Origin of the sequence: Eubacterium sp. 1001713B170207_170306_E7 (genome assembly GCF_015547515.1) — a bacterium.
Taxonomy (GTDB): domain Bacteria; phylum Bacillota; class Clostridia; order Eubacteriales; family Eubacteriaceae; genus Eubacterium.
Window position 1 is genome coordinate 1 of the sequence record NZ_JADMVE010000011.1, and the last position, 56,715, is coordinate 56,715.

A 56,715-nucleotide genomic window follows, 5' to 3' on the forward strand; every position below is an offset into this window, starting at 1 on the left:
GAAGATGTTTTTAATCGTCTGATCTTTAAAGATAATTTTAATTTGTATTACGGGGATATCTCAGACTACCAATGGACGGAGATAACGGATATAAAAGATTTGGTCAATGCGAGAAAAATTAAGTAAGGCTGGAAATAGTGAGTTTATATCTTGAATTTGAAGGAGAAGAAAATGAAAAAGAAAATTGCATTAATTATGTGCGTCCTGCTCTGCTTTCTGTCATTAACTGCATGCAGTTCACAATCTGCCGGTAATGATAACAAAGTTGTTATCTATTCCAGCTCTGAAGATTATCGGAATGAGTATCTTGTAAAGCGGTTAAAAGAACAGTTTCCAGATTATGACATCACCCTTCAGTATCAGTCTACTGGTAATAATGCCGCTAAATTAAAAGCAGAAGGAAAAGACACAGAGTGTGATATTGTGCTCGGTTTAGAAACTGGCTATTTGGAATCACTAAAAGATAATCTAGCAGATTTATCCGATTATGATACCAGCATGTATTTAGACAATATGGTAGATCCAGATCATCGCTATCTGGTCTGGGAGCGTTTTAGCGGGGGCATCATCGTAAATACAAAGGTTCTATCCGAAAAAGGTTTACCAGAGCCGACCAGCTATCGGGATTTGTTAAAACCAGAATATAAAGGATTGATTTCTATGCCGAATCCTAAATCTTCAGGAACAGGTTATATTTTTCTTTTAAATCTGATCAATACTATGGGGGAAGAACAGGCTTTTCAATACTTTGATGCATTATCCCAGAATATCCTTCAGTTTACCTCATCAGGTTCTGGACCCGTTAACGCGCTCGTTCAGGGAGAAGCAGCCATCGGACTGGGGATGACCTTTCAGGCAGTTAAAGAAATAAACAATGATGTACCACTAAAAATTCTTTATTTTGCAGAAGGCGCGCCGTATACGACTGGTGGCTATGCTATGATTGAAGGAAAACAAAGCAAACAAGCGGTAAAAGATGTTTTTGACTATATCAATTCGACATTGATTTATGAGGATAAAAACCAGTTTTTACCGGAACAGATTTTCAAAGAACCGGTCAATACTATGGCCAATTACCCGTCACCGATTCCTTACGCGGACATGAAAGGAATCAACGACAACAGTGAAAAGGATCGTTTACTGACAGAATGGAAATACTAAAAAATGGAAAAGAATAAACTTGAGATTAAAGGCCTGACACAGGCCTTTAATCATAAAACAATTATTGATTCGATGGATTTTGAAGTTCATGAAGGCGAATTTTTATCGCTTTTGGGGCCTTCGGGCTGCGGAAAAACAACGATTCTACGGATACTGATTGGACTTTTAAAGCCAACCGAGGGGACTATTTTAAAGAATGGTAAGGATATTGTCGATTTGCCACCGTCGCAGAGAGGGATGGGGATTGTTTTTCAAAATTATGCTTTGTTTCAAAACATGACAGTTCTTGGAAATGTAGAATACGCTTTGAAGTTGAACAAAGAAAAAAAGCGAAATGCCCATGAAATAGCGCTGAAGGTTATTGAACAAGTTGGTTTAAGTGAGTATTTAAATAAAAAACCACATAAGTTATCGGGTGGTCAACAGCAACGTGTAGCCATTGCAAGAACTTTGGCTTTGAATCCCGAAATTATACTTTTTGATGAACCAATGTCCGCTTTAGATGTGGACAACCGAATTGCATTGCGGAAAGAAATAAAAAAAATTCAGAAAATGTATCATTCTACCATGATATATATTACCCACGATCAAGAAGAAGCTTTTGCCATGTCCGATCGGATCATTGTTATGAATGAGGGGAAAATACACCAATGCGACTCACCAGAGAATATCGTCAAACATCCCGCGGATGCTTACGTTCAATCCTTTGTGATCGATAATCTGAAAGCAAAAGTCGAATCTCTTAAAATTTTACTGGAGAACGAATATGAAAAATGAAAACCGTAAGATGATTACTGCCAAATCAATTATAGGCTTGTTTTTCCTTGTTGTAATTATAATGCCGTTGATTACAATGCTCACACATTTAAAAGACGTAAATATTGTTGCAGTTATCAGTTCCCCACAGTTTTCAGATGCGCTGAAACATTCAGTCATTGTGTCATTGACAGCGACGGTATTATCTGTAGCGTTGGCATATTTGCTGGCTTGGTGTATTGCGCGGACGAATTTATGCCTAAAAGGATCTTTCAGTGTTCTATTCACATTACCTATGCTGATACCATCCATATCACATGGTATGGGATTGATTATTCTGTTAGGAGAAAACGGTATTTTAACGAATTTGTTCCATTTGAATTTTTCCATCTATGGTTTTTGGGGAATCGTCATTGGATCAATCCTGTATTCTTTTCCGGTTGCATTCCTTATGATTCTGGATGTTTTGCGTTATGAGGACTATGTTCCTTATGAAGCCGCCAGTGTACTCGGTATTTCAAGAGTACGTCAGTTTTTATCAATTACGGTTCCCTATATCCGTAAACCTATGATCTCTGTTGTTTTTGCTACATTTACGCTGGTCGTAACAGATTATGGGGTGCCGTTGATGATCGGAGGGCAATACAGCACTTTGCCGGTTATGATGTATCAGGATGTCATTGGCTTGTTGGATTTTGGCAAAGGAAGCCTGATTGGTCTTTTTTTACTTGTTCCAGCACTTTTGGCTTTTCTTTTTGATTTCTTCAATCAGGATCATAGTAGTCAAGGATTTGTTACACAGGCCTTTGAAATTACCAAAAATAAACTAAGAGATGGCATCGCTTGTGGCGTCAGTATTTTAACGACCATATGTATCTTTTTGCCGATTGCCGCTTTTGGCATACTAACCTTTGTCAAAAAATATCCGATTAATATGCAGTTCACCTTTGATAATATTCTAAAAAGTCTGGACATGAAAGCAGGAACCTACTTCATGAATTCACTGATTATTGCAATCAGTGTTTCCATTATCGGGGTAGGAATTGCCTATCTAACTGCCTATTTAACCGCACGTTCTAAGGGGAAAAGTGCTCGATTGCTTCATGTGATATCCATCACGTCGCTGGCAATTCCAGGGTTAGTTTTAGGGCTGTCATATGTATTGTTTTTCAAAGGAACGATTCTACATGGTACAATTGCAATACTAGTTTTAGTCAATAGCATTCACTTTTTTGCATCTCCTTATCTTCTCGCTTACAATTCTTTTGGGAAATTAAATGAAAATCTGGAAGATGTTGGGACGACCCTTGGAATTTCACGTGCTCGTATGCTCAAAGATGTGTTTGTTCCTCAAATGAGAGACACCCTTTTAGAAATGTTTTCTTATTTTTTTGTTAACGCAATGATGACGATCTCAGCGGTTTCCTTTTTAAGTACTGTCAAAAATATGCCGGTAGCCCTGTTAATTACCCAATTTGAAGCCCAGATGCTTATCGAATGTTCGGCCTTTGTTTCCCTTTTAATTTTAGTCGCAAATCTAATCATCAAAGGCACTATTTATCTTTTAAAGCAAAGAAATCATAAAAAGGAATTAAGAGAGGAACTGTCTTATGACATTAACACAAAATGAATTTAATTTATTGATTTATTTAGATCATACCAAAGAGACAAAGACACAACGTGATATTGCTTCAGACCTGAAAATGGGTCTGGGAACCGTTAATAAAACCCTGAAAGAACTTCATGAAAAAAGATTGTTAGAAAAAGAAAGGGTAAGTGAAAGAGGATATCAGGCACTAGAACCTTACCGTGTTAAAAAGGCTATTTTTATTGCGGCTGGGTTTGGCTCAAGGCTGATTCCAATTACGTTAAACACCCCAAAACCATTGGTTCGTGTGAACGGGATACGGATGATCGATACACTTTTAGATGCAGTGGTTGCAGCCGAAATTGAGGATATCACCATTGTCCGCGGCTATCTGGGAGAGCAGTTTGATCAACTCCTTTATAAATATCCGACGATCAAATTCGTTGAAAATCCAGTTTTTAATGAAGCCAACAATATTTCATCGGCCATGTGTGTCCGCTATCAACTTCGAAATGCCTATGTATTTGAAGCAGACCTGGTACTGCGCAATCCGGATCTGGTGACCAAATACCAATATCAAAGTAACTACTTAGGAGTACCGGTCGAACGAACCGATGATTGGTGTTTTGAAACAAAGAATGGAATCATTACAAAACTGAAGATTGGCGGTGAACATTGCCATCATATGTTTGGAATATCCTATTGGAATGCCAGAGATGGCGCGAAAATGGCTGAACATATCAGGAAAACTTACGAAATGCCGGGTGGTAAAGAACGGTACTGGGACCAGGTAGCACTAGAATATTTTATTAAGGAATATCATATCGCAGTACGGGAATGTACGTTTGATGATGTGGCTGAGATAGACACCTATCATGATCTGAAAAGTTTGGATCAGATTTATATCTAGTTCACTAGATATAAATCTGACGTAACACTTTTAATTATGATTTTCTTAAGGATAGTTTATAATACCAAGCAGTCTCGATAATCTTCTCAACATCCGTATAAACGGGCATCCATCCAAGCTCTGTCTTTGCTTTTTCGCTGGACGCTATGGAGCATGCAATATCCCCATCACGGCGTGGAGATATTTTTGCTGGGATTGGGTGGCCTGTAACTTTTCTTGCTGCTTCAATCATTTCCAACACCGAAAATCCCTGGCCATTACCCAGATTATAGATTGCGCTTTCATTTTTCAATAATTTGTTAATTCCTAAAATATGCGCATCCACGAGGTCTACGACATGAATAAAGTCACGGATTCCTGTCCCATCTTTTGTAGCATAATCATTGCCGAAAATACCGATAAAATCGCGTTCGCCGGAAGCAACTTCTAAAATGATAGGGATTAAAGCAGTGTTTTTCTTTACGTTCTGCCCAATTGGATATTTTTCATGTGCACCGGCTACGTTGAAATAGCGAAAAACACAATAATTTAAGCCGTAAGCTTTTCGACAATCGTCTAAAATTCGTTCTACAAACGCTTTTGTTGCACCGTAAGGGCTGATGGGGTTGAGCGGATCATTTTCTTCAACAGGAACTTTTTCAGTATTGCCATAAACAGCAGCTGTGGAGGAAAAAATGATGTTTTTTACATTGTTTTCTAGCATTGTCTGAAGTAGCGCGATGGTACCATAAACATTATTGTCATAATATTTAAGAGGATTTTGTTCACTGTCAGCTACAACAATATCTGCAGCAAATTGCATGACAACATCAATTTTTTCTTTTTTGAAAATTTTATCTAAATCTTTTTTATTTCTTATATCGCATTGGTAAAACGAGACTCTTTTGTCAACTGCCCATTGATGTCCAGTCGACAGGTTATCAACAACCACTACATCATATTGTTTATCCAATAATTGTACGACAGCGTGGCTACCGATATAGCCAGCGCCTCCGGAAACTAAAACTTTCATTTACTTTACTCACTTTCTAAAATTAACTTTCTACCACACATACTCAATCTCATCACTAATATCCTGCGCTGTCCCTGACGGCGTATAATCCGTCTCATAAACAAACTGATACCATTCTTTAATATTATCTATCAGGGTTACAGGGAATACATAAGATACATCACCAAGCATGCCGGTGTCAACATAACCTTCGGCTGGAATTTGTTCTTGATGGATGGCATGATCTTTCATGAACATTACATTGCCGGCGTATTTGAGAATCTCTGTTTTGCTTAAGGAGGTTTCAACATAAGGCATAACTTTTGTCAGCAAACTGTATTGTTCCAATGGATTTAAGTCCATTGCCTTAGCCATGACCTGTTCGAAAACCTTTCTCTGGCGAAGGGTACGGTCGAAGTCGCCGTTTCCAACATAGCGGACACGACAGTAGGCCAGTGCCTGGCTTCCGTCTACAACCTGCGCTCCTGTACCTTCAAGGAACGGAGAGTTTGTTTTCACTTTATCATTGACATCCATCAAATACTGATTAACCCAATAGAGCTCATCCTCATTCTCAATATCAATGGTGACGCCGCCAACGGCGTTTACCATGGCGACCATGGCTGTAAAGTCAATGGTGACATAGTCGGTGATGGCGGTATCGAAATTCTGGTTGATGGTCTTAAGCGCCAGCTCGGGGCCGCCAAAGGAATAGGCGGCGTTGAGTTTGTCGTAGCCGTAATCTTTATTGATGTATACATAGGTATCCCGCATTAATGAGGTTATTTTCAGTTTATTGTGTTCGAAATCGGCCGAAGCAATCATCATGGAGTCGGATCGGCTGCCATCCACATCGTCACGTCCGTCGACACCGAAGATCGCCACATTGACGATGCGGTGATTGAGGGCCATATTGGCAGCGTTTGAACTGATATTATATTGGGAAACCTTTCCGGTAAGATCTTTGTTTAAGTTGCCAAATTTGATGACTGTAGCGGCATAGGCGCCGGCCCCAATCAGCAGGACAAGGATTAAAATTAATGCTTTCTTAAAAAATCCTCTTTTTTTCTTGCGTTTTTTGGGTAATGTATCATTAGGATTGCGTCTTCGTTCATCAATCCTCTGCGGAGGCCGGGATGAACGGGAAGAAGTACTTCTGGAATTTTGGCTCTGAGATGGCCGGCTGTTTCCAGATCGTCCTGAAGGGCGTGAAGCCGCCTTTTTTGAAGGGGAGGAAGGCCTTTCGTTACTTCTTCGATTTCCAATAACGCTTTTATTTCGTTTTTCCATGGGTACCTCTCTATTGCTAATTAAATACGTTTTTCTCTTTATGACTGTGTTATTATACCATAATAGAGAAAAATAATAAAATTTCAATGATATTTTTTGACAAAGACATTATACTTTTACTAAGAATTTTGTTATAATAGACTATGAATAAATATTAAACCTTAAAAAGCAGTGCCGAAAATGGTAATAGAAAGAAAATAGGGAGTGGACTTGTATGGATAAGAATACCCAGGATAGAGGACAATCTTTTGACCGTGTAGAGTCGCGTATTGAGCTTTTGGAAAAGCAGCTGATGGAAAAAGATGAGGAATTAAAAAAATTACTCAATGTGTCAAAGGACAAGGATGAGAAGATTGCGAAGCTGCAGGAGGGTGTTGATGGAGAAAAGAGGGACACGTTCGTGCCAGTGTTTAAGGAATCATCTGAAGAACAGGAGTGTCCGTGCGGTGATGATGAGCCGGAAAGTCATATTGACGAAAGTGATATGCCTGACGGTTTGAAGAAGCAGATCAAGGTCATTGAAAAACGGGAACAGATGGTCAAGGAAATGCTGAATGTTCTTGAGGATGCTTTTGATGTGCTGAAACAGAGAAACGAAGCTTTGAACAAAAAAGAAGAGACCCTCAATCGAGAATACCTCAAGCTATTGGAAATTGAATCGATGTATAAGGGAACAGACAAGCTTGCAGATTCTTTAGGTTCGGTACTTCCATCCTTTGGTCTGAACGGCCAGAAGGATAAGGATACGGAAGCGGTTACCGAAGAAAATATTGAGGAGTGAAGATATGGCAGAAAAAAGTGAAAAATTAGGATTACTACTGCTTTTTGATTGTATAGCAGTTATTTTATCAACATACGGTGTTTTGTTACTCTTTCAATTTGTAAGCCACGATGTGGATACAAATGTCATGATTGTTTCCTGTTTCTTTGCGGGAATTAAAATTTTGATGATGGGGATTGGCGATATTACGGGGCTGTCCAAAAAATTAGTCATTGCGATCGTATTTATCGTTGCCGCGGATATTATCGTTTTTGCGATTAATTATTTTATGGCCTTCAGTATATCATCAAAATTATTGCTGATCACTGCAGTAGCAGACATTGTGATTATTCTGATCAGTCACTTAATCTGGGGAAAAGTATTTGGTGTTTCAGGACACAGCGAAAAGAAGGAACGGAAAGAATGGCTCAGTAACCGCGATGAAGACCAGGACGAAGAAGAATACGACGACATCTTTGAATCATTGGTTACAAAAGACGGCAACACAGATGAAATTGATATCGCGGCCGTAAATGCGGGGATTGAAGCGTCCTATGAAGAGGAAGAAGAAGCTTTATTCGAGGATGATGAAGAGTTCGAGGATGAAGCATTTGAAGATTTTGATGAAGAAGAACTCTTTGAAGAATACGATGAAGACGAAATTGAAGAGGAATACTTTGAAGAGGTCGAGGAATCCATTGAGGAAGCTGACGATGAAGCAGATGATGAAGATACCTATTTAGATGAAGAAGCCTTTAAGTCGCTTTTAATCAATGATGATGATCTGACTAACCTTGAGCCTGAGGAGGCTGACAGTGATGATGTTGAAGAGGCAGTCTCTGAGGAAGAACAGCCAGAGGAAATCATTGCCGAAGAAGCTGAACCTGAAGTGATAGAAGAAATAGAAGAAGAGCCGCCAGTTGATGAAAAAGCTGCTGAGGCTGTTCAGGAGGAAGAAATGGGCGAAAGTGAGGCTGTTTCTGTGGCCGATCTTTTCGGAGCCGGAACAGCTCCTGCTGATCAAGATGACAGCGCCATATCGCCTGAACAGAAAGAAGATTTTGCCGCCATCGAAGAACGTTTAGGTGCGCTTCTTACAGAGATCAATTCCTCAACAAAAGGAACTGAAAAGCTTCAGAAAACGGTCAGTGACTTTAAGCAGGAATTGGATAATTTAACGCCGATTACAACGGATACCGATATTCTGGAAACAGGAGATGTTATCCGCGATAAGCTTAAAACAATTATCGATAAGCAGTTTATTGTCGATGAGGTTCTGGATGACTTAATCCGCCTGTCCAAACAGATCAACAAACGGATTGACGATCTGGATACCATTGAAGCGGACCTTACCCGCCGTAAGGAAATTCTGGATCAGAAGGAGCTCATGTACATGAGCCGCAAGCCAGTTGAATTTGAGGATGTTGAGGTTCAGATTCTTCCGGATGAGGTAATGCTCGAGAGTGACGATTCTGAAATTATCATTGACCAAGGCGATCTTGAAGCGATCAAGCAGTATTTAAAAGAGCATCCCGATTTATAAAATTATTAAGAAAAAGGCTGTTGGGAAAAACCCAGCAGCCTTTTGTTATGTTCGATATAAATTTGGGTAAAAATTTTAAAGAATTTTATGCTGAACTTAAGCTTGTTTTTTTAGAGTTTAAGCAGTATAATTATTATTTACCCAGAATAAGAGATTTTTTTTCGTTGCGTATTTCCAGAAAAAATGATATACTTTTAACAATAAGTATCTATAATCCAGGAGGAAAAGAAATGAAGAAACTCAAAATGTTTGGTATTTTGGCATTAGCCGCAGTAATGACTTTTTCTTTAGCTGCTTGCTCAAGCGGTGGAAGTTCAAGCGGAAGTGATGGAGCAAAAAAATATATCATTGCAACCGATACAACTTTTGCCCCGTTTGAATTTGAAGATGAATCCGGTAACCGTGTTGGTATCGATATGGATTTGTTAAAAGCGATTGCTGAAGATCAGGGCTTTGAATATGAACTGCAGCCACTTGGCTTTGATGCTGCTGTTACCGCGCTTGAATCAGGACAGGCCGATGGTGTTATCGCTGGTATGAGTATTACCGAAGAACGTCAGAAAAAATATGATTTCTCTGATCCTTATTTCGATTCAGGTGTTGGTATGGCTGTAAAATCTGACAATGATACCATTAAATCTTATGATGATTTAAGAGGAAAAAATGTTGCGGTTAAGAATGGTACTGAAGGCTCTAAATATGCCGAATCCATTAAAGACCAGTATGGTTTCAACATTACCTCTTTCCCGGAATCTGCAAATATGTATGAAGATGTTAAATCAGGGAACTCTGTAGCCTGCTTCGAAGATTATCCAGTATTGGGTTATGCCATCGCAAAAGGCCAGCCATTAAAATTAGTTGGCGATTTACAGGCGGGTAATTCTTACGGATTTGCTGTACAGAAAGGTAAGAACGCTGAATTACTTGAAATGTTCAACACTGGCTTAAAGAACATGAAAGACAATGGTAAATATCAGGAAATTTTAGATACTTACATCAAAACAAATTAATAATTTAACGGCCTAAAATAATTCCAGGAGGTTTTTGAATGAGTATTTTTGAATTATTTGCTCAAACCTATCCTCGTTTATTACAAGGTCTTTGGATGACGATCGAACTGACCCTGGTATCGCTGCTGATTGCGGCGGTACTAGGGCTTCTCTTTGGTTTGTTATCTGTTTCAAGGACTGCTTTTTTACGGGGAGTTTCACGTGTATACATTGATATTATCCGTGGTACACCACTAATTGTACAGGTATTTTTTATTTATTTTGGGATACCAAGTGCACTGAACATGCGCTTAGATGCCTTTATCGCCGGCGTTATTGCATTAAGCCTGAATGCTGGCGCCTATACTGCGGAAATTGTCAGAGGGGGGATCCAGTCCATTGACAAGGGTCAGATGGAAGCGGCCAGAAGTTTGGGCCTTCCATATACCATGGCAATGCGCAGAGTCGTTTTACCTCAGGCGATCAAGACAATGATCCCGGCAATTGTAAATCAGTGTATTATCACATTAAAGGACAGCTCTCTGGTTTCTGTTATTGGTTTAGCAGAATTGACACAGACTGGACGTTTAATCATTGCCAATAATTTTGAATCCTTAAAAATGTGGATTATCATTGGTGTCATGTATTTTATCCCGATTATGATTCTGTCAAAGGTTTCGAGTCATATTGAAAGGAAGATGAGCTATGGCAAAAGTAAAAATTAACAATCTCAAAAAGAGCTTTGGTGATTTAGAGGTTTTAAAAGACATCAATCTGGAAGTAGAGGAAGGCGAGGTTATCTGTATTATCGGGCCGTCCGGCTCTGGTAAAAGCACAATGCTGCGCTGTATCAACGCGCTTGAAGAAGCAACCAGCGGTACAATTGTGGTAGATGGCAATGAGATCACCGGTAACCACGCAAATATTAATCTCTACCGACGGAATATTGGAATGGTGTTCCAGCAGTTCAACCTTTTTCCCAATATGTCTGTTCTTAAGAATATTACCTTTGCGCCAGTCGCCTTGAAAATTATGGATAAGGCCAAGGCAGAGGAAGTGGCTCAGGGGCTCCTGAAACGGGTTGATATGGTTGCCAAGGCTGACGCTTACCCAGGACAGCTTTCCGGCGGACAGCAGCAGCGTGTGGCCATTGCCAGAGCGCTGGCAATGAATCCGGATGTGATGCTGTTTGATGAACCAACAAGTGCTCTTGATCCGGAAATGGTTGGAGAAGTTCTCAATGTTATGAAGCAGCTGGCTCAGGAAGGAATGACCATGATTGTGGTTACTCACGAAATGGGCTTTGCCAGAGAGGTTGCGGACCGTGTTATTTTCATTGATGAAGGTTACATTGTGGAACAGGGACCGCCGAGCGAAGTGTTCGGAAATCCACAGAACGAGCGAACCATTAATTTCTTGAATATGGTCCTGTAAAAAGGAACCGTCTTTTGACTGCAAAAAGACGGTTCCTTTTTTGTTGTAGTATTTTTAGGATAATAAAAACGCCCTGATGAAGTATAAACATCGGGGCGTTCAGGATTTTATTTATTAAGCTGTAATTGCGAGAGCTTCAGGCTCTGGGTATGTTCAATCGGTTCCCAGGTTTCAATCGGCTTGACAAAGCAGAGAATATTAATGGGAATCCATGAAAACAGGAAAAACCAGAATGAGAAGAAGGCTTTGCCGGCCACCTCTTTTATCTTATGGTGTTCAAGCTTAACGACCATTGCTGTGAAAAGGAAACTGATAATGACACCGCCGACACCGAAGAGAATGGCAAAGGTGAGGGCATCAGACCAAACCTGTGTGTTGATAAGCAAAAGGGTCAGTACTACAAAGGAACAGACGGTATAGATGCTGGTTAAAACCTGCATGAATGGTGCCAAAAGATATAAAATCATATCCACACACATCCAGTTACGCGTCTTTTTAAAGTTTTCCCATAATGGGGCAGAGTACTGTGAGAAACACTGAATGGTACCGGTAGACCAACGCTTCCGCTGCTTCCAGGAGGTTTCAAAGGTAATGGGATGCTCGTCAAAGGTAAGGGCTTCGGGTACCCATGCGACGCGGTAGCCCTTCATGATGGACTGTGTGGTAAACTCGATATCTTCAGTCATACTGAAAGTCCGGAAGCCACCGTCTTTTAAAACTTCGCGGGAAACCATAAAGCCTGTACCATTTAATGCGGCAGACCAGCCGATTCCCTGTTTTGCGAGGTTCATAAAGCGGTTTAAAGTCCAGTAGAAAATGGACTGGCAGCCTGAAATCCAGGAGTCTGTCGGGTTCTTGCTGTCGCGGTAACCCTGTGCGATTTTTTCTCCGTCGCATAAAGCGTTGTTCATGGCAGAGAAGAAATTTGGATCAACCAGATTATCAGCGTCAAAAACACAGAAAGCGTCAAAAACATCGTTGTGTGCAAAGGTTGCATCAAAAAATTGTTCTAAAGCAGCGCCCTTTGAGCGGACCTCAGAGGTACATTGAAATATCTTGGCGCCGTGTTCTCTGGCCACTTCTTCTGTATTATCCGTACAGTTATTTGGGATGACGTAGATATCAAACAAATCCTGCGGATAATTTTGTTCTTTTAAGGTATCGATCAGATTCCCGATGACAAGGGATTCATTTCTTGCGGCAATAACCGCGCACATGCGATTTTTGGGGGCATGCTGGTTGAATTTTGTGTGTTTACGGTATCCGGATATCCCTACGATTAAATAATAAATACCATAAGCAAAGAAAGGGACACCTAATAGGAAAAGTAAAACATAAATTGTATCGACCATTTTATCCTCACTCGTTTCTTTCAAATTTTGAATTTAAACAATGCTGACGAGTTGCATTCAAGCATTACTGTGTAGCATTTCTGGACAGTCTTCTTAAACTGTTAATATTCTATCATCATCTCAAAAACCTAGCAAGACAAAATTTAAAATATTCATAAAATTTTAAGGAAATGGAAAGGTTCATTTAATATAATACACCATTTACGCGTGAAAACCGATTACAAAACCTTTAAAGAAATCATAGATTTAAAAAAGGCTTAAAGACCATAGATCAGGGTTAAGAAATAAAAAAGAAAATGGCCCATAATATATGCATGCATTTTTTTGAAAAAACTTGGTTCATTATTTTTAATGTGATAAAATAAAGCTACACAGGCATGGACACAATGCTCTGTGAATAAATGAAACGCTGCATCTTAAAAAAGAGCGGCAGTTAGGAGTTTTTATTATGTCACAGGTAAACAAAAAGACTGCACAGATGACACAGCTTACATTGCTGATTGCCATACTGGTGGTACTTACCTTTACCCCACTTGGTTTTATTCAGATTCCTCCGGTTGCAATCACCATTTTGCACATTCCGGTGATTATCGGTGCCATTGCTCTGGGACCGGTGTGTGGAGGTGTTCTCGGTCTGGCTTTTGGTATTCTCAGTATGCTTAAGGCTATATTTATGGGTGTTTCACCAGTCGATCTGATGTTTTCACCCTTTGCAAGCGGCGCTCCGATTCAATCGCTGATTATGTGTATTTTACCAAGAGTTTTACTGGGGATTATTGCGGGCTTGCTGTATGAAATCCTGAGAAATCGCTCGGGCAACGATGCATTAAGCATTGGTGTCAGCGCGGGCGTGGCGACCTTATGCCATACCATATTGGTTATGGGGTGCCTGTGGTTTTTCTTCAGCGCAATTCCTTTAAAAGAAGTTTTTCTGACCATCGTGGGCGTGAATGGTTTGCTTGAGCTTGGTGTTGGCATTGTTATTACGATTGCCGTGTGCAAGCCATTGATGAAATATTTGAAAACAAGGGTTGCTGTATAACAGCAGAAATGAGGTAAAAATGCAGGAAATTAGCCTCGACGCTATTGAAAACATTCGGATCGGCCATGCGCAGGATATAGCAGGCGGAACAGGGTGCACGGTTATTATAAATGAACAGGGCGCGCCGACTGGCCTTGATGTAAGGGGCGGCGGACCAGCCTCCAGAGAAAGTGAGCTTCTGAGCCCGGTCGCAGCGGCTCAGGGAATTCATGCTGTTTTATTAAGTGGTGGCTCTGCCTTTGGACTGGATGCTGCCGGCGGTGTCATGGAGTATCTGAGTGAACGGAATATTGGTTTTGATACCGGTGTGGCAAAAGTACCGCTTGTCTGCCAGTCCTGTATTTTCGATTTAGTGGTTGGTAAACCAGACGCTTATCCGGATAAGGCAATGGCCTATCAGGCGTGTGTGGATTCAGAAAATAAAAAAAGCCTGTCAAATGGTAATGTTGGCGCCGGAACTGGAGCAACGGTTGGTAAATACCGGGGAATCGAGACGATGATGAAATCAGGCATTGGAACTTATGCCGTTAAGCTTGGCGATTTAAAGGTAGGCGCCATTGTCTCAGTCAACGCCCTGGGAGATATTTTTGATATTGAGAACGGCAGTAAGCTGGCAGGAATGCTCTCGGCAGACCTGTCTGAATTTGAAGATACCGAAGCAGCCATGTATGAGGACATTTCCCGTAAGGAGAATCTGTTCACTGGAAACACCACCATCGGCGCTGTGATTACCAATGGCAAGTTTAATAAGGTTGAAGCGAAAAAAATTGCGGCAATGTCCCATAACGGTTATGCGCAGGCGATCCGACCTGTCCATACCACTGCAGACGGCGACAGTATTTATGTTATGTCTGTAGGTGAGGTGGCTGCGGACATTAATGTGGTTGGAACACTGGCGGCGCGTGTGATGGCAATGGCCATAAAAAAAGCCGTGTTCTCAGCGGAACCACTGTATGGGTTAAAAACAGCCTCAATGCTGTTACATAAATAAACAAAGGAGCGTTTTCATGGCAATAAAAATGATTGTGACGGATCTGGACGGTACACTTTTAAATACCAAAAATACAATCTCTGAGAAAAACAAAGCCGCCTTTAAAAAGGCTAAAGAAAAAGGGATTATCCCTGTGGTGGCAACGGGCCGGATTGACAAAGAAGGCTGGTTTGCCGCTGAGGCCATTGGAGGGACTGAGTATATGCTCTCCGGCAATGGCGGTGTGGTTCGGGATTATAAAAAGGATGTTGTGATCTTTGAGGATGCTCTTTCAAAAGATATTATCCGGCAGGTAATCGAGCTTGTGGACCAGTACGACGGTATTTTTGTCCAGGCTCACACCATTCATGGATGTGTCTGCACTGAAAAAACCTTTCCTGAAATGCCGACAGCGGGATGGGCGGATGAATATGTACGCCAGTTTAAAGAACAGCAAATTGTGGTTGAAGCTATCGAGGATTATTTAGATAAGAATCACCTGGAGGTCAGTAAATTTGTCATTTCATCAACGGACTTTGATAAATTGGACGAAGTCCAGAAAAAGGCGGGTGAAATTGTGGATTTGGTTCCTCTGCGCCCCATGAACTATTGTCTCGAATGTATTCCGGAAGGTGTTGACAAGGGATTGGGACTGACAAAGCTTTGCGAATATCTGGGTATAAGCCTTACAGATGTAATGGTAATAGGCGATAGTGACAACGATATGGAAATGATCGAGATTGCAGGAACAAAAATTGCCATGGGAAATGCTTATGACTGCGTCAAAGAAATCGCGGATCATATCGTTTCTACTAATGATGAAGACGGTGTGGCGGAAGCCATTGAAAAATTTGCTTTATAAAAACAAAGCGTCACGCAGCCCGTGGCGCTTTGTTTTTTTGAAAAAGCATTGAGTTCAAATAATCGGCTAAAATAACGGCCTGGTTTTGTTCCTTATTACTTGCAGAATAGATTAGGGTGACGTTTTCTTCTTTTAAACGCTTTTTTATATCCGACAAAAAAATATTAACAGCCTGGTTGTTTTTAAGTTCTTCCAGGTATTGCGCTTTAAAACTTTCATATGAAGCCCTTCCGGAATGAAAACGTCGGATCAACTCCCTGCTGGGAGCAAGTTCTTTTTTCCATATATCAACATTGGCGCTGGAATGAGTAAATCCTCTTGGCCAATAACTATCGACCAAAACGCGGTAGCCGTCCATAATATTTTTGGGTTCATAGATACGTTTGGTTTCAATCATTAAAATCACTTCCTTAATCAACCGAATAGTTTTATAAAAAATATACCCAAGTTCGGCATAAAATTTGCTTTCTTTTATTTTTTAGTTTATAATTAGATGTTATGTATTTAGAAAGGAAGTTATATGAAATTTAGAGAACTAGAGATTAATGAGCAATTACTCAGGGCAATTGATGATATGGGATTTGTTGAAATGACAGACATTCAGGAACGCGCAATTCCCCGTTTGATGGAGGGCGGCGACCTTATTGGTAAATCCCAGACAGGAACAGGAAAGACCATGGCCTTTGCAATTCCTGCCATAGAAAAGATTGAACCAGAACTTAGAAAACCACAGGTGTTGGTGCTTCTGCCGACACGTGAGCTGGCGCTGCAGGTTTCTGAAGAATTCAGAAAAGTTTTAAAATACAGCCACAGTATTAAAGTCGTTGCAGTGTTTGGCGGCGCTTCGATTGAAAACCAGATCCGTGATTTGAAGTCCGGTGCTCAGATTGTAGTAGGGACACCGGGGCGTGTCATGGATCATATGCGCCGAAAAACCTTGAAATTCAATGCGCTTACGATGGCAGTGCTGGATGAGGCCGATGAAATGCTGAATATGGGCTTCAGAGAGGATATTGAGCTGATTTTAGACGCAGTGGACCATGATGTTCAGACGGTTTTATTCTCGGCCACGATGCCAAAACCCATTTTAAAAATTGCCGAAACCTACCAGAAAAATCCGACAATGATTGAGATTTCACCCAAAACAATGGTAGCGCCAAGTATTGAGCAGAAGTATTTTAATATTTCAGACCAGAATAAGTTTGAAGCCCTGACCCGTTTGCTGGATGTTTATAAACCGCAGCGCTCGCTTATTTTCTGTAACACCAAACATTATGTCGATGAAATCACCGAAAATTTACAGGAGCTGGGATATTCTGTTGATAAGATTCATGGCGATATGCGCCAGGTATCCAGACTCAATGTGTTAAAACGCTTTAGCCAGGGACGGCTGAAAATTTTGGTGGCCACCGATGTGGCAGCCAGAGGGATTGATGTTGACGATGTGGATATTGTTTTTAACTACGACGTACCGGACAATGAGGAATACTATGTACACCGTATCGGCCGGACCGGCCGGGCTGGAAAAAGCGGTCTATCCCTTACACTCGCTCGTTCGAGAGATCAGTTTAAGCTGCGTAAAATAACCGATTATACCAAAAAAAGCATCGAACGCGATTTAATACCCACCAGCGAGGTGATTAACGACATCAAAATCGCTCATTTTAAGGAACGCTTTAATATCAAGGCGGAAATGGGAGAGCTTGAACGTTATATAGCCATTGTTAAGGAGCTGGAAGAAAAGGGATATGAAGCAGAGTTCATTGCCGCTGTCCTTTTACAGGCACAGCTTCCCCTGTCCGATGCGGAAGATTTGAATACTGAGTTTAAAAAGCGTGGTCGCCGTGAAGGCAGACGTGAAAGAGATGTAAAGCGCCGCAGAGATGGAAAAGGGAGTAAAGGAAAAGCCTTTGGCCCGGAAAAAACAAAGCGTCTTTTCATCAGTGTCGGCGAGAAAGATAAGGTTCAGAAAAGAGACATTCTCGGCGCTATCTGCGGAGAGTGTAACATTGCTTCTTCAACGGTTGGAAACATTGATATGTATAATAAGTTTACCTTTGTAGATGTGGATGTGGATGTTGCCAAAAAAGTAGAAAAAAAATTAAATGGCAAAACGATCAAAGATCATAAAGTGAAAGTTGAAATTTCTAAAAAGAAAAAATAAAATTTGTTAAAAGTGAGGGGGAAGTGTTTCAGTGGAAGAACAACAGTTACAGCATGAAAACAAAATGGGGACGATGCATATCCCCCAGCTACTTTTTAGCATGGCCCTGCCGGCAATTATATCCATGTTTGTGCAGGCAATGTACAATATCGTAGACAGTGTTTTTGTCGCACAGGTAGGGGAAAATGCTTTGACAGCCGTTTCTCTGGCGTTCCCGGTTCAAATGTTGATCGTATCCTGTTTTGTAGGGATGGGGGTAGGGATCAACTCCGGGATTTCAAGACGGCTTGGCGAAAAGAAGCATCGTGAAGCAGAACTGGTAGCAGAGCATGGTTTTTTAGTCGCCGTGATTTTATCTCTGGCTGCAGCGATTTTGGGAGGCCTTTTTTCAAATGCTTTTGTAAAAATGTTTACAGATAATCCTGAAATTATAAAAGGCTGTACAGATTATCTGCTGATTGTTACAATCTTCAGCTTTGGAAGTATTATTACACAGGCCGGTTTTAGCACACTGCAGGGCTCCGGGGATATGATCCAGCCAATGATCGGCCAGCTGATCGGGGCAATCACAAATATTATTCTGGATCCTATTATGATTTTTGGGCTTCTGGGTTTTCCGGCTCTGGGTGTGACAGGCGCCGCCATTGCGACAGTGACAGGCCAGATCATCGCGATGGTTTATATTTTAGTGGTGGTTCTAAAACGGAAAAAGAATCTTTTAAAGCTGCATTTTCGTTCTTTTAAATACAATGGTTCAATTATGAAAGATATCGCGGTGGTAGGGCTTCCATCTGCCATTATGCAGGGGATTGGCTCATTTATGGTAACGGGATACAACCTGATTTTGGCAGGATACGGTATGACGGCCGTAGCTGTTTTCGGCGTTTATTTTAAGGTTCAATCCTTCATCTTTATGCCGATTTTTGGACTTGGACAGGGAGCAATGCCGATTTTTGGCTATAATTACGGAGCACAAAATGCCAGAAGATTCAAAGAGACATTAAAGGTCTCTATTTTAACCAGTCTGGTTATTATGTTCATTGGCGTTCTTTTATTCCAGCTTTTCCCGGCGCAGATTTTTATGCTTTTTAATGCATCGGAAGAGATGACCGCCATTGGGATAAAGTGTTTCAGAGCAATAAGCCTGGCTTTCCCGCTTGCGGGCATATCCATTATGCTCAGTACGTCATTTCAGGCAATGGGTAAATCTTATCTCAGCATGATTTCCTCTTTTTTGAGACAAATGATTTTTTTACTGCCCTTTTCATACCTGTTCTCCTTAATCGGAGGCCTGGATACTGTGTGGTATGGCTTTATCGTTTCTGAGATTGCCTGCCTTATTTTTGAAGTTATCGTCTACCGGCATTATAAAAAGAAAATTTTAGACCGCTGGTAAAATGATGGGTTGAAGGATGCTGAAGCGCATCCTTTTTTATTTTTGTACAAAATAAAAGAATTGTCACTGTACAAAATCATTTTACTTTGGGTATAATTTAATTATACAAGGAGGAAATTAATGAAAATTTTATTAGTTATGGATCAATTTGATCATACGAACAATGGCACCACAATGTCCGCGGTCCGCTTTGCAGAAACATTAAGAAAGCACGGCCATGAAGTGCGGATCGTCAGTACTGGAAAGAAAACAGCTGATAAATATGTGGTGCGTTCATATCGTTTTCCCCCTGTTATCAAACAGATTATTCAAAATCAGGGAATGACACTGGCAAGGCCAAGCAAAGATGTTCTGACAAGGGCAATTGCCTGGGCGGATATTGTTCATTTTTTAATGCCTTTTCCACTTTCTGTTCAGGGCATTAAAATCGCAAAAAAATTGTCTGTCCCTGCAACAGCAGCATTTCATGTTCAGCCCGAAAATATTACCTACACGCTGAAGATTAACAAGGTGGAAAAAATTAATAAAGCCCTGTATCAGGGCTTTAAAAAAATTTTTTATAATCAGTTTTCACATATTCACTGTCCCAGCCACTTTATTGCCGAAGAGCTGCGTAAAAATGGTTATACAGCGAAACTGCATGTGATCTCTAATGGTGTTGATCCGGATTTTTATTACCGTAAGATTGATAAAATCCCATTACTCAGAGATAAATTTTTGATTTTAATGGTTGGGCGCCTGGCAAATGAAAAAAGGCAGGAGCTTCTTATTGATGCGGTGGGATTATCTAAATACAGAGATCAAATAGGCTTGATATTAGCAGGTCAGGGACCCAAAAAGAGGTTCTACGAAAAAGCTGGAAAAAAACTGCCGAATAAAGTCCTGATTGACTTTTTTGATAAGAAAAAACTTTGTGATATCATTGCGATGAGTGATCTTTACGTACATACAGCGGATGCCGAAAGCGAGGCGATCTCTTGTATTGAAGCATTCTGCAGCGGACTGGTGCCGGTTATTTCCAACAGCCCTAAATCGGCAACCTCTCAATTTGCCTTGAATGGCCATTGCCTCTTCCGTGCCGGAGATCCGTACGATTTGGCTGATAAAATCGATTATTTTATTGAACATCCTGAAGAAAAAGGGCTTTTGGAAAAAGAATATGCAGAATACGGTAAGCAGTATAACATAGAGGACTGCGTCTGTAGGATGGAGGAAATGTTTAGGGAGGCCATTGATGAGTATAACCCAATACCAGGCTGAAAATATGAATGGGGGTACAGTGTTTGGACGCGAGGAAGAAAATTGCTATTTTAAAAATCGTTTTATTTTAAGAAAAGTCGCGTTAATCCTTTTGCCTATATACAACCGCTTAATGTTTGGTCTCGAGGTCTCTGGCAAGAATAATCTGGAGAATATTAACAGCGGAATGGTAACAATCTGCAACCATGTTCATACGCTGGACTGCACAATGATCGCAGGTGTTTGCAAACAACATCGATTGTATTTTCCAACCTTGAATGAAAATCTGAAATTGCCCTTTGTAGGCCATCTGGTCGACGATTTAGGCGGAATCCCTATCCCAGAGCAGCTTTCAGAATTCAGGGCCTTTATGGAAGGATTAGAGGCAACCTTAAGACAGGGAGACGCTGTGCATCTTTTTCCAGAAGGAAGTCTGGTGCCGTATTGTCCCTCGATACGTTCTTTTCAAAAGGGAGCTTTTACCTTTGCCTATGACGCGGCTGTTCCTCTGGTTCCCATGGTATTAACTTACCGTGAGACAAAGGGCGTAAGAAGTCTTTTTAGAAAAAAGCCACTGCTGCATCTGCAGATTTTAAAACCGGTTTATCCCAATATTAATAATAAGCGAAGCTATGAGATCGAGCGGCTTTTGAAAAAATGCCATTCTGAAATGCAAATCGTTTTGCAAAAAAAATAACCCCGGAGAATTTCTCCGGGGTTTTATTTGAATATAGATTAAACAGTTGCCATCCACAATCCATGTAGGTTACAATATTCATATGCAGCAATCACTTCATCACCAGGTGTTAAAGCGAAAACAGCTTTTGGTTCACCGCCAATTTTGAGACATTTACGCTGGCCGCCTTCTTTGGTTTCCAAATAAATCCAGGCGATATGATGTTCTTCAAGCATTGGATGAGGAACACTGCCAACTTCAACGGTCACGGTGTTTCCATCAACTTTGATGACAGGAACGTGTTTTTCCTGAGCTGCATCGACAGTATTAGGTGTTAAAATTTCCATCGGATCGCCACAGCAAACCGGTGTTACACCGCTGTCTTCGATAACACCAAAAATATTGCCGCAATGTCTACAGATATAGAATTTTGGTTTTTTGCACATAATAAAGACCTCCTATAGTCCAAATATAATCTTGAGCAGTCCGTGTAACCCACTTATCCGCTAAATGATATAATTAATTATACCACACTTTTTAAATTTTAAACGGTAAATGTCTGTAAAATTTTGCTGGAAATAGGAACAATATCAAGAAAGGAATAGTTATGGAAAAGAAATGGTTGGCGTGGGCCAAACAGCTTCAGTCAATTGCACAGGCTGGTTTGACTTATTCTACAAACAAATACGATTTAGAACGCTTTGAACAAATTCGTGATCTATCCGTTGATATTTTAAACAATTATACCGATGCCGGTGAAGAAAAAATAAGGGATTTGTTTTGTTTTGAAACAGGATATCAGACGCCAAAGGTCGATGTTCGAGGCGCGATCTTTAAACAAGATTCGATCCTTCTGGTAAAAGAAAGTATTGATGGCTGTTGGTCAATGCCAGGCGGCTGGGCCGATATCGGCCTGTCGGTTAAAGAAAATATTGAGAAGGAAGCGCGTGAAGAAGCCGGGCTGAATGTCGTGGCCCGAAAACTGGTCGGTGTATTCGACTGGGTAAAAAACGTTGATCTGCCCAACCCGTTTGCCATATATAAAACGGTTATGCTGTGCGATGTTGTCGGCGGAAAATTTCAGAAGAATATTGAGACAGAAGATGCGCGGTATTTCGATTTAAACCATTTACCGGAATTATCGAGAGGGCGTACGACAGAAGCGTTGATTGAGCTTTGCTATCAGGCGTCACAGGATAATGCTTTTATTCCAATTATTGATTAACTTTTTTCAAAATTCATCTTGACAATTTGTTTGATAATTGTTATATTATAATCGTTCCGATTTAGGGAGCGTTAGGATTAAATAAATTTATAAATTTCAAGAGAGGTATTTTGAACATGGAATTAAAAGGATCAAAAACGGAAGCGAATTTATTAACTGCATTTGCCGGCGAATCTCAGGCCCGTAACAAATATACTTATTACGCAGAAAAAGCCAGAGAAGAGGGCTACAGCCAGATTGCAGAATTGTTTGAAGAAACAGCTACAAATGAAAAAGAGCATGCAAAGCTGTGGTTTAAAATCGTACATGGCGATGAAATCCCAGACACTGCTACAAATTTAAAGGACGCTGCCGCAGGCGAAAACTATGAGTGGACAGATATGTATGCAACTTTTGCTAAAGAAGCAAAGGAAGAGGGTTTTGATAAGATTGCCTTTTTATTTGAAGCGGTCGCTAATATTGAAAACCGTCACGAACAGCGTTACTTAAAGTTGTTAAGCAATGTTGAAGAAGGAACTGTTTTTGAAAAATCGGACAAAGTGCTCTGGCAGTGCATGAAGTGCGGCTACGTTTATGAAGGCACAAAAGCTTTGAAAATGTGTCCGGTATGCAAGACCAGCGGAGCTGATTTCCAGATTTTATCTGAAAACTACTAAGATTATTAATTAGACAGTGTTTATTAGGATCTCCCGAGGTAGTCGGGAGATTTTTATTTTTAAAAGAGTATGGTATAATAAAAACAAGAAAAGCTTGGAGGGGTTATTTGATGACTGAATCGGAAATTAAAACCTTGTTTTTAGATATTGTAGGAACGCTGAATCTTTGCCGCGATGTCAATATGGAAACACCAGCTGGTGAGGTGGTTGAATATGGTATGACAATTACCGATACAGCCTTTATCACTTACCGGGAAAGCAACAGAACATTACATTTTTATGTTGACGGGAATGAACTGCTTGTTTTAAATGAGTCCAGTCCGCTTCTTTATATGATGCGTGAACTTTTTATGGAAGTAGAGGATGGAGATCCCAAAGAACTGACCAGAGCCCGATTGAGGGTTCTTGAATAAATAAAAAAAGGACAGGCTCAGAGAGCTTTCGTCCTTTTTATTATTTTTTGGTAAATGGGAAGCATATGATCCTCACGGCTGTATTTTTCAAGGCTCGCAAGGGGAATCCAGGCAACCGCGCTGTTTTCGTCCGGTTTAATGGTTAACGGCAGACGGTCATCTGCAATAAGTGAAAAAGCAACGGATAAATGCAGATGTGCGCTGACATAGCGTCCGTTTTTAATATGACCAAAAACAGGTAAGACGTCCAGACTGATTATTTTTTCAGACAGAGGCTTTAGATTTTTGATGCCGGTTTCTTCCGTGGCTTCCCGGACCGCGACAGATAAAAGATCGGCACAGCCATCGGCATGGCCGCCGCTCCATGACCAGGACTGATAAAGATTATGAAAAACCATTAAACACTGGTCATGCTGGCCGTTGAAGACAAAACCGGAGCTTGTTAAATGCGCCACCGGATTTTTTCGTGTCAGAATGGTGTCAGGATATTTTTCGATTAAACTTACAAAGATTTTTTTGTCAGCAAATTCCTGATCTGTCGTGGGGATGAAATCAAATATCTGCCGATAGAGTGTTTTAAAATCCATCCTGGCAGACTCAGTCAATCTCGCCGGCGAACCATTTGACAAATTCAAGGGCAGAGGGATACTCGCGCATTTTTACAATTTTGTCGTTCACCAAAGTAACTGGCAGAACACCGTTTCCCTTTTCTACTAACAGGGTTCCGATTGTACGGTTCTCGACAAAAGCATTGGGATCCATTGTGAGATTATGTCTTACAATATCCCAGCCGTCATCCGCAAAGGAAGCAACCATGTCATCGATGCGTGCCAGATCGGCATTTTCGCCCATTTGACAAACACCGTCAATACAAGTTAATTCGGGTTCAAAAATTTCTATTTTAGCCATTTGATTTCTCCTGTATAATTTAGTATGATTCTATTCTATACCATTTTTTTAAATTTGTTAAGAGGAAATAATGGTTTTTCTAAAAAAGTCATTGACAAAAATAATCAGATATTGTATTATAGCATAGTCAGCTTACGGGGGCATGGCGCAGTTGGGAGCGCGTCTGACTGGCAGTCAGAAGGTCAGGGGTTCAAGTCCCCTTGTCTCCACCATTTTGTTTTTAAAACCGCTATTGGCGGTTTTTTTATTTTTTGAAACTACCATTTACAAAAGCGAGTCATCTGATCGACAAAGAACTGATTGATGATTATATTGTCTTTGTTTACCTTAAAATGGAAAAAGCCCTGTAATTCATCAATGTAATTGAGCGTGTGCGAATCAGTGGATATATCAATAATGGCAGCTTTTTCATCTGGGATATTTTCTTTAATACGATCTCTGTATTCTAAATAGAGCTTTTTTGCGTAATCTTGGGCAGTGGGAGATAATTTTCTGTATTGCATTTCTCTATTCTCCTTTCAAGTTTAAATCGTCTGTTTTAAGCTAATTATGGGGTTTATGCGGTAAGATAATCAAAATTGATTCGGAGAGCATAAGCGTCTTATTTTACTTTATATCCTGTTTAGAATCAGATTAACCTGTTTAAGCCAAATTAAGAATGTGAAAAGGAGGATACGATGATTATCAGTGCCAGTCGAAGAACAGATATTCCAGCCTTTTTCTCCGAATGGTTTATCAGAAGGCTGGCAGAAAGATATGTTTATGTTCGAAATCCTTTTAATCCTAAAGTAATTTCAAGCATCAGTCTGTCGCCTGAGGTGGTTGATGGAATTGTTTTTTGGACCAAAAACGCTGTTCCAATGATACCGAAGTTAGATCAATTAGGGGAAATTCCTTTTTATTTTCATTGGACGATCAACCTTTATGGGAGAGACATTGAGCCTTATATCCCTTCTAAAAATGATGTTTTAATTCCAGGATTTAAACAGCTGTCAAATAAAATTGGAAATGAGAGGATAATCTGGCGTTATAATCCCATTGTTTTTACCAGCAAATACACCACAGAATACCATCTTTACTATTTTGAAAAATTGTCACGTATGTTAAGCGGCTGCACCAAGCGCTGCATTGTAAGTTTTTTGGATTACTATGAAGATACACGGCAAAATATGCGCGGTCTTGGATTAACAGATAAAACAGATACGGATAAAATAAATTTGATCCGTCACTTTTCATCCATTGCGCATAAATATCATATTGATTTGGAAGTGTGTACGGACAGACAAAGACCGGAAGGTGTTAAAAGGGCTTGTTGTGTCGATAAGGCAATTTTTGAAAGAGTCAGAGGATATCCTCTAAGTTTAAAAAAAGATCCGGGGCAGAGGTCTGAATGCAGATGTATGGAAAGTATTGATATCGGAATGTACGATACCTGCGGTAATGGATGCCGGTATTGTTATGCGAACCACAGCAGAGGAAGGTTACTGTACCATCAAAAATGCCATTTTCCGGATAGTCCATTGATCATTGGAAAGGTGGAAGAAGATGATATCATTAAGGAGAGAACCGTATCTTCGGATAGAGAAAATCAACTGAGATTTTTGATAGAATAAAAGCCGCTGCACGCAAACTGCGCAGCGGCTTTTTAATTTGGTGTTTTTATCATCTGGTGAATGTAAATCAGTAGTAAAATTGAAAGCACAAACTCAGGGGTGAACTTTTTAATTAAAGCATTTAAACGAAAAAGAGGCATGTCCTGCCTTGCACCTACAAACAAAACATAAAAAGTGATAAAATCAAGAATAGTTGTTGGCTTATAATCGATAGGACAATCTTTAAAGGCGTCTTTAATGGTGCCCTCTTTTTTTATCAATGATAGATTCGCTTTGGTCAAAGCATTCAAGGCATTGAGTAAGACTGGCAGAAATTGATCCATGGTGTAGTATTCCATCCTTTTTACACCAAGGGATTTTCCGGCAATTTCTAATAATATCATCAGAAGCGGTTCATCCTCTGGATAGTTAGTAGTTCGAATGATGGCGTTGATGGCGGCCAGAATTGACGGCTTATCCGAGTCAACAGGAATGCTGAGCAGATGCGCTACTTTTTCGCGGGAGATTTTATCCTGAAGCGGTGTTCCGATAAAATGGTCAAGCCGGTCATAAAGCTTTCGCTGACGGCTCATATCAAAATAGTAGAATTTTCCTTTTGCGGCTTTAAGTGTTTTTAGACAGTCGAGGTGTCCCATTGTAATATTGTTTAAAATCGTTTTTTGATCAAATTCAAGTGTCATGCCAAGATATTCGGAGTTATTGATGACCTTGAGGTTGATATCCTTATTTTTGATTTTTTGTTTAACACCAAGAGCAGGGAATTCGACTGAGATAATATCGTTATAGCCGTTTTCAGCCATAAAATTGATGGGGACATTGTCATAAAAGCCACCGTCAAGATAGGTGGTGCCGTCGATTTCCTGTTTCTGAAAAACAGGAAAGGCGGCGCTGGCAAGTAAGTAGTCAAGCAATTTTCCTTCAGGAATATCCTCGATCATCATTTTAATGGGGGAGAGTGTATTCAGGCGTACGGTTACAAGCCCCAGGCGTACCGGCGACTTGCGAATAGCCTCCTCCGATATAAGCTTTTGAAGATTTTCGCGCAGCGGTGTTATATCAAAGCCGCCATGAAATAAATCATTCAAAAAAGACAATCTGAAAAAGTCAAAACTGGTTTTAGACCATTGCTCAACATATTTATTGGTCATGCGTGTGTTAAGGTTGAGGACCTGGTTAATGGTCAGGTTTGACCAGAAGTCAAGTGCCTTGTCAAAGTCGTTTTGGGCGATAACAGCGGCGTTTAAAGCACCTACAGAGGTTCCGATAACACAGGGGGTTTGGATATCCATCTCGCGAAGCGCCTGCCATACGCCAATCTCAAAGGCACCTTTTGTTCCGCCGCCGCTAAGGACTAAACCATATTCTTTCATTTAAGTTCTCCTATATTAACTATAAAAAAGGGTATCGGGTGGTATTGGTATACAGGCTGTCCGTAATCCGGTTGATCAGGCTGTGTCCCTGAAAAACAGCCAGCCCGATGAAGGGAAGGACAAAGATCATGACAATACCAAGCGCGCCAAAAATAATGCCCAGAATGGCAAATGAGGCGGATAAATTCTCCTTTTTTAATTCCTGATAAGACAGAATACCAAAAATAATGGCACAAACGCCGATCCAAAAGCCCCCGCCGGCGAAGCTGGAGAGCATGGAAAGAATACCAAGGCAAAATGACAGGATCGCCCGAGGGTTTTGAGAACAGGGTTTTGTCCGTGGCAGATCCGTAAAATTTGGAGTCTTATCTCTTAAAGAAAACCAGAAAAACGGAATGGTCACTGGAAAAATAATACTCAGCACCAAATAGAGCGTTGCGTTTTTAGGATTATAGATGCGGTAAAGCCAATAATAAGCAGCATATTCGTAAATAGCTGCCAGTATGCAGGCTACAAACAGGAAAATCCACCCAACAAAGGGAATCTGTGTCATTGTATTGCCTAGAAGTGTTGTTGCGCCAGATAAAAGGGGCAATATAATAGCAGCATATGGAATATGCAGCGAACCGATAGATACCTGATCGTTAATCAAAGCGCCTAATAAGTATTGATTTGCCATGGGAATCCAAGCGACCCATGGATAGCGCAGATTTCTTTTTTTGGCAAGTGTGTAGAGGCTTATCCCTTTAAAAATATAGGTAATGATGGCAAAAATACATGCAAATATAATGATACAGACACAAATTACAAGAATAATGCCGATGAAAGCCCCAAGGACATCATAATTGTAAAAAGAATCCCCGAAGTCGTAATAATCGTAATAGTAATCCATTGGCGAACCTCCTTTAAATAGTTATTAAGTTTATTGTAATGTATTTTAAAGATGAATGCAAAAAATAATGTGAATACCCAGAGGATTTCCACTGAGGTATTCACATTTTTTTAAGAAAAGCTATACTCATAGGGTTCCCTGTTGCGGATAACGAAGGGGAAAACAGAAAGCATAAACGGGAAAATGATACTGAGTACAAGAAAAAGTACTGCAGAATCTGAATAATATAATTTATATAACCGGTAATAAGCGGCATAGTTGTATACGGCTATCGCGATTCCGATAATCCAGCCCAAAAAAGGAATTGCGATTAAAGCGCCGCTGCAAACAGATGCAACGGGTAGAATCACCTGGGCATATGGAATTTTAAGCGAGCTGATTGTTACCTTTTCACCGATAATTTCGCCTAATATAAAAAGTTTCACGACTGGAATCCAGGCCAGCCAGGGATACTCGATGTTTTTGTTCAAAGCCATCGTATAAAGTCCAAAGCTGGAAAATATATACAATGCAACTGGAATAAGACAGATTAATAAAACGGCAAGAATGCCGAGGCCGGCAACAAAAGCCATTAAACTGGCAACGAGTGAAGTTTCAAGCATTGTTCAACACCTCCTTTGTTAACCGTATCATTGTATCCTATCTGAAATAAAAACACAAAGGATGAGTTGTCAAATTTTTGTATCATTTTTTCGAATTATCTACGCATATTTTTCTTTTAATGCATCGACCAGCATATAAGCCACTTTATTGATGGTCTGGGAGCCCGCTACAAGCACTAAATCATCGGATTCCAGATTATCCGTTAAGTATTTTACAATGGTTTTAAACTCAGACATAACAATGGTTGGAATATGATATTTTTCCTTAATGCGTTTTGCCAAATCCTCAGAATAGATATCCCATTCATTTCCTTCACGGTCAGAATAGATATCGTTAAGAATGATAAAGTCTGCTTTGGCAAAGGCATCTACAAATTCATCAAAAAGATAATAGGTTCTTGAATAGGTATGAGGCTGGAAAATAACCCACAAATTATTATGGGCATGATTTAAACACGCGTCAATAACGACCTTTAATTCTGTTGGATGGTGGGCGTAGTCTTCATACACATTAATGCCCTTCACCTCGCCCCGGAATTCAAAGCGTCTTTTGGCACCATGAAAATTATCAAGGGTTTTTTGAACGGTAGCCTCATCAATTCCTAAAAATTCACTGCAGGCAATACAGGACAAAGCGTTTAAAACATTGTGTTCGCCAGGAATTTTCATGTCAAAATGGCCATAAAATTTATTGTGATGGTATGCGTCAAAAGAAGCGTTTCCCATATTATCGTATTGAATATTGCGGGCGGTCCAGTCATTTTTTTCTGCGAAACCATAGGTGGTAACCGGACAGCGGAGGTTTTCTACCGTATCCAGCACATCCTGAGAATCGCCGTAGGCAATCATGAGGCCGTCTGGCGGAAGAATCGCACCAAATTTGCGGAAAGATTCTTTGATTTGAGGAAGTCCCTCTGTAAAATAATCAAGATGATCCTCCTCAATATTTGTAATGATACCAATATAATGAGAGGTTTTTAAAAAGGAATCCACATATTCGCAGGATTCAATGACGAAATAATCGCTGTCGCCCAAACAGGCATTACCGCCAATTTCAGGCAATTTTCCACCGATGCTGACGCTCGGATCAAAATCGGCGTAATGGAGTAAGGCGGCGATCATGGAAGAGGTGGTCGTTTTTCCATGTGTACCGGCAACGCCGATGGTTTTGTCAAAAGCCAGAGACATCAACCCAAGATAATCCGAACGTTCGACTATTGGCAAGCCGAGATCTTTGGCGCGGACCATATCGGGGTTATCCTCATGAATTGCCGCTGAGTAGACGACCATATCGGCATCTTCTGGAATGTTGTTGTAATCATGACCGATATGAATTTTGACATCGCGTTCCTTTAACTTTCCGGTATAGGAGGACTCAACCATATCGGAGCCTTCCACTTTAAAGCCCTGGTCCAGGGCCATCCCTGCCAGTCCGCTCATGCTGCTGCCTCCAATACCGATAAAAAATATTTTTTCGATTGGACGATTGAATTTCTTTTTTAGTATTTCTTTCAATTTGTTTGCTCCTTATAGTTCTCATGGACTACAAGAATTATATCACAGCTATTTATTAAGATAAAGTCCCATCATTAAGGAATTTTATTAAGGAATGACGAAAAAGACTTGCACTTTTTCTAAATATGAATAAAATTATAAATAGACTAAAAAATGTTCGGGTTTTATAGGTGAATAAATGAAAAAGAATGAACGTGTTTGTGCAATTACAAAAATATTGACAGACAACCCCAATAAAGTGCTGACCTATAATTATTTCAGTCAGCTTTTTGATGCATCTAAAACAAGTGTCTGTGAGGATGTTGCCATTGTGAAAAGCGCCTTGGAAATGATGAAAATGGGGAGAATCGAAACAGTGTCAGGCGCCGCGGGCGGTGTTAAATATCTTCCGGTGGTGTCTGAGGAAGAAGAAAGAACAATCCTGTCAGAGATAGCGGAAAGACTCATGGAACCTGAACGTAAAATTCAGGGAGGGTTCCTTTACTACAGCGATATCCTCTCAAGTCCATATTATGCACAGCGGCTTGGGAAAATTATCGCGGGAAAATATTTTGAGCAGGATGTAGAGTATGTCGTGACAACAGAGACGAAAGGAATCTCAGTAGCCCTCGAGAGTGCGCGCTTTTTGAATGTGCCGATGACAGTTATCAGAAGATCAAATAAGGTGACCGAAGGAACCACAACGAGTATGAATTATGTTTCTGGCTCGACGAATAAGATTAATACCATGTATTTGAGCCGAAGGGTCAACCTTGAAGGCAAAAAAGTATTGATTATTGACGATTTTATGAAAGGCGGAGGAACCGCCAAGGGAATGATGAATTTAATGGAAGAAGTCGGCGCTGTCATTATCGGGCCTTGTGTCATTTTTGTGACAGAAGAGCCGGACAACAAGCTTGTTGATCATTACTTACCGCTCCTGCGTATGCGGACCGCGTTAAATGACAAGGAAAAAACGCTTGTAGAGTTGACCATGAAATAATGTCCATAAAATGGTGATAGAATACAAAATAATCGGGTAAGTTTTTGTTTTAATTTTGTCTAAAATATGGTACTATAATGTAAAGGTATAGTAAGATGTGATTTTATTTACTACAATCGAAGGGGAGGCTTACATTATGGTAATTACAGACGTAAGAGTAAGAAAAATTTATCCAACAGGGAAAATGAGAGGAATCGTGTCGGTTACGTTTGACGATGAATTTGTCGTGCATGATATCAAAGTAATCGAAGGACAGAATGGTTATTTCATTGCAATGCCTAGTAGAAAAACACCGGACGGAGATTTTAAAGACATCTGTCACCCGATCACCTCCAGTACCCGCAAGGAAATGCAAGGAATCGTTTTGGAAGCCTATGAAAAAGCAGTACTGGAAAAAGCAGAAGAGACTGAACCTGAAGAAATTGATCTCGAAGTAGATTTTGAAGATGATTCAGAAGAATAAGGGCTTCTATGATCATTTTAGTACAAATAGAAAAGTAAGAAATTGAGAGGAGGGAACATGGTTCCCTCTTTTGACGTTTACAAAAGTAAATTAGCTGTAGACATTTATAATGATAAAGGGTATTATTTTTCATGGTAAAGAGTCCCTTTATATGAATGTTAATATAAAATTCAAGTTTTAAACTGGAATATTGGAGAATTAAGAAAATGAAATCAACCAAAACAGTGATTTTGGCTGCCGGACATGGTACGCGTATGGTTTCTGAAAAACCAAAGGTGCTCCATGAAGTCGGCGGAAAAACGATGCTGGATTATGTTATTTCTGCCAGTAAGGCCGCTGGTGCGGATGACATTGCCGTAATTGTGGGATATAAAGCAGATGTTGTGAGAGCTGCTCTTCCTGAAAATCTTACGGCGATTGAACAGAAGGAGCAGCTTGGCACTGGCCACGCCGTTCTTCAGGCATTACCGTTTTTTGAGAATTTTGAGGGTAATGTGCTTGTTTTAGTCGGCGATGCGCCTTTAGTTCGTAAGGAAACACTGGAAGAACTTGTAAAAGCCCACGAAGAAGGCGGTTTTTCCGCGACGGTATTAACCGCTGTTTTTGACGATCCAACGGGTTATGGAAGAATTGTCAAAGAGGGCGAGGAACTGATAAAAATCGTAGAGCACAAGGATGCGACACAGGAAGAACGCAGTATAAAAGAGATTAATTCCGGAATGTACTGCTTTGATGCCCAGGCGTTAAAGACAGCATTGCAGGCCATTAACTCGGATAATGTTCAGGGTGAATATTATTTGACCGATACCATTGAAATTTTAAGGGGAATGGGGAAAAAGGTAGGTTCTTACCCGACTCCGGATGTTGATGATATCGCAGCGGTTAATTCAAAGGTCCAGCTGGCTGAAATTGGGAAAATCATGCGCCGCCGCATTAACACTTCATTGATGGAGGCAGGTGCAATCCTGATCGACCCTGAAAATACATACCTGAGTGCAGAGACAAAGGTAGGAAAAGACACCGTTGTTTATCCTGGCGTTATCACAGAAGGCAGGGTGATTATTGGTGAAAACTGTATTATCGGGCATAACAGCCGTATTGTCAATTCGACTATCGCAGATGGAGTGGATGTTCAGATTTCAACCATATTGGACAGCTTTGTCGATGAAAATACACATGTGGGTCCATATGCTTATCTGCGTCCAAACAGCCATATTGGAAAAAATGTCAAGGTTGGCGATTTTGTAGAGGTTAAGAACGCTGTTATGAAGGATGGTGCGAAGGCATCTCATTTAACCTATATCGGCGATGCTGAGGTTGGAAAAAATGTTAATTTAGGCTGTGGCACGGTTTTTGTCAATTATGATGGTACCCATAAATATCGCACGGTTGTTGAGGATAATTGTTTTATCGGCTGCAACAGTAATCTGGTTTCACCGGTAACGGTAAAAGAGGGCTCTTATGTCGCAGCAGGCTCAACCATTACGGATGATGTACCGGAAGATACCTTAGCTGTTGCGCGTGCGCGTCAGGTAAATAAAGAGGGGTATGCCCTTCAGATGAATCAAATTAAAAAAATCAGTAAATAAATTTAAATAAAATATGAGGTGCAAAAAAAGATGGATGGAAAATTTGGCGGAATTAAGATCATTGCGGGTAATTCCAACAGAAAATTAGCTGAGGATATCGCAGATTATTTAGAAGTACAGCTTTGCAACGCAGACATTCTTCATTTCAGTGATGGGGAAATTGGTCTTAATGTCTTTGAATCTGTTCGTGGAGCAGATGTTTACGTTATCCAGTCAACAGGGAATCCTTGTAATGATAACCTGATGGAGCTGCTGATTATCATTGATGCGATGCGCCGTGCTTCAGCAGGCCGTATCAATGCCGTTATTCCTTATTATGGTTATGCGAGACAGGACCGTAAAGCAAAATCCAGAGATCCGATTACAGCTAAGCTGGTGGCTAACCTGATCACAACGGCTGGCGCGGACCGCGTTATTACAATGGATCTTCATTCCAATCAAATTCAGGGGTTCTTTGATATTCCTCTGGATCACTTATCCGGCGGCGGCTTAATTGCTGAATATTTTAAAAATCTTCGTCTGGACGACATGGTGGTTGTGTCACCAGATGCAGGGAGTGTTAAGCGTTCCAGAAAATTAGCGAGAACGCTGGAATGTCCTTTTGCAATTATTGACAAGCAGCGTCCAAGACCAAATGTTACTGAAGTCATGAATGTTATTGGTAATGTTGAAGGAAAGAACTGTATTCTGATTGATGACATGATCGATACTGCGGGAACCATTACCACAGGGGCGGATGCTTTGATGAAACTGGGAGCAAAATCAGTACGGGCAGCCTGTACGCATGGTGTTTTTTCCGGGCCGGCCATTGAAAGAATCCAGAATTCAGCCATTGAAGAGCTGATTACGCTGGACACTCTCGTGGTTCCGGAAGAAAAACGGATTGACAAAATAAAAATCCTTTCCACTGGAACGCTGTTTGGCCGCGCCATTGACTATGTTCATTTCGGCCGTTCTCTCAGTAAATTATTTTCAGAAAGATATGTCTAAGCTTCCATGTATTTGATAATAGGGCTTGGTAATCCAGGCAGAGAGTATGCCTTAACACGCCATAATATTGGATTTGAGGCGGTTGACTATATTGCCGGTCAAAAGAATGTCCAGATTACAAAAGATGAACACGAAGGATTAACAGGCATTTATTTTGAAAATGGTAAAAAAGTAATGCTGGTTAAGCCCATGACCTATATGAACAACAGCGGCCTCTGTGTGGAGGAACTGGTTTCCTACTACGATGTACCGCTGGAAAACACGCTGGTTATTTACGATGATATTGACCTTGATCCGGGTAAAATCAGAATACGGAAAAAGGGAAGTGCCGGGACACATAATGGCATGCGTTCGATTATCTACCAGCTTCAAGATCAAAATTTTCCACGAATCCGAATCGGAATCGGAAAAAAACCACCTCAGTGGGATTTGGCAAATTATGTTCTCAGTAAATTTACATCAGATGAAACGGAAGTTATGCGTGAAGCAGTAAAAAAAGCAGCGGAAGCGGTGGAATTCTTTATAAATGAGGATATCGATTTTGCCATGAACCGCTTAAACAGGAAAGAAAAAGCCGAGAAAGCAGAAAAACAAGGTTCTGAGGATCAGAATCAGTAAAATAAATAAGTACAAAGCCCGGGTCACTCGATCCGGGCTAGTGCTGTATAAGGAGAGGAAATGGATCGACTGTTTAATGACTTAAAAGGAACGCCTAAAATTGAAAAAATATTTGAAGCCATTGAAGAATCCATAGGGGTTAATCTCTCAAATGTCAAGACTGGCCTTAAAGGCTTTTTAACGCTTTTGACCTATGAACATTTTGATACGAATGTTTTGTTTATCACCCATTCTGACAGAGATGCTCAAAAAAAGGCTGAAATTTTGAGGAAATTCAGAGATACCACCGATGTGCTGTATTACCCCCTGGAGCCGGTTCATGACTATTTTTCAGATGCCCATAGCCAGGATATTGCCCATCAGCGTATGACGGTAATCGAAAAGCTGTTTTCAGGTGGAAAGTATATTATCGTTGCGTCAATTGACAGTATTTTAAAAAAGATGGTTCCCAGGGAAGCGATGGAAAAACTGTTTTTTTCGATTAATAACGGTGATACCTTTGATTTGGAAGCATTGGCCATAAGACTTGTGAATCTGGGTTATGAAAGAGTTTATCAGGTAGAGTCGAAGGGACAGTTTGCACTGCGCGGTGGGATTTTAGATATCTATAACGTAACCTCTGATGATGGGGTCCGCATTGAATTTTTTGATGACGAAGTAGACTCAATGCGTCTTTTTGATGTCGACAGTCAGCTGTCCTATGATCAGATAGAAAATGTTCGTATCGCTCCTGCAAAAGAAATCGTTTTGTCTGAGGAAGAACGGCAGAAGATTTTTAAGATGATCCACAAAAAATATGACGGAAACGAGCTCTATATGGAGCTTGTCGAAAAGCTGGAGCAGGAAGGCGCCCAATATGACGAAACCCTGTTTACCTTTATTAAGGAAAATGACTCCTTTATGGATTATGTTGGGAAAAATATTGTTATCTGGGATGAATATACGCGGATCAAAGAAACCTATGATATTTTTATAAAGAAAACATGGCTGGATTATGAGTCCCTCATAACGCAGGGATACATTTTGCCCGAGGAAAAAAATAAGTTTTTTACTTTCCATCATATCGAAAAAAGCCTTGAAGGCTGTCCTGCGGTTAAAGAGTATCTTTTTAACAGCAGAGCAAAAAAGGGAATGAATTTGGATATGAACTCCCGCGACCTTGAAAGCCTTGCGGGGCAGTTTCCCTTATTCTTGGACTTTTTAAACCGTCGTATTACGCTGGGATACCGGATTCATATCTGCTGTAAAACCGAGAAGACACGTGAAACCGTCAAGCAATATCTGGTAGACCAGGAGGTCTTTAATTTTGTTGAGAATGAGGGGCCCGGTATACAGCTTTCTGTCGGAGAAATTTCCGAAGGCTTTGAAATGGAGGACGAGAAGGTTGTCTACATTAATGAGTCTGAGATATTCAAAGAAAAACGAACTTCCCAGAGAAAGAAAAAGCACAAGGGAAGAAAGATTGATTCCTTTGCCGAACTGCATGTAGGGGACTATGTTGTTCACGATGTGCATGGTATTGGGATATACCGCGGAATTGAGCAGCTGACAATTGACAATGTAACCAAAGACCTGATGGTGATTGAATATGCTGGGGATGCCAGGCTTTACATACCAGTAGAGCAGATGGACTCTGTTCAGGTTTATATCGGTACAGGCGGCGATAAAAAGCCAAAGGTTAATCAGATGGGAAATCCCGACTGGCAGAAGGCAAAAAACAAAGCCCAGAAAGCAGTCGAAGATATGGCCGACGAGCTCATCGCCCTGTATGCCAAACGGCGTTCGATGAAGGGCTACGCCTACAGCCCGGATACATCCTGGCAAAAAGAGTTTGAGGATGATTTTCCCTATGTCGAAACAGAGGACCAGCTGCGCTGCGTCGAAGAGATTAAATCGGATATGGAATCGGAAATACCCATGGACCGTCTTCTGTGCGGTGATGTTGGGTATGGAAAGACAGAGGTAGCCCTGCGGGCAGCTTTCAAAGCTGTTATGGAAGGAAAACAAGTGGCAATGCTGGTGCCCACAACGATTTTGGCACAACAGCATTACAATACCGTTCTAGATCGTTTTCGAAAATATCCTATCAGTGTAGAAGTGATCAGCCGTTTCAGAACCTCTGGACAGCAAAAGAAAATTTTAGGAGATCTGGCGCTTGGTAAGCTGGACATGATCATCGGCACACACCGCCTTTTATCCCAGGATGTTCATTTTAAAGACCTTGGTCTGCTTATTATCGATGAAGAGCAGCGTTTTGGAGTAAGGTCTAAGGAAAAAATTAAGCAGCTAAAACAGAATGTCGATGTTCTGACCTTAAGTGCAACCCCGATCCCGCGTACACTGCATATGTCGATGACCGGCGTGCGTGATATGAGTGTCATTGAAGAGCCACCAGAAGGCAGAAGGCCGGTACAAACCTATGTTATGGCTTATAACCCGCTGATTGTTCAGGATGCCATCAACCGCGAACTTGGCCGCGGAGGACAGGTTTATTATGTTCATAACCGTGTTCACGATATCCATGAGGTTGCCATTGACGTACAGTCTCTTGTGCCAGATGCGAGAATTGTAGTGGCACACGGCCGGATGAGCGGCAGTGAGCTGGAAGATATTATGGTAGATTTCTTAAACCATGATTTTGATATATTAGTGACAACCACCATCGTTGAGTCAGGATTAGACGTTAAAAACGCCAATACCATGATCATTGATGAGGGAGATCATTTTGGCCTTTCTCAGCTTTACCAGCTGAGAGGCCGTGTCGGAAGATCCGACGTTCAGGCCTATACCTATGTTACCCATAAAAAGGAAATTCTGACGGAAATTGCCCAAAAGCGTTTAAAAGCCATCAAGGATTTTACGGCCTTTGGATCAGGTTTTAAGGTAGCCATGCGCGATCTTGAAATCCGTGGGGCAGGTAATATTTTGGGAGCAGAGCAGTCGGGACATTTATTTAAAATCGGTTATGAGCTGTACTGCCGTATTTTGGAAGAGGCTATCAGTAAACGCATGGACGGCGTGGAAGTTGAGACAGAAGAGCCAATTCGGATCAATCTGGATATTGACGGCTATATTCCTGAGCGCTATATCAGCAGTGAAGAGCTGAAATATGATATTTACAAAAAGCTGACATTTATTAAGACGCTTGAGGATTATGATGATTTCGAAGAAGAGCTTCTTGACCGCTTTGGGGATATACCAAATGGTGTCTATAATCTGATGTCCATTGCGATGATAAAAAATATGGCCTCAGTCATTGGAATTAAGGAAATTAAGCAGAAGGGACAGTTCATCTATCTGACCTTTAGCGAAAAAAAGGAAGTCTTTGTGCCGGATGCCGAGAAAATGCCGGAATTAATACGGAAATACAAAGTGAAATTTAAAGCGGGAAAAGCAGAAGAAGCCTGCTGGAGCTTTAATTTATCATCGGTTAAGGATAAAGATATTTTAAAAGAAATTATTTCATTTTTTGAGGATTTAAAATAATTAAGATGTCATTAAGATAAAATATGTTAAAATATAAAAATCACAATTTTTAAGGAGAGCAAAATGCAGAAAAACAAGATCAGGGGTGTCGTATTGGCTTTAGCGGTCACGCTGGGGATTACAACACTGACAACCGGTTGTTCACTGGTTTCCGTCAATCCAGAAAAGGATAACCAGCAGGTTATTGCGGAGATCGACGGTCAATCTATGACAAAAGAGTCTTTTAACAACTATATGGCCTATTATGATCTGTATTACACGGCCAACGGGAGCTCGATGCCAACAGGGTCTGAACTGACTGAATTCAAAAAAGATTTACTGGACAGCCTGGTTCAGGTTGGGGCAATGACGGCTCAGGCCAAAAAGGACAACCTTACAGTCGATGAGGCAGCTGCTGAAAGCCAGGCTCAGACAGCGCTGGACAGCTTGAAAACATCAGCAGGAAATAAATATGACAGCATCCTGTCTAAATACAATACCAATAATGATTCCTTCACACAATTTATGAAAACCTTCATGGTTGACAACAGCTATGCCAGCGAATGCTATTCCAAGCATACGGATTATTTAAAAGAGCATCCTGAGGAAGAACTGGATCAGGTGGTTGGAAAAATCAACGATGAAGAAATTAAGCGTGGAATTTATAATTATTATTATATCAATGAAGAAATCACCTCTTATTATTCGGGTGGACAGGGGTTGCAGACAGATGATGCGAGTGTGAAAGAAACAAATGAATCAATTTTTAATTCAATCGCTCAAAACAAAGCCCTGATTAAGTACTGTGAAGATAATAATATTGAAATAAAACAGGAAGAAATCGATAATGCGCTTCAGACTAAACAATCTATTCAAAATATGATGTTTCAGACAGATGATGAGCTGAATCAGTATCTTGAAAGCTACTTCCTCACAAAAGAAAAATACGACGAATACCAAAAGGAAGACGCTAAAGGGACTGCGGCGGGTCAGGCCATCCAGGCAAAAGTGACAGAAGATGTCAAAGTCAGTGACACGGATTTGCGTAAATACTATAAAGAGCATAAAGATTCTTATGATGAAAGTACAGTTTCGGCAGAGCATATTCTGACAGAAGATGAAGCTCTGGCAAATGAAATTTACGAGAAAGCCAAAGATGCAAAGACAAAAGAGGATTTTGAAAAAATAATGAACGAATACAAATCCAATGAAAAAGTAAAAGAAGCAACGGATTTGGGTTCCTTCAATAAAGAAAAAATGGTTAGCGAATTTTCTGATGCAGCTTTTGGTATGGAAAAAAACAGTGTCAGCAAACCTGTAAAAACAGAGTACGGTTACCATGTTATCTATGTTTATGATAAAAACGACGCCGGTGAAGCGAGTTTTGAAGATAAAAAGGATGAAATAACAGCGTCTGTAAAAGAGGAAAAAGGTACTGAAGATTATAACAAACTCAAGGAAGACTTGCTGAAAAAAGAAAAAATTGATATCTATGATATTAAAACCACGCTCGAAACCTACATGGATCAGTTAAAATCGGAATTAAATATTCAGATTTATGACAAGAAAGTCCAATAGTTCTCATGAGTCAAAGGCTTGCTGTAAGGCAGGCCTTTTAATTTGCGTATCCACTGCAAAAAAGTTATAATGATACTTATTTCGTTGAAAGAGGTTTTCAAGTGAGTAAAAAAGCGAGTAGTTATCTAAAAGGAGCGACAATTCTGGCAGTAGCCGGGATTCTTTCGCGTCTTCTTGGGTTATTCTACAAGGTGCCGGTATATAACCTTGTCGGAAGCTATGGTAATGGCATATACAGCAATGTCACAAATGTTTATAATCTGTTGCTGATGGTTTCAACGGTGGGGCTGCCAGTGGCAATTTCCAAAATGATCTCTGAAAATATTGCAATTAAGGATTACCTGGCAGCGCATAATGTCTTTAAGGTTTCGTTTTGGACACTGCTGATTATGGGCGGCCTTTCCACTGCCTTTCTTTTTCTGGGGGCGGATTGGCTGATAACTGTTGCGAACTGGCCGGGTGAAAGCTTTCCAGCCATTATGGCCATTGCGATGGCGCCGCTTATTATAGCGATTTGCTCATCCTTCCGAGGTTTTTTCCAGGGCTTTCAAATCATGAATCCAACAGCCATCTCTCAGATTATTGAGCAGATTGTTCGGGTGGGTCTGGGCGTTTTTTTGTGCTGGTATTTCATTTCCAGTGGAATGGGTGTTGGAATGGGCGTCGGCGGCGCCGTTTTTGGAGCAACTGCCGGTGGCCTGTTTGCGATGCTTTTTCTCTGGTTCTTATACTGGGCTTTCACAGCCGCCAATAAAAAAACATTAAAGCAGACAAGCCGGCCGGTACCGCTTACAAATAAACAGATATTCAAGCGCCTTGTGATCATCGCGGTCCCGGTTACGCTGACATCCGCCATTGTCTCGCTGTTTTCGATGATTGACTCAATGATCTATATCCCGAGACTGGCGCTCGCAGGGGTTGACGCCCATACCGCAACGACCATGATCGGCGATTTTGCCAATGCGGATACGCTGATTAATATACCGCTCGTTATCAGTGGAACCCTTGCGGTTGCCATGATACCGGCGATTTCGGAATCCTTTGCCCTCCGTGATAAAAAGGCAATGGGGCATAAAATTGATGTTGCCATCCGTCTGGTTATTATGGTAGCTTTACCTTGCTGTATTGGCCTTTCTGTGCTCTCACAGGGAATTTTTGATATTCTTTTTCAAGGCTCACCTTATGGACCCGAAATTTTAAAATATTACTCGTACGCGACTATTTTTATGATGCTTTCAAACACATTTCAAAGCATTCTCCAGGCCATAGACCGCTTCAGAGTACCATTGATCAATCTTGCTATTGCGATTGTAATCCGTTTTGTAACAGGATGGATCTGTCTGGCAGTGCCTGCGTTTAACATCTATGGGATTGTTATCAGCAGTATGATTACTTTTGTTTATTTAACGATATCTAATTATATCTGCGTCAAGCGTTTTACCGGGTTCCAGATGGATGCGAAGCAAACGCTTTTTAAACCATTGGTTTCAGCCATTCTGATGGGGCTTGCTACCTGGGGTGTTTACGCATTGGTAAGCATGCTCGCAGGCAATTTTATCGCAGTCGTGACAGCGGTGGTGGTTGCCGTTGCTGTGTATTTTTTCCTGATGATTTTGATTGGTGGAATCACAGAAGAAGAAATGGCTATTCTGCCAGCACAGAAGATTATCGAACCGGTTTACAGGAAAATCAGAGGGATTTTATATCGCTAGAATAGAGGAAAGCTATGTCACAGATAAGTATTGTAGGTTTAGGGCCCGGTGCCTTGGGCCAGCTAACAGTAGAAACACTGGAATTACTCCAGAACGACAGTAAAAATTATTTCAGAACAGCCGTCCACCCCGTAGTCAAAGAGCTGGAGAAACGTGGGATAATGTACGTCAGTTTTGATACATTGTATAAAAGCTGTGAGTGTTTTGAGGACGTTTATGAAAAGATCGCAGAAGAACTTATCCAGAAAGCACAGACTGGAGAAACGCTGGTTTATGCGGTTCCTGGCAACCCGCTGTTTGGGGAACAGAGTGTCGTCAATTTAATGCATAAATGCCAGGAAAAGAAGATAAGCTACCAGATTTATTCGGGGGTGAGCTTTGTTGATGTTTCCATGACAGCATTAAAGGAAGACCCCGTAAATGGTCTGAAGATTATTGACGCCTTTGAAATTAACAAACAAATTCCGGACAAGGCAATGGGGAATCTGGTCACTCAGGTTTTCAACCGTCATATGGCATCAGAAATTAAGCTTTTCCTGTTGGATTACTATCCAGATGATTATCCGGTTGTTTTGCTCATCAACGCCGGAATTCCGGGACAAGAGATCATTAAAGAGGTTCCATTGTGTGAGATGGACTGGACTGATGAGATCAACCATTTAACCACGCTCTATATCCCGCCGGATAAAAAGGGCATGAGAAGCTATCAAAAGCTGCTTGAAATTATGGAGATCCTCAGAAGTCCGGAGGGCTGCCCCTGGGACAGAAAGCAAACACATGAGAGCCTTAAAGCATATCTGCTGGAGGAAACCTATGAAGTGATGGATGCTATTGAGACAGAGGATACAGAAAATCTGATAGAGGAACTGGGAGATCTGCTTTTTCAGATTATTTTTCATGCACAGCTTGGCAGAGAAGAAGGACTTTTCACAATTAATGATGTTCTGGAAGAAATCAATCAAAAGATGGTACGCCGGCACCCTCATGTGTTTATGACTCCCGAGGAGATTTCATCCGAAGAGGTGGTGACCAATTGGGATGAAATCAAAAAAACAGAGAAGCAGACACAAACGATCTCCGATGAAATGGCGCGAATTCCCAAAGAATTTACTGCGTTAATGGAGGCCTGTAAGGTTCAATCCAAAGCGGCCAAAGTTGGGTTCGATTTGGAAAACCCATTGGATGCATTAGAGAAGGTTGCGGAGGAAGAAAAAGAAGTAAGAGCGGAAATTATAAATGAATGCCCGGATAAACTAGAAGAAGAACTGGGGGATTTGCTGTTTGCGGTTGTCAATGTTGCCCGCCTGGCAAAAATTCAGCCTGAGACTGCACTGCGTAAAGCGACACAAAAGTTTATCATGCGTTTTAAAGAAATGGAAAAAATTACCCTAAATGAACAAAAAAGTATGCTTGATTACGACCTTGATGGTCTTGAGCAGCTGTGGCAACTGGTAAAATCCTTAAAAAACTAAGGTTTTTAGCTAAAAATACAGAAAATGCTTGTATTTTTTAGCGAAACGTGATTATAATAATAATCATAAAAATTAAAACATAAAGATCACACTTTACGGAGGGATAAGAATGAACAAATCAGAATTAATTGCCGCTATGGCAGAAAAATCGGGATTATCTAAAAAGGACTCAGAAAAAGCTTTAGGTGCTTTTATGGATACCGTTGTTGACGCCTTAAAGGACGGCGACAAAGTTGCTCTGGTAGGTTTCGGTACTTTTGATGTTCGTGAAAGAGCTGCTAGAACCGGTTTAAATCCAAGAACCAAAGAACCAATTGAAATTGCTGCTTCAAAAGCTCCAGCATTTAAAGCAGGAAAAGCATTTAAAGACGAATTAAACAAATAATCAAGGGAGGGCCGGAGCAGTATTGCTTCGGCCCTTTTGATTTTAGAAAGGAAATTCAATGCGAGTTGATAAATTTTTGAAAAATGCCCGTTTAATCAAACGCCGTACCGTGGGAAAAGCGGCATGTGATGGAGGGCGGATTACGATTAATGGAAAAGAGGCAAAGCCTGGGAGCCGTTTGAAGGTTGGCGATATTCTCACCATAGCATACGGCGATGGCGAACAGAAAATTGAGGTTTTAGAGCTTTTAGAACATGCCCCTAAGGATAAAGCCACAGAAATGTACCGGGAACTTTAGATTAAGAATTGACTGGGTTTTATCGTTTATAATAGCTGAATGAAGTAGATTATGTTACAATAAATAAAAAAACAGGTGGTGAAAAACAGTGGCGGAAAAGAAAAAAAAAGATCTGCGCAGGCGCTTCAAGCCTAAAATGGGGACGATTATTGTGACCCTTGTGCTTTTAATCTTTGTGGGCACACTGTTTGGAACAAATGCCATGAAAATTCATCAGCTTAATGCCCAAAAAGTAGATATTCAGTCCAAGCTTGACGAGGCAAAGAAGAAAAGCGAACAATTGGACGAAGACATTAAACAAATCGGAACAAAAAATTATATCGAACTCATTGCACGAAAATACCTGGGCCTTTATTATCCGGATGAAAAGATTGTAGTGCCCGTAGAAGGTAAAGATAATAACGGACAGAGTAACAGTGAGCAGCCGGCAGAACAGCCGACACCAACAGCAGACGAAGGTGGTCAGGATAGTTCCAATAGCGATGAGCAACAAAGTGAGGAAAACGAATGAGTGAATCAAGTGTACCAAAACAACCTAAAATCAATCGAGCGGTGATTGATATCGGAACAAATTCAACGAGAATGCTGATATTTAGAAAAGATAAAAAAGGACAGCTGTTTCGCGTTAATAAATCGGTCCGGTATACCCGGATGGGCCAGGGCGTTAATAAGACCAAACGCCTTCATCCGGATGCGATCAAGCGAAATATTGAAGCCTTAGAGGAGTATAAGAGCATCGCTGAGGATTACGAAGTAAGGGAAATGTTTATTTTTGGTACAAGTGCGCTCCGAGATGCTGAAAATTCTTCAGAATTTATTGATTTAGCCGCACAAAAGCTTGGGATGAAGGTTGAGGTTATTTCAGGTGAAAAAGAGGCGGAATATGGCTTTATCGGCGTATCACAATGCTTTGATGAGGGCTTGCTGATCTTTGATATTGGTGGAGGCAGTACCGAATTGATTTATGGACAGGGCCGAAATCTCTTAAGAATGAAAAGTCTGGATATTGGAAGCGTTCGTTCCACAGAAACTTTTATTGAGAATGATCCGCCCAATGCAGATGAGCTGAATCAGTTAAATCAAAATGCAATCGAAGCCCTTGAGAATGCCCTTGCTGATTACGAAGCTTATAAACCTTATAAGTTGATCGGTATTGGCGGAACAGCCACAACGGTATCCACGATTAAACAAAAACTGAAAATTTATGACAGTGAGCAGGTGCATCAGAGTGTTGTCACCAAAGCGGAGCTTGAATCGATCATCATGGATCTGGCTTCAAAAACGATTGATGAGCGCCGTCAGATTGTCGGTCTGGAGGCGAAGCGCGCGGATATTATCATTGCGGGTACCAGTATCCTAGACAATATTTTGAAAGCGACCAAAATGGACTCATTTGTTGTTTGTGATTATGATAATCTGGAAGGCGCAGCCTACAGCCGTTTTTTCATGAATGAAAAATAAATGTGAATGTCAAGAAAAAATGTCCAAAAAGTTAAAAACTTAAGACAAATTCTGAATAAACATACCGAAAAGCTCCGCAGAAGTGCGATAACCGAGAATTTTACGCGGATAATTATTAATCCAGGATTCAACCCGTTTGATGAACTGTTCACTTAAGGAAGCGATATTTACACCTTTTTTCACAAAGCGGCGAACCATGCCGTTGACGTTTTCGTTGCTGCCGCGTTCGCTTGAGCGGTAAGGATGACAGTAATAAGCTGTTGTCCTTTTTTTCTTGGTATAGATGGAGGTCTCAATGGTGTCCTGATCGATGAATTCGGAGCCATTGTCCATGGTGATACTTTTGAAAATTTTCTTGAACTGGTAACGGTATTTCCGTTCCAGGCTGTCCAATACTTCCTTTACACAGGCCTGGGAAACAAAGGGCAGTTTAAAGACAAGGGTATCCCGGGAAGTTCTTTCAATGATGGTAAGGAGCCCTGTTTTCTGTCCACGGGCAGATTTAATACAGTCCATCTCCCAATGCCCCCATTCAAGGCGTGTTTCAACTTTGTCAGGACGTTCATCAATCCGGCGGTTCCCCAAGCCTTTCCTTGATTTTACTTCATTCTCTGTTTTGTGTTTGTTGGTCATGCCTTTACGGTGCAGATCGTTTATGGTTAAACGCGGAAAACGGCCTTGTTTGATGTAGTTATAGAGTGTACCGGTACAGATGGTGGTTTTGAACTTTTTCCCTTCAAAGCGGGCACGACCTAAAGCGACATCGGGAGACCAGCGTTCATTGATAATCTTGTTTTCAATGTACTCAATGAAATCTGGATCATCAGCCAGCTTGCATTTACGGCCTTTTCGTTTGGAAGCTTCATCGGCCAGTGTCTGGGCATAATCGGGACAGTAACACGAATATTCAACCAATTTGGTATTGTAAAGCATGATGGTGCCACGCTTAATCTCACGCCGTACGGTCCGCTCGGACATACCGATCACATCAGCAATGTCCTGGGTGTTTAACTCCAGCTTAAGGCATGTTTCAATCTGTTTGCGCTGATCCAGTGTCATATAAGCAGCCATGTCAAAACCTCCTCATAAATCCAATTCCAGATAGTAATCTTTAAAAAAATCGTATTGATCCACAAACTGTTGGGAGCACCACGCCCCTTCAAAGTCCAAACTGAAATCAACGGCTTTTGTGAGCTTGCCCTTTGAAACGACCTCGGCTTTGTTTAAACCGGTCGAGCAATAATACAAATTGGCATCCAGGTCGGTAACTGATCGGGCTAAATCCTTTGTAATATACTTTGTGATATAAAGGGCGGTCCGGGTATTATCCCGAATAGCGCCCAGAGAACAGAAGCCAAACTTTTTTTGATAGGGCGCCCAGTTCAGATAGCCCTTTTCGGAAAGGGAGCGCACCGGGTGCGGTTCCAGATCATCCCAGGGAAGCTCGGACAACAAACCGTGCATGTGCCAGTTTTTACCATCGGCATGCAATTCAGGAATGAACAGGTATTTCACATCAAAAGCCGGATCTTGTTTTCGATACTTTTTTCGGTAATCCCGTATCCACTGGGAAAGGTCTTTCTGAAAAAGGGACAGGTTATCCCGCTGGTACTTTGCTTTATCCAGGGTAAGGGTCACGAACCATGTCCAGTCATTACACAAAGCCTTTTCAAGGACGGTGTTTTTAGCCCGCTGTACATTGTTTTTAAGCTTTTTTTGATTGGCCTTGCCCTTGGGGGTATATTTCCGAATACTCCGCCCATAGGTCACTTCCTTGGTGATGGTCAGCTTGTAGTAATCCGCCATCTTTTTGACCTGCACTGCGTTGTATATTTTGTATTCCATTGTATCCCTTTCGGTACAATCCCCGGAATGTGATACTTATGTCAAGTAGAAGGCCTCCGGCCTTCTCGTTCCGGGGGCATGCTGCAGTCATATTTTTTCGCCTTCGGCGGGCACCCTCTTAGGCCAGGAAAGGATAAACCTTCCCTGGTCAGAGGGTGTTTATGGGGAGGCGGTCATTCATTCTCCAGCTGGAAGAACCGGTCGACCTTACCTTCCAAGGTTTCCTCGGGGTGCGGGCGGCGGTCAGCAGCGGGGCCCCGCTGGCGCACCCCTTCCGCTGATCCGTCGTCCGCTGCCCAATGGAGCCGGGACGGCCTGGGAGAACGGCGCTTTTGCGGGCGTCTTTCCTCTGGTGCTATCTCAGCAGCCAGAATAGCTTGTTTACGAGCCTTTGGCACTGCCGCAACACCCGACTGAGTAAAGTCATAAAACGTATCATAGAGATCACCTACCTTTTTGGAATACAGAAAAAATTCATGGTCGTTCTTTTCCCGGATGGTCACGTTCCGTTCGACCGCCACAAAGAGCGGAAAGGGCAAAACGGACCAGAGGGAGAAGTTATTGAGTTTACGATGCACGACTTCGATTTCGCACAAATCCCGAATCTGACGGTCAATCTGGCGCATATTCTGGGTAATGAGCACCACCTCAAAGCCGTACTTCCGATGCTGGGCAAAGAAAGAGCAGAAGGGGAGCCGGTCTTTGACGGAGAACTCCCGGCAGTTGAACTTGACGCTGGCTTCATCCAGCATGATCAGGGTCTGGTTCTCCCGCTCTTCGTCGTGGAACAATCGGGCGAAGCTGCGGAGAAAGTCCACGGTCAAATCCTGATTTTCGATATAAAAATAGCGGCCATTCATGTGCTTGATCTGGGAAACCTTAATGGGAAAGTTGGCGATTACGTTCTTTCCGGCTTTCAGGTAGGCCAGGATCAGGCGGATACTGTGCAGGCTCTTGCCGCTTCCGGGAACACCGGTATAACATTTAATCATATTTTTTACCTCTTTTGTGTGTGCTGCGGCGCTGATCCAGGGAGATCAACCCCGAAAAACACGAAAATTCAAGTTTAACGCTTATATTAGTCGATGACCTTAAAGACCCGCAGCAGAATGGAGATCACGTACCAGACGAGCATGGCAGCCCCCCAGACGGCCAGGGTTTCAACCACCAGCGTGAAGGGGAAGCACCAGTTCATATAGCCGACAATCTCTGCTGGCAGGGAAAGATTCAGGCTTGCGAAGGGATCTTCGGGCAAAAGGTCGGTAACAGAAGTTACAACGGACGCAATGAGTCTGATAAAAAAGTTAAGGATGATGATAAAGAAATCGGCAATCAACGAAAACACCTCAATTCCGAATGAAATTCTTTGATATAAAAGCCAGGCCGATCAGAAAACCGATATAGAGTGCGGTTTTCACAATGGCGGCGGCTCCGTCCCATGCTTCAAGCTTGATATCCCAGACAATGGGATCGCCGGGGACACCGACTTTTGAAAGGTCAAAGGTCATGTGGAATTCGGGACGCCGGGGCTCAGCCTGCAGGAGGCCATAAAGCTTCACGATATCGCCGGGCAGGGAGAAGGGAAACTTTTTGCTAAAGTCGGTCCCCATGTTCTGGAGTGGCGCAGCGTCGATGGTTTGGGTTGGAAAAAGGGCCCCTTTCACAAAGGTTAAAAGCCCATCGAAGAAATCACCGATGCGTTTTACCCAGTCGGTGCCGTCATATTCGGGCGTGGTGGGTGTTGGTGTGGGGCTGGGTGTTGGATCGGGAGTATCCGTGGGTTCCTGATCTGAGGTGACATCCTGGTAACCGTCAAGATCGGGCGGGTCATCCGTTACGGGGTTATAGTTGTCGGGCAGCTGCGGGAGCTCATCGTCGGTCGGATCAATGACGAGGTTTTCGGATTCGCCGTTGATGTAGGTGTTGTAGTTGTTAATCACGGATGGTGGAAGGCGGGTTGGGAGCTTAATTTTATTGACAGTTTTGGCGGTGATGTCCGGAACATGCGTATTTTGTCCCCAAAAAAGCTTCATCCAAAGTTTATAATTCGGAGATCCAATGGTACGATCCGATTCAAAAGCTGTTTTAATATAACCGTCTTTGACCCAATAACCATAAAGATCATAAGAAGATGTACTAGAAGTGGAGCCATAAGGATAATAAAGGAAAGCAGGCGATATATTTACATCCTTATCCACAAAATCTGATACTTTTCCAACGGTGTATATTTCCTCGGTTGCCGTTTTAGAAAGAAGTTTTAATACGGGGTTTTTAGGGCCATATCCATTACTACTAAGTTTCCAAGTAATATAACCTCCTTCTGTGTAACGCCAGATTATTTCTCCATCTCGAAGCGTTTCGGGGGGCTTGGATGGGTATAGTACATCAATCACCGCCTTGCTGATGGCGTAAATCGCTTTTCCGCTGTACTTGCTCCAGTCAATGTCTTTGCCGGACAGCAGGTCGTTGCTGAGGTTTTCGAGGATGCCGAGCTGTTTGTTGTATTCGGTGGGGTCGGGGAAGGCGGACTGTAGGTTGGCAGTGGCTTGTTCGTTTAATTCGTTTAGTTTTTCTGCTGGGACTACGGCGTCTCGAGCATAACCAGCTGCAATCATACCAGCAATAAGTGTTATGGCAATACCACCCAAAAGAACAGGATTCGCATATACTTTCTTTGGTTGACAAAAGGGAGATATAGCTATATAAATACATAATAGCACAGCTATTAGTTTTAAATATATATTTTTATTTATCTTCATTTCCATATTGAAACCCTTTCAGTAAATAAGATATAATAAAAGAACAAATAGGAGGTGTACCATGAAACTAATAGCTTTATTGTTAATGTTTGCAGTTGTTGCGGTTTATTGGCTAACATATTTACAACAAAAAGGAAAAGTACACATAACTTTTCTAGAGAAAATAAATAGAGTCATTAGCCAAAAAAAGCTATATGAGTATAGTTTCTATGGATTCCTGTTATTAGTTTTCTTTACATTCGTAGCAATTTTTAATTCAATTCCTAAATAAACAAAAACCTGTCTGCCAACCCAATGAGGAAGGCCGACAGGCTTTTTTAAAAGGGAAAAGATGTCAATTGTCTGTTATTTCACAGACTTGTTTAACAGGCGTTTTCCGACCGTAAAGGCCAGAATACCAATGGAAACCACAACACCGGCGGTCAGGACCGGAACCAACATACCCGCCATCTGTCCGGATGCACTCACAAACAGTCCTTGAATCAGATCAATGGTACTTGGCAGTTCCTCGATTGTTACAGGCATAGTAAAACTCCTTTCTTGAAATCAGACTACTTCACAGACTTGTTCAGCAGCCGTTTACCAACAGTGAATGCTAAAATACCAATCGATACAATGACACCCGCTGTAAAAATCGGAACCATCATGCCCGCGATATCTGAAGCAGCACCTGTGAAAATGGTCTGGATACTTGTAACCGCACCTTCCATAACAACACTCCTTTCATTTACTTTATTGAAGTTTTAAACGCGACCCAGGCGGATCGCAGAGAAAAACTGAACAACCAAACGCCAATGCCAAAAGAAAACCCCAGCAGCGCATACTGGAAAAACAGTTGAAAATCTTCAAGCATCAATGGATTCGACTCCATTCTACCGCCACGATTAAAGCAAGGATTAATCCGAAGAGCATCCCGGCCAAGGCGATTTCCTGAACTAAGAGGTTACCCATGGCTTAAGCCTGCTTTGTTTCTTTGGGAATAATGTTAACGATCCGGCCTTTAATGTCGGTGACGATGTCCACGTGTTTGTTGACAACGGAATCCAACTTAAAGGGCAGCTTCTTAACCAGGGAACGCTGGAGAAACTTTCCGTCAGCAATACAGCCCTGGAGGTTCTCGTTCAGCATATCCTCATAGACAAAGTAAATCTTGACCCCGTCGATATGGGCCTTTGTCTTTTCGTCCGTAAAATCAATGTCGTTAATTCCTACAATCAAGTAATCCATAATTCAATCTCCTTTTTTATTTTTAATTAAAAATCAATCCCACAGAAAGTCTTGCAGCAAATCTTTAATATCAGCAAAATGGTCTAACGCTTCGTTGTCTTTTTCTTTTGAATGTTCAGGAGAGCCTTTTAGGCATAAGCCCTTTACATAGAGACAGGCACCATAATCAAGCACCAGGTCAAATAAGCGCTGGTAAAAAACTTCTTTCTGCTGTGCATTTCTAAAATTTCCATTCATCATAAAACTCCTACATCCCCGCACTAGATGGTTCTTTAAAATTTATTGTATAATTATGCGGTCAATTAATTTTACAATTCGGGAATGAAAAATAAACGAAAAAAAATTTAAAAAAGTGTTGACATTAAGTTTCACAGACTGTATAATAACACTTGTCCTCAGAAATGAGACAGCCACACTGAGTGCCGGAGTGGCGGAACTGGCAGACGCACAGGACTTAAAATCCTGCGATCCTTTTCGATCGTATCGGTTCGATTCCGATCTCCGGCACCATCATTTGTAAGACGCGCTTGCGTCTATTATATTGTCGCGGGGTGGAGCAGCTTGGTAGCTCGTCGGGCTCATAACCCGGAGGTCGTAGGTTCAAATCCTGCCCCCGCAACCAAATTTTAAATTATGGCGGCGTAGCTCAGTTGGCTAGAGCATACGGTTCATACCCGTAGTGTCAGCGGTTCGACTCCGTTCGCCGCTACCATTAATTTAATAGCAAAATGTCAGATTAATTCCGGCCCCTTGGTCAAGCGGTTAAGACACCGCCCTTTCACGGCGGTTACGGGGGTTCGAATCCCCCAGGGGTCACCATTTTGTTTTAAAAAGTTAATAGTTTCATTTTGTACGTGGTCGCTTAGCTCAGCTGGGAGAGCACCTGCCTTACAAGCAGGGGGTCATAGGTTCGAGCCCTATAGCGACCACCATTTTTTTATCCAGAATTAATTGAACTTTGAGATGAGCGTTATATTATCATGGAAGAAAAACTGTTACAATACATTTCTGATAACGGACTGATAATGGCCGGCGATCGCATTCTAATCGGAGTATCCGGTGGTGCTGATTCGCTGGCCTTGTTGCATTTTTTGAAAAAGCATCAGGCGATTTTGAAGATTCAAATTGCAGCCGCGCACCTAAACCATGCAATCAGAGGAAAAGCCGCGGATGAGGATCTCGCTTTTGTAAAAAAATTTTGTTTTGAACGGTCTGTTTTACTCTATGACCGAACTGTGGATGTTATTCATCTGGCCAAAAAGAATAAAATTTCTCTTGAGGAAGCCGGAAGAGAAGCGAGATATGCTTTTTTTAAAGAACTTCAAAGCTCAAAAGCGTATAATAAACTGGCTTTGGGACATCATCTTAACGATCAGGCAGAAACAGTTTTAATGCGTTTGATTCGTGGCACAGGCATAAAAGGAGCGGCAGGGATGCTTTCTGAGACAAAAGGGGAGCGCAGTGTAATCCGCCCATTGCTGTGTGTGGATAAAGTGTCGATCATTTCTTATTGCAAAGAAAATGATCTGCACTATCGGACAGATGATACGAACTTTGAAACGGATGTTACAAGGAATAAGCTGAGATTGGAAATTATTCCAGCGCTCCAGTCGATTAATCCGAGAGTCGAAGATCATTTGGCTGAGTTTGCTTTGCTTGCATATGAACATGAGCAGCTTTTGCAAAATTCTATGGCAGAGTTGAGTCTAAAGATGATTACAAAAAAAAGTAATCGGGTATATCTTAATTTAGAAATGTGGCGGCAGCAGATTTCGCTTATTCAAAAAGAATTGTTGCGTGAGATGATTTTGCAACTTAAGGGTAGTTTAAAAGAAATAGAGTACAATCATATCCTATGCGTTAAGCAGCTGCTTTTATCTGAAAAGACGGTTTGGGATATGCACTTACCACATGGTATGCAGGCTGTCAGGCGTTATGATTTGTTTTGGATAGAAGAAAGAAAGACGCCTGTTAATGTTGAAATTGGCTGTTATGAATTATTACCAGATAAAGTATATTATTTTGCAAAAGAAGGTTTGTGGATTAAAACCTCCATGATTACCGATGAAGGAATAAAAAAATCAAAAGAATTAAAAAATCATAGTGAAAAATATTTTGATTATGGTAAAATAAGAAGAAAGCTTTATTTGAGGAATCGTCGGCCAGGTGATTTTTTCAAACCTGTTGGCATTGAAGGCAAAAAAAAGATCAAGGATTATTTTATTGATCGAAAAATTGAGCGTGAAAAACGCGATGCAATCCCCATGCTGGCAGTGGGGTCTGAAGTAGTCTGGATTTTAGGCTATGCCATTAATCGAGAGTATCAGCCAGGCCCGGAAACCCAAAGTGTTCTTAAAGTTCAATATCAAATAGTAGGAGAAAAATTTGGAGTTTGATTTTGAAAAAATCTTGATAGGCAATCATGCAATAGCGAAAAGAGTTGCCGAACTTGGAAAAAAGATTTCATCGGATTATGCAGGAGATGCGCTTTTGGCAGTCTGCATTTTGAAGGGAAGTATTCTCTTTTTTGCTGATTTGATAAGGTGTTTAACTGTCCCTGTCAAAATTGATTTTATTAAGGCATCGAGCTATGGAAAGAGTACCAGCACTTTGGGAAAAGTAGCGGTTGCTGACCTTTTATCGGAAAAGATAAAAGGCCGGAGAATACTTTTGGTAGAGGATATTGTGGACAGCGGCCTTACCATAAAACGTATTTTAGATTTTTTCTTAAAGCAAGGCGCCTCAGATGTCAGAGTCTGTACCCTGTTGGATAAGCCGGATCGGCGGATAGCCCAGGTAGAGCCCGATTATTCAGGTTTTGTCATTCCGGATGAATTTGTTGTCGGATATGGAATGGACTTTGATGAGAAATATCGAAATTTGCCGTACATTGCTGTTTTAAAAGAACAGGAGAATAATATTTGAAATTAGAAACTATTCAATGACTTATTTTATATGAAAGGAGTGATAGAATTTGAATAAATATCTAAAAATGATAGGGTTTTATTTAGTGATTTTGTTGATTATTATTGTCGCTGTTACCTTTTTAAATCCAATGCAGTCTGATGTAAAAACTTTAACTTACAGTGAACTGCTGAGTAATTTGGATCAAAAACAGGTTTCTGAGATAGAGATCAACCAGTCTTCTGTAAAAGGGAAGCTTGCAAATGGTGACAGCTTTGAAGCCATTGTGCCTCAATACCTTATTGATGAACAAATCAGCGACTACATTACAGGAAACCCGGATCAGAACATTGAAAAGAACCCGAATATGAATGTCACGGTTGCAAAACCACAAGATTCCTGGTGGATATCATTGATCCCCTCAGCGGTTATTATTATCTTGATGGTTGTTTTCTTTATGATGTTTGCAAATCAGTCTGGCGGAGGCGGAGGAAAAGTAATGTCCTTTGGCAAAAGCAAGGCGAGAATGCATACCGATGCAGATAAGAAGGTTACCTTTGCCAATGTAGCGGGAGCAGATGAAGAAAAAGAAGAGCTTGAAGAAATTGTCGATTTCCTGAAGTCTCCGGAGCGCTATAATAAGCTTGGAGCGCGTATTCCTAAAGGGGTGCTTTTAGTGGGGCCTCCGGGAACAGGTAAAACCCTGCTCGCACGTGCTGTTGCAGGTGAAGCGGGCGTTCCGTTCTATATTATTTCAGGTTCAGATTTTGTTGAAATGTTTGTAGGGGTTGGTGCGTCACGCGTAAGAGATCTGTTTGAGACAGCCAAAAAAAGTGCGCCCTGTATTATCTTTATTGATGAAATTGATGCGGTTGGCCGTCATAGAGGTGCAGGCCTTGGTGGTGGTCACGATGAACGCGAACAGACCCTTAACCAGTTATTAGTAGAGATGGATGGTTTTGGCATTAATGAGGGAATTATCGTTATTGCCGCAACAAACCGCCCAGACATTCTCGACCCGGCATTATTGCGTCCAGGCCGTTTTGACCGCCAGGTATTGGTCGGTGTACCGGACGTTAAAGGACGTGAAGAAATTCTTAAAGTCCACCAGAAGGACAAACCATTGGATTCCTCTGTCGATTTAGGTGTTATTGCCAAGGGAACCCCTGGTTTTACGGGTGCGGATCTTGAGAACTTAATGAACGAAGCGGCATTACTGACCGCGCGTAAAAAGGCAAAAGTGATTACGATGGTGGAACTTGAAGAAGCCATTAAACGTGTTATTGCAGGTCCGGAAAAGAAAAGCAAGGTGGTTGTTGAGTCCGATCAGAAGATTACAGCTTACCATGAAGCCGGTCATGCAATTGTTATGGAATATCTCCATAACGGCGAAGAAGTTCACGAAATTTCCATTATACCGCGCGGCATGGCGGCGGGATATACGATTTCGCTTCCAAGTGATGACAGCCAGCATATGAGCAAGGGAAAACTGATGGATAAAATTGCAGGACTACTCGGCGGCCGTGCGGCTGAAAAAGTTGCCCTCGATGATATCTGTACAGGTGCTTCCAACGATATTGAACGCGCTACCAGCATTGCCAGAAAGATGGTCACAGAATGGGGTATGAGCGAGCATCTCGGTCCAATGACCTTTGGTCATGATGATGGCGGAGAGGTATTCTTAGGAAGAGATCTCGGCCGTTCACGTAATTATAGTGAAGAGGTTGCAGCGGTTATTGATAAGGAAATCCGAAATATTGTCGAGACAGCCTTTGAAAGAGCCTGCTTGATTCTGACCGAGAAAAAGGATAAGCTGGTTGAAATTTCAGAGCATCTTCTGGAGGTTAACACCATTACCGGCGAAGAATTTAGAGATATGTACAGCCGCCTGCCTTTAGACGACGGCAGACCTTTGGATGAAGGTAATATCGGCGATCCGGTTCCGGAAGTTTAAAAAAGTAAATAAACAAAAAAGCCGTTAGCAATAACGGCTTTTTTCGCTAATAAACGACCAATAAAAGAAGGGAACAATTGAGATGCAAGAACTGAAAGTTGGTATGGAGCTTAAAAAAGATTACATGGTGACCCGTACTGAAACGGCGCAGACGATGGGAAGCGGGGGACTTGAGGTCCTGGCAACGCCGATTTTAGTCGCATGGGCCGAGAATGCTGCCTATGAAATGGCTGAGCTGTGTCTGCCTGATGAGCAGACAACCGTGGGGGTCAACATTAATTTAAACCACATCGCTGCGACACCAGTAGGAATGAAGGTGCGCATAAAGGTGGTGCTTACCAATATTGAAAGCAGACGTTTGGATTTTACAGTGGAAGCCTGGGATACGGTTCAAAAGGTTGGTGAAGGAACGCATCAGCGCTTTGTGGTTCAGAAGATGAAGTTTATGGGGAAAGTTCTCCAGAAAAAAAATCCTAAATAGACAGAGGTAAAACAGCGCATGATTTTAGTCATTGATGTAGGAAACACAAATACAGAAATCGGGGTCTTTAAAGACGACGAAATCCTCTGCTCCTGGCGATTTGTTTCAAAAACGCCTAGGACCTCTGATGAATATGCAGTAATGTTTCAGGGATTTTTTGAAAATGATCACTTGGACTACCACGAGGTTGAAAGTGTGATTGCGGCTTCCGTAG

Annotated in this window: 61 protein-coding genes and 6 tRNA genes (1 of these 67 only partly in view); 46 read left to right on the top strand and 21 right to left on the bottom strand. The window is 41.4% G+C overall.

Annotated features, from left to right (window positions below; translation table 11 throughout):
* Positions 1–171 precede the first annotated feature (171 nt).
* From I2B62_RS19055 to I2B62_RS19070, 4 genes are read left to right on the top strand one after another with little or no spacing between them, the layout of a single operon-like run.
* Positions 172–1,161 (top strand): extracellular solute-binding protein, encoded by a 990-nt coding sequence (locus tag I2B62_RS19055; RefSeq protein ID WP_207736094.1) that lies wholly within the window; start codon positions 172–174, stop codon positions 1,159–1,161.
* A gap of 3 nt (positions 1,162–1,164) precedes the next feature.
* On the top strand, positions 1,165–1,938 hold the full coding sequence (locus I2B62_RS19060; protein WP_195270623.1) for an ABC transporter ATP-binding protein: 774 nt from the start codon (positions 1,165–1,167) through the stop codon (positions 1,936–1,938).
* Positions 1,928–3,547 (top strand): ABC transporter permease subunit, encoded by a 1,620-nt coding sequence (locus tag I2B62_RS19065; protein ID WP_207736099.1) that lies wholly within the window; start codon positions 1,928–1,930, stop codon positions 3,545–3,547. The genes I2B62_RS19060 and I2B62_RS19065 overlap by 11 nt, the downstream gene beginning before the upstream one ends.
* A complete protein-coding gene (locus tag I2B62_RS19070) occupies positions 3,528–4,415 on the top strand; it encodes a sugar phosphate nucleotidyltransferase (protein WP_195270624.1) in 888 nt (295 codons plus the stop codon). Before I2B62_RS19065 ends, I2B62_RS19070 begins: the two co-directional genes overlap by 20 nt.
* 34 nt (positions 4,416–4,449) lie before the next feature.
* Here the strand turns inward: I2B62_RS19070 and galE are convergent, their stop codons facing one another.
* Complete coding sequence (gene galE / locus I2B62_RS19075) at positions 4,450–5,427, bottom strand: UDP-glucose 4-epimerase GalE (protein WP_195270625.1); 978 nt, start codon at positions 5,425–5,427, stop codon at positions 4,450–4,452.
* A 30-nt stretch (positions 5,428–5,457) separates the two neighbouring features.
* Positions 5,458–6,318 (bottom strand): LCP family protein, encoded by an 861-nt coding sequence (locus I2B62_RS19080; protein WP_243259622.1) that lies wholly within the window; start codon positions 6,316–6,318, stop codon positions 5,458–5,460.
* A 224-nt stretch (positions 6,319–6,542) separates the two neighbouring features.
* Here I2B62_RS19080 and I2B62_RS20740 point away from each other — a divergent pair, with 224 nt between their 5' ends.
* The 6 genes from I2B62_RS20740 to I2B62_RS19105 all read left to right on the top strand — a co-directional run bounded on the left by I2B62_RS20740 (position 6,543) and on the right by I2B62_RS19105 (position 11,422).
* The gene (locus I2B62_RS20740) at positions 6,543–6,674 is read left to right on the top strand and encodes a hypothetical protein (protein WP_279354811.1); all 132 of its coding nucleotides are present in this window, start codon (positions 6,543–6,545) and stop codon (positions 6,672–6,674) included.
* Positions 6,675–6,910: 236 nt separating this feature from the next.
* Entirely contained in the window at positions 6,911–7,477 is a 567-nt protein-coding gene (locus tag I2B62_RS19085; protein ID WP_195270627.1) for a hypothetical protein, read from the top strand.
* Between the two features lie 4 nt (positions 7,478–7,481).
* Positions 7,482–8,999 (top strand): hypothetical protein, encoded by a 1,518-nt coding sequence (locus I2B62_RS19090; protein WP_195270628.1) that lies wholly within the window; start codon positions 7,482–7,484, stop codon positions 8,997–8,999.
* A gap of 20 nt (positions 9,000–9,019) precedes the next feature.
* Positions 9,020–10,009, top strand: a complete 990-nt coding sequence (locus I2B62_RS19095) for a transporter substrate-binding domain-containing protein (protein ID WP_347707845.1) — start codon at positions 9,020–9,022, stop codon at positions 10,007–10,009.
* Positions 10,010–10,047: 38 nt separating this feature from the next.
* On the top strand, positions 10,048–10,713 hold the full coding sequence (locus I2B62_RS19100) for an amino acid ABC transporter permease (protein ID WP_195270629.1): 666 nt from the start codon (positions 10,048–10,050) through the stop codon (positions 10,711–10,713).
* On the top strand, positions 10,694–11,422 hold the full coding sequence (locus I2B62_RS19105) for an amino acid ABC transporter ATP-binding protein (RefSeq protein ID WP_195270630.1): 729 nt from the start codon (positions 10,694–10,696) through the stop codon (positions 11,420–11,422). Before I2B62_RS19100 ends, I2B62_RS19105 begins: the two co-directional genes overlap by 20 nt.
* Before the next feature lie 107 nt (positions 11,423–11,529).
* Here the strand turns inward: I2B62_RS19105 and I2B62_RS19110 are convergent, their stop codons facing one another.
* The gene (locus I2B62_RS19110; RefSeq protein ID WP_195270631.1) at positions 11,530–12,774 is read right to left on the bottom strand and encodes a glycosyltransferase family 2 protein; all 1,245 of its coding nucleotides are present in this window, start codon (positions 12,772–12,774) and stop codon (positions 11,530–11,532) included.
* Positions 12,775–13,222: 448 nt separating this feature from the next.
* Here I2B62_RS19110 and I2B62_RS19115 point away from each other — a divergent pair, with 448 nt between their 5' ends.
* Genes I2B62_RS19115 through I2B62_RS19125 form a run of 3 tightly spaced genes read left to right on the top strand, consistent with a single transcriptional unit; the run spans position 13,223 to position 15,648 of the window.
* Positions 13,223–13,816 (top strand): ECF transporter S component, encoded by a 594-nt coding sequence (locus tag I2B62_RS19115; RefSeq protein WP_195270632.1) that lies wholly within the window; start codon positions 13,223–13,225, stop codon positions 13,814–13,816.
* A gap of 19 nt (positions 13,817–13,835) precedes the next feature.
* Positions 13,836–14,807 carry a P1 family peptidase gene (locus I2B62_RS19120; protein WP_195270633.1) on the top strand — a complete coding sequence of 324 codons (972 nt, stop codon included), beginning with the start codon at positions 13,836–13,838 and terminating at the stop codon, positions 14,805–14,807.
* Between the two features lie 16 nt (positions 14,808–14,823).
* A complete protein-coding gene (locus tag I2B62_RS19125) occupies positions 14,824–15,648 on the top strand; it encodes an HAD family hydrolase (RefSeq protein WP_195270634.1) in 825 nt (274 codons plus the stop codon).
* Positions 15,649–15,658: 10 nt separating this feature from the next.
* On the opposite strand, the gene I2B62_RS19130 is transcribed toward I2B62_RS19125, so the two are convergent.
* Positions 15,659–16,045, bottom strand: a complete 387-nt coding sequence (locus I2B62_RS19130) for a DUF488 family protein (protein WP_195270635.1) — start codon at positions 16,043–16,045, stop codon at positions 15,659–15,661.
* Between the two features lie 123 nt (positions 16,046–16,168).
* Here I2B62_RS19130 and I2B62_RS19135 point away from each other — a divergent pair, with 123 nt between their 5' ends.
* From I2B62_RS19135 to I2B62_RS19150, 4 genes are all read left to right on the top strand, one after another.
* Entirely contained in the window at positions 16,169–17,812 is a 1,644-nt protein-coding gene (locus I2B62_RS19135; RefSeq protein ID WP_195270636.1) for a DEAD/DEAH box helicase, read from the top strand.
* 31 nt (positions 17,813–17,843) lie between these two features.
* Positions 17,844–19,208: an MATE family efflux transporter gene (locus I2B62_RS19140; RefSeq protein WP_347707846.1), complete on the top strand. Its 1,365-nt coding sequence runs from the start codon at positions 17,844–17,846 to the stop codon at positions 19,206–19,208.
* Positions 19,209–19,328: 120 nt separating this feature from the next.
* Positions 19,329–20,468: a glycosyltransferase gene (locus tag I2B62_RS19145; RefSeq protein WP_195270637.1), complete on the top strand. Its 1,140-nt coding sequence runs from the start codon at positions 19,329–19,331 to the stop codon at positions 20,466–20,468.
* Positions 20,443–21,144 carry a lysophospholipid acyltransferase family protein gene (locus I2B62_RS19150; RefSeq protein ID WP_195270638.1) on the top strand — a complete coding sequence of 234 codons (702 nt, stop codon included), beginning with the start codon at positions 20,443–20,445 and terminating at the stop codon, positions 21,142–21,144. Before I2B62_RS19145 ends, I2B62_RS19150 begins: the two co-directional genes overlap by 26 nt.
* Positions 21,145–21,182: 38 nt before the next feature.
* On the opposite strand, the gene I2B62_RS19155 is transcribed toward I2B62_RS19150, so the two are convergent.
* Positions 21,183–21,569, bottom strand: a complete 387-nt coding sequence (locus I2B62_RS19155; RefSeq protein ID WP_195270639.1) for a desulfoferrodoxin family protein — start codon at positions 21,567–21,569, stop codon at positions 21,183–21,185.
* A 161-nt stretch (positions 21,570–21,730) separates the two neighbouring features.
* On the opposite strand from I2B62_RS19155, the gene I2B62_RS19160 reads away from it, so the two are divergent.
* The 3 genes from I2B62_RS19160 (at position 21,731) to I2B62_RS19170 (ending at position 23,417) form a co-directional block, all read left to right on the top strand.
* A complete protein-coding gene (locus I2B62_RS19160) occupies positions 21,731–22,348 on the top strand; it encodes an NUDIX hydrolase (protein WP_195270640.1) in 618 nt (205 codons plus the stop codon).
* A 116-nt stretch (positions 22,349–22,464) separates the two neighbouring features.
* The gene (rbr, locus tag I2B62_RS19165; RefSeq protein WP_013382069.1) at positions 22,465–23,004 is read left to right on the top strand and encodes a rubrerythrin; all 540 of its coding nucleotides are present in this window, start codon (positions 22,465–22,467) and stop codon (positions 23,002–23,004) included.
* Between the two features lie 110 nt (positions 23,005–23,114).
* Positions 23,115–23,417 carry a hypothetical protein gene (locus I2B62_RS19170; protein ID WP_058693563.1) on the top strand — a complete coding sequence of 101 codons (303 nt, stop codon included), beginning with the start codon at positions 23,115–23,117 and terminating at the stop codon, positions 23,415–23,417.
* 17 nt (positions 23,418–23,434) lie between these two features.
* Here I2B62_RS19170 and I2B62_RS19175 read toward each other — a convergent pair whose 3' ends face one another.
* The gene (locus tag I2B62_RS19175; protein WP_195270641.1) at positions 23,435–24,004 is read right to left on the bottom strand and encodes an NUDIX hydrolase; all 570 of its coding nucleotides are present in this window, start codon (positions 24,002–24,004) and stop codon (positions 23,435–23,437) included.
* 10 nt (positions 24,005–24,014) lie between these two features.
* A complete protein-coding gene (locus I2B62_RS19180) occupies positions 24,015–24,326 on the bottom strand; it encodes an arsenic metallochaperone ArsD family protein (protein ID WP_195270642.1) in 312 nt (103 codons plus the stop codon).
* Positions 24,327–24,462: 136 nt separating this feature from the next.
* Between I2B62_RS19180 and I2B62_RS19185 the strand changes: the two genes are divergently transcribed.
* Positions 24,463–24,538: transfer RNA gene (locus I2B62_RS19185), tRNA-Ala, on the top strand.
* Positions 24,539–24,583: 45 nt separating this feature from the next.
* Here the strand turns inward: I2B62_RS19185 and I2B62_RS19190 are convergent.
* On the bottom strand, positions 24,584–24,829 hold the full coding sequence (locus I2B62_RS19190) for a hypothetical protein (protein ID WP_195270643.1): 246 nt from the start codon (positions 24,827–24,829) through the stop codon (positions 24,584–24,586).
* A 174-nt stretch (positions 24,830–25,003) separates the two neighbouring features.
* On the opposite strand from I2B62_RS19190, the gene I2B62_RS19195 reads away from it, so the two are divergent.
* The gene (locus I2B62_RS19195; protein WP_195270644.1) at positions 25,004–25,939 is read left to right on the top strand and encodes a DUF1848 domain-containing protein; all 936 of its coding nucleotides are present in this window, start codon (positions 25,004–25,006) and stop codon (positions 25,937–25,939) included.
* A 32-nt stretch (positions 25,940–25,971) separates the two neighbouring features.
* On the opposite strand, the gene I2B62_RS19200 is transcribed toward I2B62_RS19195, so the two are convergent.
* The 4 genes from I2B62_RS19200 to murC all read right to left on the bottom strand — a co-directional run bounded on the left by I2B62_RS19200 (position 25,972) and on the right by murC (position 30,318).
* Positions 25,972–27,309 (bottom strand): patatin-like phospholipase family protein, encoded by a 1,338-nt coding sequence (locus I2B62_RS19200; RefSeq protein WP_195270645.1) that lies wholly within the window; start codon positions 27,307–27,309, stop codon positions 25,972–25,974.
* A 19-nt stretch (positions 27,310–27,328) separates the two neighbouring features.
* Positions 27,329–28,201 (bottom strand): DUF4190 domain-containing protein, encoded by an 873-nt coding sequence (locus I2B62_RS19205; RefSeq protein WP_195270646.1) that lies wholly within the window; start codon positions 28,199–28,201, stop codon positions 27,329–27,331.
* 110 nt (positions 28,202–28,311) lie between these two features.
* Positions 28,312–28,803 carry a hypothetical protein gene (locus I2B62_RS19210; protein WP_195270647.1) on the bottom strand — a complete coding sequence of 164 codons (492 nt, stop codon included), beginning with the start codon at positions 28,801–28,803 and terminating at the stop codon, positions 28,312–28,314.
* A 99-nt stretch (positions 28,804–28,902) separates the two neighbouring features.
* Positions 28,903–30,318, bottom strand: a complete 1,416-nt coding sequence (gene murC / locus I2B62_RS19215) for a UDP-N-acetylmuramate--L-alanine ligase (protein WP_195270648.1) — start codon at positions 30,316–30,318, stop codon at positions 28,903–28,905.
* Positions 30,319–30,496: 178 nt separating this feature from the next.
* Here murC and purR point away from each other — a divergent pair, with 178 nt between their 5' ends.
* The 13 genes from purR (at position 30,497) to I2B62_RS19280 (ending at position 45,331) form a co-directional block, all read left to right on the top strand.
* The gene (gene purR / locus I2B62_RS19220; protein ID WP_195270649.1) at positions 30,497–31,300 is read left to right on the top strand and encodes a pur operon repressor; all 804 of its coding nucleotides are present in this window, start codon (positions 30,497–30,499) and stop codon (positions 31,298–31,300) included.
* Positions 31,301–31,436: 136 nt separating this feature from the next.
* Complete coding sequence (spoVG, locus tag I2B62_RS19225; protein ID WP_013382058.1) at positions 31,437–31,763, top strand: septation regulator SpoVG; 327 nt, start codon at positions 31,437–31,439, stop codon at positions 31,761–31,763.
* Positions 31,764–31,969: 206 nt separating this feature from the next.
* Positions 31,970–33,352, top strand: a complete 1,383-nt coding sequence (gene glmU, locus I2B62_RS19230) for a bifunctional UDP-N-acetylglucosamine diphosphorylase/glucosamine-1-phosphate N-acetyltransferase GlmU (RefSeq protein WP_195270650.1) — start codon at positions 31,970–31,972, stop codon at positions 33,350–33,352.
* A 30-nt stretch (positions 33,353–33,382) separates the two neighbouring features.
* Positions 33,383–34,342: a ribose-phosphate pyrophosphokinase gene (locus tag I2B62_RS19235; RefSeq protein ID WP_195270651.1), complete on the top strand. Its 960-nt coding sequence runs from the start codon at positions 33,383–33,385 to the stop codon at positions 34,340–34,342.
* Positions 34,343–34,348: 6 nt separating this feature from the next.
* Positions 34,349–34,960 carry an aminoacyl-tRNA hydrolase gene (pth, locus tag I2B62_RS19240; protein WP_195270652.1) on the top strand — a complete coding sequence of 204 codons (612 nt, stop codon included), beginning with the start codon at positions 34,349–34,351 and terminating at the stop codon, positions 34,958–34,960.
* 60 nt (positions 34,961–35,020) lie between these two features.
* Complete coding sequence (gene mfd / locus I2B62_RS19245; protein WP_195270653.1) at positions 35,021–38,446, top strand: transcription-repair coupling factor; 3,426 nt, start codon at positions 35,021–35,023, stop codon at positions 38,444–38,446.
* A 63-nt stretch (positions 38,447–38,509) separates the two neighbouring features.
* Positions 38,510–40,003 carry a peptidyl-prolyl cis-trans isomerase gene (locus I2B62_RS19250; RefSeq protein ID WP_195270654.1) on the top strand — a complete coding sequence of 498 codons (1,494 nt, stop codon included), beginning with the start codon at positions 38,510–38,512 and terminating at the stop codon, positions 40,001–40,003.
* Between the two features lie 101 nt (positions 40,004–40,104).
* Positions 40,105–41,715, top strand: a complete 1,611-nt coding sequence (locus I2B62_RS19255; RefSeq protein ID WP_195270655.1) for a polysaccharide biosynthesis protein — start codon at positions 40,105–40,107, stop codon at positions 41,713–41,715.
* A gap of 14 nt (positions 41,716–41,729) precedes the next feature.
* Positions 41,730–43,187 carry a nucleoside triphosphate pyrophosphohydrolase gene (gene mazG, locus I2B62_RS19260; RefSeq protein ID WP_195270656.1) on the top strand — a complete coding sequence of 486 codons (1,458 nt, stop codon included), beginning with the start codon at positions 41,730–41,732 and terminating at the stop codon, positions 43,185–43,187.
* Between the two features lie 109 nt (positions 43,188–43,296).
* Positions 43,297–43,572, top strand: a complete 276-nt coding sequence (locus I2B62_RS19265; RefSeq protein ID WP_013382050.1) for an HU family DNA-binding protein — start codon at positions 43,297–43,299, stop codon at positions 43,570–43,572.
* Positions 43,573–43,630: 58 nt separating this feature from the next.
* Entirely contained in the window at positions 43,631–43,870 is a 240-nt protein-coding gene (locus I2B62_RS19270) for an RNA-binding S4 domain-containing protein (RefSeq protein ID WP_058693580.1), read from the top strand.
* An 88-nt stretch (positions 43,871–43,958) separates the two neighbouring features.
* Positions 43,959–44,381, top strand: a complete 423-nt coding sequence (locus I2B62_RS19275) for a septum formation initiator family protein (RefSeq protein ID WP_195270657.1) — start codon at positions 43,959–43,961, stop codon at positions 44,379–44,381.
* On the top strand, positions 44,378–45,331 hold the full coding sequence (locus I2B62_RS19280; RefSeq protein ID WP_195270658.1) for a Ppx/GppA phosphatase family protein: 954 nt from the start codon (positions 44,378–44,380) through the stop codon (positions 45,329–45,331). The genes I2B62_RS19275 and I2B62_RS19280 overlap by 4 nt, the downstream gene beginning before the upstream one ends.
* Before the next feature lie 39 nt (positions 45,332–45,370).
* Here I2B62_RS19280 and I2B62_RS19285 read toward each other — a convergent pair whose 3' ends face one another.
* From I2B62_RS19285 to I2B62_RS19305, 5 genes are all read right to left on the bottom strand, one after another.
* On the bottom strand, positions 45,371–46,402 hold the full coding sequence (locus I2B62_RS19285; RefSeq protein WP_195270659.1) for an IS30 family transposase: 1,032 nt from the start codon (positions 46,400–46,402) through the stop codon (positions 45,371–45,373).
* A 12-nt stretch (positions 46,403–46,414) separates the two neighbouring features.
* Positions 46,415–47,176, bottom strand: coding sequence for a hypothetical protein (locus I2B62_RS19290; RefSeq protein ID WP_195270660.1), 762 nt, complete (start codon positions 47,174–47,176; stop codon positions 46,415–46,417).
* A 173-nt stretch (positions 47,177–47,349) separates the two neighbouring features.
* Positions 47,350–48,168, bottom strand: coding sequence for a zonular occludens toxin domain-containing protein (locus I2B62_RS19295; RefSeq protein ID WP_195270661.1), 819 nt, complete (start codon positions 48,166–48,168; stop codon positions 47,350–47,352).
* 86 nt (positions 48,169–48,254) lie between these two features.
* Entirely contained in the window at positions 48,255–48,512 is a 258-nt protein-coding gene (locus tag I2B62_RS19300; RefSeq protein WP_195270662.1) for a hypothetical protein, read from the bottom strand.
* A gap of 10 nt (positions 48,513–48,522) precedes the next feature.
* Entirely contained in the window at positions 48,523–49,941 is a 1,419-nt protein-coding gene (locus I2B62_RS19305; protein WP_195270663.1) for a hypothetical protein, read from the bottom strand.
* Positions 49,942–49,996: 55 nt separating this feature from the next.
* Between I2B62_RS19305 and I2B62_RS19310 the strand changes: the two genes are divergently transcribed.
* The gene (locus tag I2B62_RS19310) at positions 49,997–50,206 is read left to right on the top strand and encodes a hypothetical protein (protein WP_118519102.1); all 210 of its coding nucleotides are present in this window, start codon (positions 49,997–49,999) and stop codon (positions 50,204–50,206) included.
* Between the two features lie 74 nt (positions 50,207–50,280).
* Here the strand turns inward: I2B62_RS19310 and I2B62_RS19315 are convergent, their stop codons facing one another.
* The 4 genes from I2B62_RS19315 to I2B62_RS19330 form a co-directional block, all read right to left on the bottom strand.
* Positions 50,281–50,460 carry a hypothetical protein gene (locus I2B62_RS19315; protein ID WP_195270664.1) on the bottom strand — a complete coding sequence of 60 codons (180 nt, stop codon included), beginning with the start codon at positions 50,458–50,460 and terminating at the stop codon, positions 50,281–50,283.
* A 26-nt stretch (positions 50,461–50,486) separates the two neighbouring features.
* Positions 50,487–50,645, bottom strand: coding sequence for a hypothetical protein (locus tag I2B62_RS19320; RefSeq protein WP_195270665.1), 159 nt, complete (start codon positions 50,643–50,645; stop codon positions 50,487–50,489).
* A gap of 244 nt (positions 50,646–50,889) precedes the next feature.
* Complete coding sequence (locus tag I2B62_RS19325; RefSeq protein WP_195270666.1) at positions 50,890–51,162, bottom strand: hypothetical protein; 273 nt, start codon at positions 51,160–51,162, stop codon at positions 50,890–50,892.
* Positions 51,163–51,195: 33 nt separating this feature from the next.
* Positions 51,196–51,402, bottom strand: a complete 207-nt coding sequence (locus tag I2B62_RS19330; RefSeq protein WP_195270667.1) for a hypothetical protein — start codon at positions 51,400–51,402, stop codon at positions 51,196–51,198.
* Between the two features lie 181 nt (positions 51,403–51,583).
* Between I2B62_RS19330 and I2B62_RS19335 the strand changes: the two genes are divergently transcribed.
* From I2B62_RS19335 to I2B62_RS19380, 10 genes are all read left to right on the top strand, one after another.
* Positions 51,584–51,672 (top strand) — tRNA-Leu (locus I2B62_RS19335).
* Positions 51,673–51,707: 35 nt separating this feature from the next.
* Positions 51,708–51,784 (top strand) — tRNA-Met (locus I2B62_RS19340).
* 13 nt (positions 51,785–51,797) lie between these two features.
* Positions 51,798–51,874 (top strand) — tRNA-Met (locus tag I2B62_RS19345).
* A gap of 32 nt (positions 51,875–51,906) precedes the next feature.
* Positions 51,907–51,981, top strand: a tRNA-Glu gene (locus I2B62_RS19350).
* A 37-nt stretch (positions 51,982–52,018) separates the two neighbouring features.
* Positions 52,019–52,094, top strand: a tRNA-Val gene (locus I2B62_RS19355).
* Positions 52,095–52,142: 48 nt separating this feature from the next.
* Complete coding sequence (gene tilS / locus I2B62_RS19360; protein WP_195270668.1) at positions 52,143–53,558, top strand: tRNA lysidine(34) synthetase TilS; 1,416 nt, start codon at positions 52,143–52,145, stop codon at positions 53,556–53,558.
* Positions 53,548–54,087 (top strand): hypoxanthine phosphoribosyltransferase, encoded by a 540-nt coding sequence (gene hpt, locus I2B62_RS19365; RefSeq protein ID WP_195270669.1) that lies wholly within the window; start codon positions 53,548–53,550, stop codon positions 54,085–54,087. Before tilS ends, hpt begins: the two co-directional genes overlap by 11 nt.
* Positions 54,088–54,154: 67 nt before the next feature.
* The gene (gene ftsH / locus I2B62_RS19370) at positions 54,155–56,020 is read left to right on the top strand and encodes an ATP-dependent zinc metalloprotease FtsH (RefSeq protein ID WP_243259630.1); all 1,866 of its coding nucleotides are present in this window, start codon (positions 54,155–54,157) and stop codon (positions 56,018–56,020) included.
* A gap of 82 nt (positions 56,021–56,102) precedes the next feature.
* On the top strand, positions 56,103–56,501 hold the full coding sequence (locus tag I2B62_RS19375) for a thioesterase family protein (protein ID WP_195270671.1): 399 nt from the start codon (positions 56,103–56,105) through the stop codon (positions 56,499–56,501).
* Between the two features lie 18 nt (positions 56,502–56,519).
* A protein-coding gene (locus I2B62_RS19380; RefSeq protein ID WP_195270672.1) for a type III pantothenate kinase crosses the window boundary here: on the top strand, positions 56,520–56,715 show its beginning. It continues 590 nt past the right edge of the window; the window shows 196 of its 786 coding nt (coding positions 1–196); the start codon lies at positions 56,520–56,522; the stop codon falls past the right edge of the window.

Coding starts and splice junctions, on each gene's coding strand:
- I2B62_RS19055 (WP_207736094.1), top strand. CDS start 172: ATGAAAAAGAAAATTGCATTAATTATGTGCGTCCTGCTCTGCTTTCTG.
- I2B62_RS19060 (WP_195270623.1), top strand. CDS start 1,165: ATGGAAAAGAATAAACTTGAGATTAAAGGCCTGACACAGGCCTTTAAT.
- I2B62_RS19065 (WP_207736099.1), top strand. CDS start 1,928: ATGAAAAATGAAAACCGTAAGATGATTACTGCCAAATCAATTATAGGC.
- I2B62_RS19070 (WP_195270624.1), top strand. CDS start 3,528: ATGACATTAACACAAAATGAATTTAATTTATTGATTTATTTAGATCAT.
- galE (WP_195270625.1), bottom strand. CDS start 5,427: ATGAAAGTTTTAGTTTCCGGAGGCGCTGGCTATATCGGTAGCCACGCT.
- I2B62_RS19080 (WP_243259622.1), bottom strand. CDS start 6,318: ATGGCCCTCAATCACCGCATCGTCAATGTGGCGATCTTCGGTGTCGAC.
- I2B62_RS20740 (WP_279354811.1), top strand. CDS start 6,543: ATGAACGGGAAGAAGTACTTCTGGAATTTTGGCTCTGAGATGGCCGGC.
- I2B62_RS19085 (WP_195270627.1), top strand. CDS start 6,911: ATGGATAAGAATACCCAGGATAGAGGACAATCTTTTGACCGTGTAGAG.
- I2B62_RS19090 (WP_195270628.1), top strand. CDS start 7,482: ATGGCAGAAAAAAGTGAAAAATTAGGATTACTACTGCTTTTTGATTGT.
- I2B62_RS19100 (WP_195270629.1), top strand. CDS start 10,048: ATGAGTATTTTTGAATTATTTGCTCAAACCTATCCTCGTTTATTACAA.
- I2B62_RS19105 (WP_195270630.1), top strand. CDS start 10,694: ATGGCAAAAGTAAAAATTAACAATCTCAAAAAGAGCTTTGGTGATTTA.
- I2B62_RS19110 (WP_195270631.1), bottom strand. CDS start 12,774: ATGGTCGATACAATTTATGTTTTACTTTTCCTATTAGGTGTCCCTTTC.
- I2B62_RS19115 (WP_195270632.1), top strand. CDS start 13,223: ATGTCACAGGTAAACAAAAAGACTGCACAGATGACACAGCTTACATTG.
- I2B62_RS19120 (WP_195270633.1), top strand. CDS start 13,836: ATGCAGGAAATTAGCCTCGACGCTATTGAAAACATTCGGATCGGCCAT.
- I2B62_RS19125 (WP_195270634.1), top strand. CDS start 14,824: ATGGCAATAAAAATGATTGTGACGGATCTGGACGGTACACTTTTAAAT.
- I2B62_RS19130 (WP_195270635.1), bottom strand. CDS start 16,045: ATGATTGAAACCAAACGTATCTATGAACCCAAAAATATTATGGACGGC.
- I2B62_RS19135 (WP_195270636.1), top strand. CDS start 16,169: ATGAAATTTAGAGAACTAGAGATTAATGAGCAATTACTCAGGGCAATT.
- I2B62_RS19145 (WP_195270637.1), top strand. CDS start 19,329: ATGAAAATTTTATTAGTTATGGATCAATTTGATCATACGAACAATGGC.
- I2B62_RS19150 (WP_195270638.1), top strand. CDS start 20,443: ATGAGTATAACCCAATACCAGGCTGAAAATATGAATGGGGGTACAGTG.
- I2B62_RS19155 (WP_195270639.1), bottom strand. CDS start 21,569: ATGTGCAAAAAACCAAAATTCTATATCTGTAGACATTGCGGCAATATT.
- I2B62_RS19160 (WP_195270640.1), top strand. CDS start 21,731: ATGGAAAAGAAATGGTTGGCGTGGGCCAAACAGCTTCAGTCAATTGCA.
- rbr (WP_013382069.1), top strand. CDS start 22,465: ATGGAATTAAAAGGATCAAAAACGGAAGCGAATTTATTAACTGCATTT.
- I2B62_RS19170 (WP_058693563.1), top strand. CDS start 23,115: ATGACTGAATCGGAAATTAAAACCTTGTTTTTAGATATTGTAGGAACG.
- I2B62_RS19175 (WP_195270641.1), bottom strand. CDS start 24,004: ATGGATTTTAAAACACTCTATCGGCAGATATTTGATTTCATCCCCACG.
- I2B62_RS19180 (WP_195270642.1), bottom strand. CDS start 24,326: ATGGCTAAAATAGAAATTTTTGAACCCGAATTAACTTGTATTGACGGT.
- I2B62_RS19190 (WP_195270643.1), bottom strand. CDS start 24,829: ATGCAATACAGAAAATTATCTCCCACTGCCCAAGATTACGCAAAAAAG.
- I2B62_RS19195 (WP_195270644.1), top strand. CDS start 25,004: ATGATTATCAGTGCCAGTCGAAGAACAGATATTCCAGCCTTTTTCTCC.
- I2B62_RS19200 (WP_195270645.1), bottom strand. CDS start 27,309: ATGAAAGAATATGGTTTAGTCCTTAGCGGCGGCGGAACAAAAGGTGCC.
- I2B62_RS19205 (WP_195270646.1), bottom strand. CDS start 28,201: ATGGATTACTATTACGATTATTACGACTTCGGGGATTCTTTTTACAAT.
- I2B62_RS19210 (WP_195270647.1), bottom strand. CDS start 28,803: ATGCTTGAAACTTCACTCGTTGCCAGTTTAATGGCTTTTGTTGCCGGC.
- purR (WP_195270649.1), top strand. CDS start 30,497: ATGAAAAAGAATGAACGTGTTTGTGCAATTACAAAAATATTGACAGAC.
- spoVG (WP_013382058.1), top strand. CDS start 31,437: ATGGTAATTACAGACGTAAGAGTAAGAAAAATTTATCCAACAGGGAAA.
- glmU (WP_195270650.1), top strand. CDS start 31,970: ATGAAATCAACCAAAACAGTGATTTTGGCTGCCGGACATGGTACGCGT.
- I2B62_RS19235 (WP_195270651.1), top strand. CDS start 33,383: ATGGATGGAAAATTTGGCGGAATTAAGATCATTGCGGGTAATTCCAAC.
- pth (WP_195270652.1), top strand. CDS start 34,349: ATGTATTTGATAATAGGGCTTGGTAATCCAGGCAGAGAGTATGCCTTA.
- mfd (WP_195270653.1), top strand. CDS start 35,021: ATGGATCGACTGTTTAATGACTTAAAAGGAACGCCTAAAATTGAAAAA.
- I2B62_RS19250 (WP_195270654.1), top strand. CDS start 38,510: ATGCAGAAAAACAAGATCAGGGGTGTCGTATTGGCTTTAGCGGTCACG.
- mazG (WP_195270656.1), top strand. CDS start 41,730: ATGTCACAGATAAGTATTGTAGGTTTAGGGCCCGGTGCCTTGGGCCAG.
- I2B62_RS19265 (WP_013382050.1), top strand. CDS start 43,297: ATGAACAAATCAGAATTAATTGCCGCTATGGCAGAAAAATCGGGATTA.
- I2B62_RS19270 (WP_058693580.1), top strand. CDS start 43,631: ATGCGAGTTGATAAATTTTTGAAAAATGCCCGTTTAATCAAACGCCGT.
- I2B62_RS19280 (WP_195270658.1), top strand. CDS start 44,378: ATGAGTGAATCAAGTGTACCAAAACAACCTAAAATCAATCGAGCGGTG.
- I2B62_RS19285 (WP_195270659.1), bottom strand. CDS start 46,402: ATGGCTGCTTATATGACACTGGATCAGCGCAAACAGATTGAAACATGC.
- I2B62_RS19290 (WP_195270660.1), bottom strand. CDS start 47,176: ATGGAATACAAAATATACAACGCAGTGCAGGTCAAAAAGATGGCGGAT.
- I2B62_RS19295 (WP_195270661.1), bottom strand. CDS start 48,168: ATGATTAAATGTTATACCGGTGTTCCCGGAAGCGGCAAGAGCCTGCAC.
- I2B62_RS19305 (WP_195270663.1), bottom strand. CDS start 49,941: ATGGAAATGAAGATAAATAAAAATATATATTTAAAACTAATAGCTGTG.
- I2B62_RS19310 (WP_118519102.1), top strand. CDS start 49,997: ATGAAACTAATAGCTTTATTGTTAATGTTTGCAGTTGTTGCGGTTTAT.
- I2B62_RS19315 (WP_195270664.1), bottom strand. CDS start 50,460: ATGCCTGTAACAATCGAGGAACTGCCAAGTACCATTGATCTGATTCAA.
- I2B62_RS19320 (WP_195270665.1), bottom strand. CDS start 50,645: ATGGAAGGTGCGGTTACAAGTATCCAGACCATTTTCACAGGTGCTGCT.
- I2B62_RS19325 (WP_195270666.1), bottom strand. CDS start 51,162: ATGGATTACTTGATTGTAGGAATTAACGACATTGATTTTACGGACGAA.
- I2B62_RS19330 (WP_195270667.1), bottom strand. CDS start 51,402: ATGATGAATGGAAATTTTAGAAATGCACAGCAGAAAGAAGTTTTTTAC.
- tilS (WP_195270668.1), top strand. CDS start 52,143: ATGGAAGAAAAACTGTTACAATACATTTCTGATAACGGACTGATAATG.
- ftsH (WP_243259630.1), top strand. CDS start 54,155: ATGATAGGGTTTTATTTAGTGATTTTGTTGATTATTATTGTCGCTGTT.
- I2B62_RS19375 (WP_195270671.1), top strand. CDS start 56,103: ATGCAAGAACTGAAAGTTGGTATGGAGCTTAAAAAAGATTACATGGTG.